51 protein-coding genes, 4 tRNA genes and 1 other RNA gene are annotated in these 56,180 nt (G+C 68.7%); 31 read left to right on the top strand and 25 right to left on the bottom strand.

From position 1 onward, the window contains the following. Window positions 1–279 precede the first annotated feature (279 nt). The 4 genes from G9U51_RS13510 to G9U51_RS13495 form a co-directional block, all read right to left on the bottom strand. Complete coding sequence (locus G9U51_RS13510) at window positions 280–1,335, bottom strand: aspartate-semialdehyde dehydrogenase (RefSeq protein WP_166197448.1); 1,056 nt, start codon at window positions 1,333–1,335, stop codon at window positions 280–282. After that, complete coding sequence (locus G9U51_RS13505; RefSeq protein ID WP_171715584.1) at window positions 1,335–2,384, bottom strand: aspartate-semialdehyde dehydrogenase; 1,050 nt, start codon at window positions 2,382–2,384, stop codon at window positions 1,335–1,337. Before G9U51_RS13505 ends, G9U51_RS13510 begins: the two co-directional genes overlap by 1 nt. Further along, on the bottom strand, window positions 2,381–3,652 hold the full coding sequence (locus tag G9U51_RS13500; RefSeq protein ID WP_166197447.1) for an aspartate kinase: 1,272 nt from the start codon (window positions 3,650–3,652) through the stop codon (window positions 2,381–2,383). The genes G9U51_RS13505 and G9U51_RS13500 overlap by 4 nt, the downstream gene beginning before the upstream one ends. Window positions 3,653–3,776: 124 nt before the next feature. Beyond that, on the bottom strand, window positions 3,777–4,379 hold the full coding sequence (locus G9U51_RS13495; RefSeq protein WP_166197446.1) for an NAD(P)-dependent oxidoreductase: 603 nt from the start codon (window positions 4,377–4,379) through the stop codon (window positions 3,777–3,779). Between the two features lie 87 nt (window positions 4,380–4,466). Here G9U51_RS13495 and G9U51_RS13490 point away from each other — a divergent pair, with 87 nt between their 5' ends. Next, window positions 4,467–4,829, top strand: a complete 363-nt coding sequence (locus G9U51_RS13490) for a winged helix-turn-helix transcriptional regulator (RefSeq protein WP_166197445.1) — start codon at window positions 4,467–4,469, stop codon at window positions 4,827–4,829. Between the two features lie 186 nt (window positions 4,830–5,015). Then, a complete protein-coding gene (locus G9U51_RS13485; RefSeq protein ID WP_166197444.1) occupies window positions 5,016–5,768 on the top strand; it encodes a phosphatase PAP2 family protein in 753 nt (250 codons plus the stop codon). On the opposite strand, the gene G9U51_RS13480 is transcribed toward G9U51_RS13485, so the two are convergent. Beyond that, window positions 5,750–7,171 (bottom strand): hypothetical protein, encoded by a 1,422-nt coding sequence (locus G9U51_RS13480; RefSeq protein ID WP_166197443.1) that lies wholly within the window; start codon window positions 7,169–7,171, stop codon window positions 5,750–5,752. The genes G9U51_RS13485 and G9U51_RS13480 overlap by 19 nt on opposite strands. A gap of 11 nt (window positions 7,172–7,182) precedes the next feature. On the opposite strand from G9U51_RS13480, the gene G9U51_RS13475 reads away from it, so the two are divergent. Continuing rightward, window positions 7,183–7,902, top strand: a complete 720-nt coding sequence (locus tag G9U51_RS13475) for a glycerophosphodiester phosphodiesterase (RefSeq protein WP_166197442.1) — start codon at window positions 7,183–7,185, stop codon at window positions 7,900–7,902. Here G9U51_RS13475 and G9U51_RS13470 read toward each other — a convergent pair. The 5 genes from G9U51_RS13470 to ffs all read right to left on the bottom strand — a co-directional run bounded on the left by G9U51_RS13470 (window position 7,836) and on the right by ffs (window position 12,462). Beyond that, the gene (locus G9U51_RS13470) at window positions 7,836–8,399 is read right to left on the bottom strand and encodes a DUF5063 domain-containing protein (protein WP_166197441.1); all 564 of its coding nucleotides are present in this window, start codon (window positions 8,397–8,399) and stop codon (window positions 7,836–7,838) included. The two genes, G9U51_RS13475 and G9U51_RS13470, sit on opposite strands and share 67 nt — an antisense overlap. Then, window positions 8,392–8,994: a recombination mediator RecR gene (recR, locus tag G9U51_RS13465; RefSeq protein WP_166197440.1), complete on the bottom strand. Its 603-nt coding sequence runs from the start codon at window positions 8,992–8,994 to the stop codon at window positions 8,392–8,394. Before recR ends, G9U51_RS13470 begins: the two co-directional genes overlap by 8 nt. Before the next feature lie 44 nt (window positions 8,995–9,038). Continuing rightward, on the bottom strand, window positions 9,039–9,704 hold the full coding sequence (locus tag G9U51_RS13460) for a lysophospholipid acyltransferase family protein (protein WP_407941442.1): 666 nt from the start codon (window positions 9,702–9,704) through the stop codon (window positions 9,039–9,041). Next, window positions 9,701–12,136, bottom strand: a complete 2,436-nt coding sequence (locus G9U51_RS13455) for a DNA polymerase III subunit gamma and tau (RefSeq protein ID WP_166197439.1) — start codon at window positions 12,134–12,136, stop codon at window positions 9,701–9,703. The genes G9U51_RS13460 and G9U51_RS13455 overlap by 4 nt, the downstream gene beginning before the upstream one ends. 229 nt (window positions 12,137–12,365) lie before the next feature. Further along, window positions 12,366–12,462, bottom strand: an RNA gene (gene ffs, locus G9U51_RS13450) — signal recognition particle sRNA small type. Between the two features lie 107 nt (window positions 12,463–12,569). Here ffs and G9U51_RS13445 point away from each other — a divergent pair. Further along, window positions 12,570–12,659 (top strand) — tRNA-Ser (locus G9U51_RS13445). A 197-nt stretch (window positions 12,660–12,856) separates the two neighbouring features. After that, window positions 12,857–13,660, top strand: a complete 804-nt coding sequence (locus G9U51_RS13440) for a LytR C-terminal domain-containing protein (RefSeq protein ID WP_166197438.1) — start codon at window positions 12,857–12,859, stop codon at window positions 13,658–13,660. A 64-nt stretch (window positions 13,661–13,724) separates the two neighbouring features. On the opposite strand, the gene G9U51_RS13435 is transcribed toward G9U51_RS13440, so the two are convergent. After that, on the bottom strand, window positions 13,725–15,281 hold the full coding sequence (locus tag G9U51_RS13435) for a helicase HerA-like domain-containing protein (RefSeq protein ID WP_166197437.1): 1,557 nt from the start codon (window positions 15,279–15,281) through the stop codon (window positions 13,725–13,727). Between the two features lie 63 nt (window positions 15,282–15,344). Between G9U51_RS13435 and G9U51_RS13430 the strand changes: the two genes are divergently transcribed. The 5 genes from G9U51_RS13430 (at window position 15,345) to G9U51_RS13410 (ending at window position 17,707) form a co-directional block, all read left to right on the top strand. Beyond that, window positions 15,345–15,638, top strand: a complete 294-nt coding sequence (locus G9U51_RS13430) for a type II toxin-antitoxin system VapB family antitoxin (RefSeq protein ID WP_166197436.1) — start codon at window positions 15,345–15,347, stop codon at window positions 15,636–15,638. Between the two features lie 6 nt (window positions 15,639–15,644). Continuing rightward, window positions 15,645–16,169: a LytR C-terminal domain-containing protein gene (locus tag G9U51_RS13425; protein WP_166197435.1), complete on the top strand. Its 525-nt coding sequence runs from the start codon at window positions 15,645–15,647 to the stop codon at window positions 16,167–16,169. Window positions 16,170–16,212: 43 nt separating this feature from the next. Further along, window positions 16,213–16,302, top strand: a tRNA-Ser gene (locus G9U51_RS13420). A 73-nt stretch (window positions 16,303–16,375) separates the two neighbouring features. Then, entirely contained in the window at window positions 16,376–17,176 is an 801-nt protein-coding gene (locus G9U51_RS13415; protein ID WP_328823474.1) for a LamB/YcsF family protein, read from the top strand. Window positions 17,177–17,227: 51 nt separating this feature from the next. Continuing rightward, window positions 17,228–17,707: a MarR family winged helix-turn-helix transcriptional regulator gene (locus G9U51_RS13410; protein ID WP_166197434.1), complete on the top strand. Its 480-nt coding sequence runs from the start codon at window positions 17,228–17,230 to the stop codon at window positions 17,705–17,707. 6 nt (window positions 17,708–17,713) lie between these two features. Here the strand turns inward: G9U51_RS13410 and tadA are convergent, their stop codons facing one another. Then, a complete protein-coding gene (tadA, locus tag G9U51_RS13405) occupies window positions 17,714–18,163 on the bottom strand; it encodes a tRNA adenosine(34) deaminase TadA (protein WP_166197527.1) in 450 nt (149 codons plus the stop codon). A gap of 49 nt (window positions 18,164–18,212) precedes the next feature. Here tadA and upp point away from each other — a divergent pair, with 49 nt between their 5' ends. Next, on the top strand, window positions 18,213–18,851 hold the full coding sequence (gene upp, locus G9U51_RS13400; protein ID WP_166197433.1) for a uracil phosphoribosyltransferase: 639 nt from the start codon (window positions 18,213–18,215) through the stop codon (window positions 18,849–18,851). Here upp and G9U51_RS13395 read toward each other — a convergent pair. Then, window positions 18,836–20,125: an MFS transporter gene (locus G9U51_RS13395; RefSeq protein ID WP_166197432.1), complete on the bottom strand. Its 1,290-nt coding sequence runs from the start codon at window positions 20,123–20,125 to the stop codon at window positions 18,836–18,838. The genes upp and G9U51_RS13395 overlap by 16 nt on opposite strands. Before the next feature lie 150 nt (window positions 20,126–20,275). Between G9U51_RS13395 and G9U51_RS13390 the strand changes: the two genes are divergently transcribed. The 4 genes from G9U51_RS13390 to G9U51_RS13375 are packed head-to-tail and all read left to right on the top strand — an operon-like array spanning window position 20,276 to window position 22,777. Next, complete coding sequence (locus G9U51_RS13390; protein WP_166197431.1) at window positions 20,276–20,449, top strand: hypothetical protein; 174 nt, start codon at window positions 20,276–20,278, stop codon at window positions 20,447–20,449. A gap of 3 nt (window positions 20,450–20,452) precedes the next feature. After that, window positions 20,453–21,292, top strand: a complete 840-nt coding sequence (locus tag G9U51_RS13385) for a PH domain-containing protein (protein ID WP_166197430.1) — start codon at window positions 20,453–20,455, stop codon at window positions 21,290–21,292. Between the two features lie 47 nt (window positions 21,293–21,339). Further along, window positions 21,340–21,918 carry a peptide deformylase gene (gene def / locus G9U51_RS13380; RefSeq protein WP_166197429.1) on the top strand — a complete coding sequence of 193 codons (579 nt, stop codon included), beginning with the start codon at window positions 21,340–21,342 and terminating at the stop codon, window positions 21,916–21,918. A 1-nt stretch (window position 21,919) separates the two neighbouring features. Then, the gene (locus G9U51_RS13375; RefSeq protein ID WP_166197428.1) at window positions 21,920–22,777 is read left to right on the top strand and encodes an SMP-30/gluconolactonase/LRE family protein; all 858 of its coding nucleotides are present in this window, start codon (window positions 21,920–21,922) and stop codon (window positions 22,775–22,777) included. Window positions 22,778–22,944: 167 nt separating this feature from the next. Here G9U51_RS13375 and xylB read toward each other — a convergent pair whose 3' ends face one another. Next, entirely contained in the window at window positions 22,945–24,363 is a 1,419-nt protein-coding gene (gene xylB, locus G9U51_RS13370; RefSeq protein ID WP_166197427.1) for a xylulokinase, read from the bottom strand. A gap of 22 nt (window positions 24,364–24,385) precedes the next feature. Beyond that, window positions 24,386–25,585, bottom strand: coding sequence for a xylose isomerase (gene xylA, locus G9U51_RS13365; protein WP_166197426.1), 1,200 nt, complete (start codon window positions 25,583–25,585; stop codon window positions 24,386–24,388). Between the two features lie 88 nt (window positions 25,586–25,673). Between xylA and G9U51_RS13360 the strand changes: the two genes are divergently transcribed. From G9U51_RS13360 to G9U51_RS13340, 5 genes are all read left to right on the top strand, one after another. Further along, window positions 25,674–26,930, top strand: coding sequence for an ROK family transcriptional regulator (locus G9U51_RS13360; RefSeq protein ID WP_166197425.1), 1,257 nt, complete (start codon window positions 25,674–25,676; stop codon window positions 26,928–26,930). Between the two features lie 141 nt (window positions 26,931–27,071). Beyond that, the gene (locus G9U51_RS13355; RefSeq protein WP_235946105.1) at window positions 27,072–28,217 is read left to right on the top strand and encodes a substrate-binding domain-containing protein; all 1,146 of its coding nucleotides are present in this window, start codon (window positions 27,072–27,074) and stop codon (window positions 28,215–28,217) included. A gap of 91 nt (window positions 28,218–28,308) precedes the next feature. Further along, entirely contained in the window at window positions 28,309–29,880 is a 1,572-nt protein-coding gene (mmsA, locus tag G9U51_RS13350) for a multiple monosaccharide ABC transporter ATP-binding protein (RefSeq protein WP_166197424.1), read from the top strand. Beyond that, window positions 29,877–31,124, top strand: coding sequence for a multiple monosaccharide ABC transporter permease (mmsB, locus tag G9U51_RS13345; protein WP_166197423.1), 1,248 nt, complete (start codon window positions 29,877–29,879; stop codon window positions 31,122–31,124). The genes mmsA and mmsB overlap by 4 nt, the downstream gene beginning before the upstream one ends. A 155-nt stretch (window positions 31,125–31,279) precedes the next feature. Beyond that, window positions 31,280–31,352: transfer RNA gene (locus G9U51_RS13340), tRNA-Arg, on the top strand. A 196-nt stretch (window positions 31,353–31,548) separates the two neighbouring features. Here the strand turns inward: G9U51_RS13340 and G9U51_RS13335 are convergent. Beyond that, window positions 31,549–32,481 (bottom strand): PfkB family carbohydrate kinase, encoded by a 933-nt coding sequence (locus tag G9U51_RS13335; RefSeq protein ID WP_166197422.1) that lies wholly within the window; start codon window positions 32,479–32,481, stop codon window positions 31,549–31,551. Beyond that, window positions 32,478–33,326, bottom strand: a complete 849-nt coding sequence (locus tag G9U51_RS17905) for a GNAT family N-acetyltransferase (RefSeq protein ID WP_166197421.1) — start codon at window positions 33,324–33,326, stop codon at window positions 32,478–32,480. Before G9U51_RS17905 ends, G9U51_RS13335 begins: the two co-directional genes overlap by 4 nt. A 66-nt stretch (window positions 33,327–33,392) precedes the next feature. Here G9U51_RS17905 and G9U51_RS13325 point away from each other — a divergent pair, with 66 nt between their 5' ends. From G9U51_RS13325 to G9U51_RS13315, 3 genes are all read left to right on the top strand, one after another. Further along, complete coding sequence (locus G9U51_RS13325; RefSeq protein ID WP_217361288.1) at window positions 33,393–34,619, top strand: acetyl-CoA C-acetyltransferase; 1,227 nt, start codon at window positions 33,393–33,395, stop codon at window positions 34,617–34,619. Between the two features lie 5 nt (window positions 34,620–34,624). After that, a complete protein-coding gene (gene corA / locus G9U51_RS13320; protein ID WP_166197420.1) occupies window positions 34,625–35,773 on the top strand; it encodes a magnesium/cobalt transporter CorA in 1,149 nt (382 codons plus the stop codon). A 263-nt stretch (window positions 35,774–36,036) separates the two neighbouring features. Beyond that, a complete protein-coding gene (locus tag G9U51_RS13315) occupies window positions 36,037–37,866 on the top strand; it encodes a phosphoenolpyruvate carboxykinase (GTP) (protein ID WP_166197419.1) in 1,830 nt (609 codons plus the stop codon). Window positions 37,867–37,915: 49 nt separating this feature from the next. Here G9U51_RS13315 and G9U51_RS13310 read toward each other — a convergent pair whose 3' ends face one another. After that, the gene (locus tag G9U51_RS13310) at window positions 37,916–39,256 is read right to left on the bottom strand and encodes an MFS transporter (RefSeq protein ID WP_166197418.1); all 1,341 of its coding nucleotides are present in this window, start codon (window positions 39,254–39,256) and stop codon (window positions 37,916–37,918) included. A gap of 114 nt (window positions 39,257–39,370) precedes the next feature. On the opposite strand from G9U51_RS13310, the gene G9U51_RS13305 reads away from it, so the two are divergent. Then, entirely contained in the window at window positions 39,371–39,910 is a 540-nt protein-coding gene (locus G9U51_RS13305; protein ID WP_166197417.1) for an RNA polymerase sigma factor, read from the top strand. After that, entirely contained in the window at window positions 39,907–40,608 is a 702-nt protein-coding gene (locus G9U51_RS13300; RefSeq protein ID WP_166197416.1) for a hypothetical protein, read from the top strand. Before G9U51_RS13305 ends, G9U51_RS13300 begins: the two co-directional genes overlap by 4 nt. 73 nt (window positions 40,609–40,681) lie before the next feature. On the opposite strand, the gene glpK is transcribed toward G9U51_RS13300, so the two are convergent. Together glpK and G9U51_RS13290 are read right to left on the bottom strand one after the other, a co-directional pair. Then, on the bottom strand, window positions 40,682–42,238 hold the full coding sequence (gene glpK / locus G9U51_RS13295) for a glycerol kinase GlpK (RefSeq protein ID WP_166197415.1): 1,557 nt from the start codon (window positions 42,236–42,238) through the stop codon (window positions 40,682–40,684). Window positions 42,239–42,320: 82 nt separating this feature from the next. Beyond that, the gene (locus G9U51_RS13290; protein ID WP_166197414.1) at window positions 42,321–43,061 is read right to left on the bottom strand and encodes an MIP/aquaporin family protein; all 741 of its coding nucleotides are present in this window, start codon (window positions 43,059–43,061) and stop codon (window positions 42,321–42,323) included. Between the two features lie 207 nt (window positions 43,062–43,268). On the opposite strand from G9U51_RS13290, the gene G9U51_RS13285 reads away from it, so the two are divergent. Next, window positions 43,269–44,996, top strand: coding sequence for a glycerol-3-phosphate dehydrogenase/oxidase (locus G9U51_RS13285; RefSeq protein ID WP_166197413.1), 1,728 nt, complete (start codon window positions 43,269–43,271; stop codon window positions 44,994–44,996). Here G9U51_RS13285 and G9U51_RS13280 read toward each other — a convergent pair whose 3' ends face one another. The 3 genes from G9U51_RS13280 to G9U51_RS17900 form a co-directional block, all read right to left on the bottom strand. After that, window positions 44,997–46,154 (bottom strand): iron-containing alcohol dehydrogenase, encoded by a 1,158-nt coding sequence (locus tag G9U51_RS13280; RefSeq protein WP_166197412.1) that lies wholly within the window; start codon window positions 46,152–46,154, stop codon window positions 44,997–44,999. Between the two features lie 24 nt (window positions 46,155–46,178). Next, on the bottom strand, window positions 46,179–47,615 hold the full coding sequence (locus G9U51_RS13275; RefSeq protein ID WP_166197411.1) for a sugar porter family MFS transporter: 1,437 nt from the start codon (window positions 47,613–47,615) through the stop codon (window positions 46,179–46,181). A 177-nt stretch (window positions 47,616–47,792) separates the two neighbouring features. Continuing rightward, entirely contained in the window at window positions 47,793–49,055 is a 1,263-nt protein-coding gene (locus G9U51_RS17900) for a DUF2786 domain-containing protein (protein WP_166197410.1), read from the bottom strand. Window positions 49,056–49,228: 173 nt separating this feature from the next. On the opposite strand from G9U51_RS17900, the gene G9U51_RS13265 reads away from it, so the two are divergent. From G9U51_RS13265 to G9U51_RS13255, 3 genes are read left to right on the top strand one after another with little or no spacing between them, the layout of a single operon-like run. Next, window positions 49,229–49,951 (top strand): response regulator transcription factor, encoded by a 723-nt coding sequence (locus G9U51_RS13265; protein ID WP_166197409.1) that lies wholly within the window; start codon window positions 49,229–49,231, stop codon window positions 49,949–49,951. Beyond that, entirely contained in the window at window positions 49,948–51,492 is a 1,545-nt protein-coding gene (locus G9U51_RS13260) for a sensor histidine kinase (RefSeq protein ID WP_328823472.1), read from the top strand. The genes G9U51_RS13265 and G9U51_RS13260 overlap by 4 nt, the downstream gene beginning before the upstream one ends. Continuing rightward, entirely contained in the window at window positions 51,489–51,923 is a 435-nt protein-coding gene (locus G9U51_RS13255) for a GtrA family protein (RefSeq protein ID WP_166197408.1), read from the top strand. The genes G9U51_RS13260 and G9U51_RS13255 overlap by 4 nt, the downstream gene beginning before the upstream one ends. A 44-nt stretch (window positions 51,924–51,967) precedes the next feature. Here the strand turns inward: G9U51_RS13255 and G9U51_RS13250 are convergent. Continuing rightward, window positions 51,968–52,061: transfer RNA gene (locus G9U51_RS13250), tRNA-Ser, on the bottom strand. A 207-nt stretch (window positions 52,062–52,268) separates the two neighbouring features. Between G9U51_RS13250 and G9U51_RS13245 the strand changes: the two genes are divergently transcribed. Continuing rightward, window positions 52,269–53,840: an LCP family protein gene (locus tag G9U51_RS13245; RefSeq protein ID WP_166197407.1), complete on the top strand. Its 1,572-nt coding sequence runs from the start codon at window positions 52,269–52,271 to the stop codon at window positions 53,838–53,840. Between the two features lie 39 nt (window positions 53,841–53,879). Further along, on the top strand, window positions 53,880–55,781 hold the full coding sequence (locus G9U51_RS13240; RefSeq protein WP_166197406.1) for a penicillin-binding transpeptidase domain-containing protein: 1,902 nt from the start codon (window positions 53,880–53,882) through the stop codon (window positions 55,779–55,781). Window positions 55,782–55,857: 76 nt separating this feature from the next. On the opposite strand, the gene G9U51_RS13235 is transcribed toward G9U51_RS13240, so the two are convergent. Further along, window positions 55,858–56,061, bottom strand: a complete 204-nt coding sequence (locus G9U51_RS13235) for a cold-shock protein (RefSeq protein WP_166197405.1) — start codon at window positions 56,059–56,061, stop codon at window positions 55,858–55,860. Between the last annotated feature and the right edge of the window lie 119 nt (window positions 56,062–56,180).

The raw sequence follows: 56,180 nt of genomic DNA, 5'->3' as shown, positions 1-56,180 counted from the left end.
ACCTCGTACGTACACCGCATCTTCAATCACGACAGCGGTCGCTCGACCCTTCGGGCCAAGCCCGCGCCAGCGGCACCCTCGCCGACCAAAAATCTCCATTGTGGCGACCTTTTCGGGCCAAGCCCGCGCCAGCGGCGCCCTCGCCGAGCAAAAGTCTCCATTGTGGCGACTTTCGGGGACTCGGCCGGAGTCCGATGCGCGGGCTACCCCGAAATCCGGCTCTTCACCGACTCAGCGGTACCCCGGGGCGGGGATCACGGAGGAGGACGAGCTCGTTCCCTAAGCCTGGGCTGCCAGCTCCGCGAGATGGAGCAGGGTGAGCGCCGAGCCGCGGCGCAGGTTGTCGCAGCACAGGAACAACTCGAGCGAGTGCGGGAAGTCGGCCGGCTGCCGCACCCGGCCGACGAAGACCGGATCGGCGCCGACGACATCGGCCGGCGTCGGCCACTCGTCGTGCAGCGGGTCATCGAGCAGCACCACCCCGTTGGACGCCTCGGTGAGCGCGCGCACCGCATCCTCGCGGTGAATGCGTCGCTCGAAGGTGAGGTGCATCGACACCGAATGCGTCGTCACGACCGGCACCTGCACGCAGGTTGTCGTCATCCGCAGTTCGGGCAGCTCGAGCAACGTGCGCACCTCGTCGCGCACCCGCAGTTCGCTGCCGGACCAGCGGCCGTCGCCCTCGTCACCGACCCACGGGATCACGTTGAACGCCACCGGCGCCGGGAACGGCGACTCACCTTCCAGGTCAGACAGATAGCGCCGCACGTCACCGGGCCGCTGACCGACCGCACGATTGCCGGCGAGCTGGGTGGCCTCGTCATACAGCCGGTGCACCCCGCCGACGCCTGCGTCCGAGACCGCCTGCAAGGTGGTGGCGATGACCTCGGTGAGCCGCCAGTTCTCGTGCAAGGTGCGCAGCGCGCCGACCATCATCAGGGTGCTCGCGCCGGCGCCCGCGACGATGGGGGCGCCGCTCAGCGCATCGGGGTTGATGTCGGGTGCCACCAACGGCACACCCGGCAGAGCCGAGGACGCGCCGGAGTTGTCGATCACCCGCGCCCCCGTCGTCGCGGCGAGCGGCACCCACTCGGCCGCGACCGGCGCCGGCACGGCGAAGACCGCCACGTCGACCCCGACGAAATTCTCCCGCGCGAGCGGCAGGATCACCCCGCCATCACCGAACAGATCGGCCGACTGACCAGCAGACCGGTCCGAGGCGATCAGCCGCACCTCCGACCACAGTGACGCCCGGGTCGGCAGCATCGACCGCAGCACCTGCCCGACGACGCCGGTGGCGCCGACGACGGCTAGGACCGGGCGCGATGAGGCCATCAGGCGCCTGTGGCCAGGACCTCGGCGATCTGCACCGTGTTGAGTGCCGCGCCCTTGCGCAGGTTGTCATTGGCGACGAACAGCACCAGCCCCTTGCCGTCCGACACCGACTGGTCCTGCCGGATCCGCCCGACGTATGACGGGTCCGCGCCCGCCGCTTCCAGCGGCGTGGGGACGTCGACCAGCTGCACGCCAGCGGCATCCGCCAGCAGGGCGCGCGCCTCATCCGGGGTGATCGCTTCGTCGAATTCGGCGTGGATGGCCAGCGAATGGCCGGTGAAGACCGGCACGCGCACGCAGGTGCCGGCTACGGCGAGATCGGGCAGGTCGAGGATCTTGCGCGACTCGTTGCGCAGCTTCTGCTCCTCGTCGGTCTCACCGGAGCCGTCGTCGGCCAGATTGCCCGCGAGGGCCACCACGTTGAACGCGATCGGCGCGACATACTTCTCCGGCGGCCCGAGCTTGACCGCCTGGCCGTCGTGCGCGAGGCGCTCCATGTCCTCGCCCGCACCCTGGCGGATCTGACCGGACAGCTCCGCCACGCCGGCCAGCCCCGAACCGGACACGGCCTGGTAGGTCGCGACCGTCATACGGCGCAGGCCCTTGGCGTCCGAGAGCGGCTTGAGCACCGGCATCGCGGCCATCGTCGTGCAGTTGGGGTTGGCGATGATCCCCTTCGGCGTCTGCCGAGCCCGCTGCGGGTTGACCTCGGTGACCACCAGCGGGACGTCGGGGTCCATCCGCCAGGCCGAGGAGTTGTCGATCACCGTGACGCCCGCCGCGGCGAACTTGGGCGCCAACGCCTTGGACGTGCTGCCGCCCGCGGAGAAGATCGCGATGTCCAGTCCGGTCGGGTCGGCGGTTTCGGCGTCCTCGACGGTGATCGTGCGGCCCTGCCATTCGATCGTGCGCCCGGCCGACCGGGCCGAGGCGAACAGTCGCAGCTCACCGACCGGGAAGTTGCGCTCGGCGAGCAGGCGCAGCACCACGCCGCCCACCTGCCCGGTCGCCCCGACCACACCGACGTTCATCGTCTTCTGGGCGCTCATCGACCTGAACCCCCGTACACGACCGCTTCACCCTCACTCGAATCCAGGCCGAACGCCGTGTGCACCGCGCGCACCGCGTCGTCCAGCTGGTCGTCGGCGGTCACCACCGACACCCGGATCTCGGAGGTCGAAATCATCTCGATGTTGATGCCCTGCTCGGCGAGCGCCCGGAACAGCGTCGCGCTCACCCCCGGGTGGCTGCGCATGCCGGACCCGATGAGCGACAGCTTGCCGACTTGGTCATCGAACTGCAGCTGGTCGAAGCCGATGCGCTCCTTGGCGGCCTGCAGCGTCTCGACGGCGCGCTGCGCATCCGCCTTGGGCAGCGTGAACGACACATCGGTCAAGCCGGTCTCCAGCGCCGAGACGTTCTGCACGATCATGTCGATATTGATCTGCGCCTGGGCGATCTCGGTGAAGATCTCCGCCGCGATGCCGGGCTTGTCCTTGACCCCGACGACGGTGATCTTGGCCTCGCTGCGGTCGTGTGCGACGCCGGCGATGATCGGGTCTTCCACGGCTTCTCCTTCGAGCTTCTTGTCGGTGACCCAGGTGCCCTCGTGGTGGCTGAACGAGGACCGCACGTGGATCGGCATGTCGAACCGGCGGGCGTATTCCACGCACCGCAGCATCAGGATTTTGGCGCCCGAGGCCGCCATCTCCTGCATCTCCTCGTTGCTGATGCGATTGATCTTGCGCGCGGTCGGCACGATCCGCGGGTCGGCGGTGAAGACGCCGTCCACGTCGGTGTAGATCTCGCACACGTCAGCCCCGAGAGCCGCGGCGAGCGCGACCGCCGTCGTATCGGAGGCACCGCGGCCGAGCGTGGTGATCTCCTTGGTCGACTGGCTGACGCCCTGGAAGCCGGCCACGATCACGATGTGCCCGGCGTCGAGCGCCTCGCGCACCCGGCCCGGCGTGATGTCGATGATCCGCGCCTTGCCGTGCACGTCGTCGGTGATTACACCGGCTTGCGAGCCGGTGTAGGAGCGGGCCGAGTGCCCGAGATTGGCGATCGCCATCGACACCAGCGCGGCGGAGATGCGCTCGCCCGCGGTGAGCAGCATGTCGAGCTCACGCTGGGGTGGCGCCGGGCTCACTGCGGCGGCCAGATCGTGCAGCTCGTCGGTGGTGTCACCCATCGCCGAGACAACGACGCACACCTGGTTGCCCGCCTTGCGGGTGTCGACGATGCGACGCGCGACCCGCTTGATGCTGTCGGCGTCGGCGACGGACGAACCGCCGTACTTCTGAACGACAAGACTCAACGTTCGATCTCCGGGAGATGCGGATGTATGGCGGACGCCCGGTCGGCGTCGCACCCGGCCGCATCATCGTAACGACGCCCACTTGCTGAGATGGCCGCCGACCGGCATACGGACCGGGGTGTGGTCAGTTGGCAACCGTGAAGCGCGCCTGGCGGTGAGCCGGCCGCTCCACCTCGTCCACGAGCGCCACAGCGAAGTCCTCCGCACTGATCCGCTCGCCGGCCGGGACATCCAGCTCGGTCGCGTAGCTCCCGGTGCGAGTGCCGGGAGCGATCTCCGGCGCCGGGCAGAGCAGCGTCCAGTCGAGTCCCGACGAATTCCGGTAGAGGTCTAGCACGGCGGCGAAGGTGTCGGCCTCCGGCTTGTACTCCAGTGGGAAGCCTTCGGTCTGACGCAGTTCACGATCCCCCGCCCGCAGGGAGCCGGCGCCCCCGACGACGAGGAGGCGACCCGCGGGTTGCGCCTCGATGAGCGCGCGGTGCGACGCGATCGTGGGCTCGTGGCTGCTGCCGTCACGCGGTGGCGAGACCGACACGACAGTGGCGTCGGACGCGGCCATCTGCTCGGCCACGGCCCGGGTGTCCTGTAGGTCGATCGCGAGACCTTGCGCCCCGCCGACACTCGCGCCACTGCGCGATCCGGCCACGACCTGATGTCCGCGCGAGACGGCCTCGGCCACGACACGCTGACCGATCATTCCCGTAGCGCCGATCACGGTGATTTTCATTGGGAGCCTCCTGAAGGCAGTCGGTGTCTGAGGCCGCGATAGTATTCAGCAGAAACCAAGTACCTCAACGTAACTAAGGAGTTCGGCGTGCCGTCCTTTGATGTCCTCCAGGCGGCGTGCCCGTCGCGCAGCGTGCTGCGCCACCTGACCGACCGATGGACGCCGATGGTCGTTGCCGTGCTGTCCGATGGGCCGGCCCGGTTCGGGCAGATCCGCGGCCGCGTCGAAGGGGTCACCGCGAAGGTTCTCACCGAGACCTTGCGCTCGATGGAACGCGACGGCCTGGTGACCCGCACCGCGCAAGCGACCATGCCACCGCGAGTGGATTACGAGCTCACGCCGCTCGGTCGCACGCTGGTGACGCCGCTCGCCGCCGTGCGTAGCTGGGCCGAGCAACACGCCGAACAGGTGCTCGAGGCTCGCGCCAGGTATGACGACACCGTGGACTGAACACACCGTGACGGTTGGGTAAGTTCGGCGTGAAGATGCGATGATCGGTGGAGTATGTCGAGTAACGCCGAGACTGTCGGGGGCGCAGCAGGGCTCGTCACTGACCGCCAGAAGCCTGGGCGGGCGGTGCTTCCGCTGCGAATCCGCGCCTATCGAGTACCTCGTTGGTGGCACGAGGTACTCATCTTGCTGTTCCTCGACATCTGCTACGAGAAGCTGCGCAATCTCGTGCCCGCTCAAAAGCAGGTCGCCATCAACCGTGGCGAGAAGGTCCTGGAAGTCACCCAACACATGGGCTTGTCCTTCGAGCCGGTGATGAACCACTGGGTCGCGAGCAACCCGGTGATCGCCCATCTGGCGAACTATTACTACACGGTCTTCCATCTGCCGATGACGGCCGGGGTGCTCATCTGGATTTTCTGGAAGCACCCGCGCCTTTATCGCTCGATCCGTTCGGCGCTGGTCATCACCACCGCGATCGCGCTGGTGAGCTTCTATGTGTTGCCGATGGCGCCGCCGCGGCTGCTGCCGTCGGGGCAGTTCGTCGACGTCAGCCACCTCTACCCGACGTGGGGTTCGTGGAGTTCGCCGACGGTGGCCGAACACTCCAACCAGTACGCCGCCATGCCCAGCCTGCATGTGGCCTGGGCACTGTGGTGCGGCCTGGTGGTCTTCAATGTCGCCAAGACCAAATGGGTGCGCATCGCCGGTCTGATCTACCCGCTGCTGACCTTCCTGGTCGTGGTCGGCACCGCCAACCACTTCGCGATCGACGCGGTCGCCGGCGGCCTGGTGATCACCATTTCCTTCGGCGTGGTCTGGGCGCTCTACGGCCACTCCGCCTTCCAGTCCGCGCTCACCCGCGAAGAGCTCACGCTGACCTCCACCCCGCCTCGAGTGGGTGTGCGCACGGCGGCGTCTCAGTTCGTCCGTCGGTAGATCGTCATCCCGTCGATCCGGGCAATCGGCGTGTAATCGCGGGCGACCAGCCGCGCCAGCTCCGGCATCGAACTCATCGGATAGCTGTCGTATTGCCGCAGCCGTGCGGTCGAGGTGTCGACGATCACGGCCGGCGGGTGCGCTCGCAGTGCCGCCAGAAAGTGCTCGCGGGCCCGCGACGGCACCCCGGCATACGTGGTCGGTCCGGGTGCGCGATTGCCCGACCGCCCGGTGACCAGGTCCGCGGTGACGAACCCGCCGGCGGGCATCCGGTTGGCTTGCCAGAAGAGTTCGGGCAGATTGCCCCACACCAGCACCCGGTCCTGCGGCTCGGTCTGCGCGGCGACGAAAGCCGCGACCCGGCTCGCGTCCGGATAGTCGCGCACCAGGCCGGGCGCGAACGCCACCCCCACCGCCACCAGCGCAGGTATGCCGACCGCGGCCGCCGTGAGTGCCCGCGCGCGGCTGACCAGGCGGGCGCCGACCGGGGCAGCGATGACCGCGAGCGGTGGAATCGCCTGCAGGAAGTAATGACCGTAGAAGCGCCAGCCGGCGACGAAGGCAACCAGCGCGGTCAGCGTCCACACCCACAGGTCGCGCACCTCCCGGTCGCGCCAGCGTCGCGCCGCCAGCACCAACAAGGCCCCGTGCGCAACCAGCACCTGCAGGCCGAGATTGCCGGCCAGACCTTTGGCGAGCTCGGCCGCATCGGGAGCGGAGGACACGAAGCCCCCGTTGCCGGCGAAGACCCAATAGAGCATCGCGGCGGGGTCGCCGCTCAGCGCCAGCACCGCGCACGCCCCGGCCGCCGCACCGAGCAGGTATGCCGCCAGGTCTCGCGGGCGGCGCGCCGTCGACCAGAGCGCGGCCAGACCGCCGAGGATCCAGGTCTGCCGGCAGCCGACTGCGAGCGCGAGCAGGACGCCACCGAGCAGCGCCGGCCGGACTCCCGGGCGACGGGCGAGCACCATCGCGGCCGCGCCGAAGGGCAACGCGAAGTGGGCGAAATTCGCCGCCTGGCCGTTGGTCGGGGTGAAGGCCACCGATCCGGCGAGCACCAGCCCGGCCGCCCACACCCGCGCGGCCCGCGTCCTGAGGCTGACGTCCGAGGCGACCACGAGCGCGGCCAGGCCCACCGCCAGGGCCGCGAGCAGATGCACCCAGCGCAGGTCGGTGCCGCCGGTGAGGTCGAAGACCCCGCGATAGATCCACGGCGGCACCGGCGGCTTGCGGTCGATGGCATCGGTGTAGAGCGTGCCGCCGTGCTGCAGCGTGATCGCCTGCTCGGCCAGCACCGCCTCGTCAGGGTCGAACAGCTCGTAGACCAGCCCCGGCAGATGGGTCAGCACGACCACGGCGAGGACGCTCCCCACGAAGAGCCGGCCGAACGGCCGCCCCGTCATACGGTGTCTCCGTGATCGTTTATGCCCACCGTGGCGCGCACGGCCCAGGCCGCCCGGAGAACTCCGCGGCCGCGTTGGCGGCCGCCGCCGACGAGGGGTGGGGCGTCGAATCCGACATCCGCCGCAGCCGCGACGGCGTGCCGGTGCTGATGCACGATCCGCTGATGTGGCGCCGCGGGCCGGTGTGGCCACGGGTGATGTCGGCCCGGCAGCTGGCTCGACACGAGGTGCCCACGCTGGCGAGCGTGCTCGAGCGGCCGGGCGTGCCGCTGTGCCTGGACCTGAAGGTGGTCGGGGTCTTCGACGCCGTGGTCGCGCTGGTGCGCGAGCTCAGTGCCACCGACCGGGTGCGGCTGGTGCATGACGACCTGGACGTGCTGGCGCAGCTGCACCAGCGCGCGCCCGACCTCCGGCTCATCCACGAGGCGCCGGTGTCGAGCATCGGCGAGCACCCGGCATACCTGCACAATCTCGCGCGGATCGGCGTGACCGGGCAGAACACCGGCGCGGACTGGTGGACGCGCGACGCGGTGCGCGCCGCCCACGACCTCGGCATCGAGGCGCACGGTTCGCTGGTGAACGACGCGCAGCGGCTGGCGCACGGACGGGCGGTCGGCCTGGACGGGCTGTGCACCGACCGGCTCGACCTGGCCGCCGAGCATGCTCAGGGGTGCAGCGCGTCGAACTCCGCCTCGGCGGCGGCGTCGTCGTCGACGTCCAGGCGCAGGTGACCCAGGATCGTCTGCACCACCCGCAGCACGGCGGAGGCCCGCACGCCCCATTCGGACAGATAGCTGAACTGCCACCACCACAGCGCCTCGACCTGACGGCCGGCGTCGAAATGAGCCAGGCCGTGCTCGAGCGCGGCGACGATGCCGGTGAGATCGTCCGACAGCGACCCGCGAGCCAGCTCGACCGAGGTGACCGGGTCGACGAGGTCGGTGTAGTCGTCGAGGCCCTCCAGCACATTGGCGAGCGCCTGGCGCAAGGGGTCCTGGTCGGCCTCGGGGCCGGGGTCGGGCTCGAACCGCTCGGCCGGCACGATGTCCTGCACCGCGCCGAGCCGGGCGCCGGTGGACTGCAGCTGCGCGGTGATGAGCAGCAGCAAGGGCAGGGCGGTCTCCGGCTCGCTGCCAGCGGCAATCTCGCGGACCGCGGTGACGAAAGCCTTTGAGCCCTGGGCGGTTTCGACGGCAAGGCCGCCCCAGTCGTTGATCACCTCAGACATGCTGCAGCACCTTCCGTCCCTCGATCGCACGCCCGAGGGTGACCTCGTCGGCATACTCCAGATCGCCCCCGACGGGCAGCCCGGACGCGAGCCGGCTGACCGTCACGCCCACGTCGCGCAGTTGGCGGATGAGGTATGCCGCGGTCGCCTCGCCCCGGATATTCGGATTGGTGGCGATGAGCACCTCGTCGATGTTCTCGTCGGTGAGCCGGCGCAGGAGCTCCATGACGTGCAGGTCGTTCGGGCCGATGCCCTCCATCGGGTCGATGGCGCCGCCGAGCACGTGGTAGCGGCCCTTGAACTCGCGCGCCTTCTCCATCGCCATGACGTCCTTGGGCTCCTCGACGACGCACAGCAGCCGGGCGTCGCGGCGCGGGTCGGCGCAGATGCGGCATTCGGGACCTTCGGCGACATTGAAGCAGCGCTCGCAGAAGCGCACCTTGGCCTTGACGACCTTGAGCACTTCGGCCAGCCGCTCGACATCGGCCGGGTCGGCGGCCAACAGGTGGAAGGCGATCCGCTGCGCCGATTTCGGGCCGATGCCGGGCAGCCTGCCGAGCTCGTCGATCAGGTCCTGGACCACGCCTTCATACACGCGCTCCAGGCTACGGCCTCGCGGTGACGGCGTGGGTCAGGGCGTCAGTGGGCGCGTTCGTTGTACCCGTCGGCGCGCTCCTGGCCAGACAGCGCCGCGATCGCGTCCATCACCTCGTCGGTGAGTTCGCGGCGGGCGCGGCCGGTCGGCATACCGTCGAAGCGGCCTTCGACCTGGATGGGGGCACCGAAGCTGACCGTGAACGGTGCGCGAGTCAGGCGGTTGGTGCCGACCGGCTGGACGTTCTGGGTGCCGATCAACCCGACCGGCACGATCGGGACGCCCGCGGTGAGTGCGAGGTGGGCGACGCCGGTGCGGCCGCGGTAGAGGCGGCCGTCACGCGACCGGGTGCCCTCGGGGTAAATGCCGAACGCTCGTCCTTCGCGCAGCACCTGCAGGGCGATCTCCAGCGAGTGCTGCGCGGCCTTGGAGTCGTCCCGGTCGACCGGCACCATGCCCATCGAGGTGAACCACGCGCGGGTCGCCGTGCCCTTGATGCCGGTGCCGGTGAAGTAGTCGGATTTGGCCAGGAAGACGACCTGCCGCGGAGCGACCATCGGGATCACCAGACTGTCCACGAAGGACAGGTGGTTGGCGGCGAGCAGCACTCCCCCGGTCGCGGGGATGTTGTCGACCCCGTGCACGGTGGCGCGCAGATAGGTCCGCGCGAGGGGACCGACCACCATCCGGGTCGTGAGGTAGAGCATCATTCGCGCCGATCGTCGATCACCTGGGCGCCGAGCACCTCGGACAGCACGGGCAGGCCGACCGCGCCGAGGTCGTCGACGGTTTCGTCGTCGAGCGAACCCTCTTCGTCTGGGCCTTCGCCGTATGCCGAGTGCTCCGGTGCCGCGGCAGGGGGCGTCTGTCGGTCACTGCGGGCGGGTGGCGTTTCGCGAGGATCTGGTGACGTTTCGCGAGGATTTGGTGACGCTTCGCGGGGATTTAGTGACGTTTCGCGAGGATTTGGTGACGTTTCGCGGGGATTTAGTGACGCTTCGCGCGGATCTGGTGACGTTTCGCGGGCCCAGGCGGGGGCGTCGGTGGCCGGGGCTTCGGTCCAGGCTGGGGCGACGTCCGCACCGCGACCTACTTCGTTCGAGCCGCGACCTGCTGCGTCCGCGCCGCGACCTGCCTGATCCGAGCCGCCGCCCTGCTCGGCGCGCGCCGGCACAGGATCACCGTCGGTGTCGTCGGGCGCCGACGGACCCGAGCGAGCGGCCGGTGAGTCAGCGCTGGAGCGCACGCCGTTCGGCATACCGACGCGGTCGCGCCAGCCACCCTGCCTGGGCGTGGCTTCGGCCGAACGTTCCTGCGGCGCGGCTTGGGCGCGCGAGCTCTCGCCCCACCCGCTGGAGGATTGCTCGGGCTGCTGCGCCGGCGCCGGGCCGTCACCGCTGCGGGCGGCCACCCGCACGTCGAGGCCGAGCGCCTCGTTGACCGCCTGCCGGATCACTTCGGGGTTGGGGTCGGTCGAGATGCGTTCGGCCAGGCCCGCGCTGCTCGCGCCGAGCGTCAGCACCTGGCCGTCGAAGGCCACGACATGCGCGTGCTGGCTGAGCAGGCTCCAGGTCACCTTGCGGATGCGGCCGATCCGCTCGAGGATCTGCGGCCACTCCCGGCGCAGCTCATCGACCCCAAGACCACCGCGCGTCGGAACCGGTGCGACCGGCTCGTCGGTCACCGGCTCGGGACCGGGCATATCCCGCGGGCCACCGGACGGGGCGACCGCGGTGTCGGGCGACGGCTCGGGCCGATCGGGTGCGCTCGGGCGTTGCTCCTGCGAGGCGGCCGGCTCGGTGCCGGTGGGCTCCTGCGCCGCCGGTGGCCGTGACTCGCGCTGCGGCGATGGCGGCTGCGCGGGCTGCGAGTGGTCGGGCTGCGGCTGCTGCGGTTGGCGGGCCGGGTCGGGCTGAGTGCGAGCCGGCGCCGATGTCGATTGGCTGCGGTCGGAGATGTCGAGACGTCGCTCGACGCGGTCGAGGCGAGCGGCATACCCGTGCTCACCGGAGGCAGCCGGCAGCAGGATCCGCGCGCAGATGAGTTCGAGTTGCAGACGCGGGCTGGTCGCGCCGGTCATCTCGGTGAGACCGGTGTTGGCGATATCCGCCGCACGGGACAGCTCGCCGGGACCGAAGGCACCCGCCTGGGTGCGCATGCGGTCGAGCTGGTCCTCGGGCACGCCGCGCAACACCGCGGCCGCACCGTCGCGCACCGCGGCTACGACGATCAGATCACGCAGTCGCTCCAGCAAGTCTTCGACGAAGCGGCGCGGGTCGTGCCCGGACTCGACGACCTTGTCGATCTGCTGGAAGACACTGGCGCCGTCGCCCGCGGCGAGGGCGTCCACCGTGGCGTCCAGGAGCGCACCGTCGGTGAACCCGAGCAGGGCCGCGGCTCCGGCATACGTCACTCCGTCCTCACCGGACCCGGCGATCAGCTGGTCGAGCACGGACAGCGAGTCACGCACCGACCCGCCACCCGCGCGGGTGACGAAGGACAGCACGCCCGGCTCGACCGCGACGCCCTCGCTCGCGCACAGCTGCTCCATGTAGTCCGCGAGGCGCTGCGGAGGCACCAGCCGGAAGGGGTAGTGGTGGGTGCGCGAGCGGATCGTGCCGATGACCTTCTCCGGCTCGGTGGTCGCGAAGATGAACTTCACGTGCTCCGGGGGCTCTTCGACGATCTTGAGCAGGGCGTTGAAGCCCTGGCTGGTGACCATGTGGGCTTCGTCGATGATGTAGATCTTGTAGCGGCTCTGAGCCGGTCCGTATGACGCCCGCTCGCGCAGGTCGCGCGCGTCGTCGACACCGCCGTGGCTGGCCGCGTCGATCTCGATCACGTCGACGGTGCCAGAACCGTTGCGGGACAACGCGATACACGACTCGCAGGTGCCGCACGGGGTGGGCGTGGGGCCCTGCTCGCAGTTGAGGCAGCGGGCGAGGATGCGGGCGCTGGTGGTTTTGCCGCAGCCGCGCGGACCGCTGAAGAGATAGGCGTGGTTGACCCGGCCGGTGCGCAGCGCCTGCATCAGGGGTTCGGTGACATGCTCCTGCCCGATGACGTCGGCAAAGGTCTCCGGCCGGTAGCGGCGGTACAGGGCGGTGCTCACCCCCAGAACTCTAGGCGGGTGGCCCGACATCCGGCAGGGGCACCTGTTGACGGCGCACTTCGTGGGCGCACTGAGAGACGGGGTCCCCGCGAAGTATTCGGAGGAGCGCAGCGGGGGAGAAACTTCGTGGGCGCGCTGAGAGACCGAGGTCCCCGCGAAGTATCGGAGCGACGAAGGAGCGGAGAACTTCGTGGGCGCACTGAGAGACGGGGTCCCCGCGAAGTATCGGAGCGACGAAGGAGCGGAGAACTTCGTGGGGTGTAAGGACCCCTCGCGCACCTGGAAGAGCTCACCTGCCCTTGCTGCATTCCTGCCCTGGGGGAGTTCAGTGAGGTACCACCGCACGAGGGGTCTGCACCCAGGATAGATCACCGCGCGCCGCGACTCGAACCGGAGCCGGCGTCGGCCATCGACCTCATTTTGGGCGGCCGCGCCGCGTCGGGGTACGATCTCGGGCGCGCCAGGAGGATTCGCATAGTGGCCTAGTGCGCACGATTGGAAATCGTGTTGGGGATGAAACCCCTCGCGGGTTCAAATCCCGCATCCTCCGCCAGCCAAGAACCGACCCGAGCAGGTATGCCGGGTCGGCTCTTGCCTTGTGCGCGCACGTCGCCTTGGGTGGGCACCGGACGGCGCCCGCGTCGGCATACGCCATAACGATCTGGACCGACTGGTGGGTGATATTCGGTTCGCCCGCGCGCGCGAGGTAACGTCACGGTGACCCGCCCGCCTCACGACCTTCCCAGGCCTATGACGTCGAGTTCCCTTCGCACCGCCGCGGCTGCCTGCGCCGTGGCGATTGTGCTGCCCGCGCTGGCGGCCTGCGGCGGCGACGCCAAGCCCACGAAGACCTCCAGCCAGGTCTGCCCCACCAGCCTGCCGAAGCCGTCGATGAAGATCCCGCTGTCGTTGGTCTACCTCAACGTCTACAACGCGAGCAGCACCGCGGGCCTGGCGTCCAGCGCGTCCGCCGAGCTGAGCTGGCGCGGGGCGCACGTGCTGAAAACCGGCAACGACCCCAACCCGGACGAGCGCCCGACGCCGCGCGCGGCCGAGATCCGCTACGGCAAGGGTGGCCGGCAGATCGCGCTGACCCTCGCCGGCCAGGTGCAGAACGCCGTGCTCTACGACGACGGCCGCACCAACCCGACCGTCGACCTCGTGCTCGGCGACTCCTTCAAACTCGTGCCTCTGCCCCCACCACCGCCGGCGCAGGTGAAGGTGAACGTCTACAACACGACCTACCGCGCGGGGCTGTCCGGCCAGGTCGCCGGGCTGCTCAAGAGCCGCGGGTTCACCATCGGTCGCAACGGCAACGATCCGCTCGCCACCTTCCTGCCCGACGACGTCGCGATCATCCGGTATGGCGAGCACGGCGAGCCTGCCGCTCGACGAGTTGGGTTGCAGCTCAAGGGAGCTCGCCTGGTGAAAGACGGCCGCAAGGACACCTCGGTGGACCTGGTGCTCGGCAACAAATATGCCGACCTCGTCCCCACCGCGCAGGCCACGCCGACCCCGGTGCCGTCACCGACCAAGCCGGCCGGCTGCAAGTAGTCCGCCCAGCACGAGCCGGGCCGGGGCGCGCGAGGCGACCCGGCTGCGGCATACGGCAGGAAAGTCAGCGGCGGCGGCGGGCGGTCCCGAAGATGCTGCGGGTGATCTCGCGGCCGAGGGCGGTGCCGGCCGAGCGCATCATCGATTTGAACGCGGTGGACTGCACGACCTGCTGCACCATCCCCGGCTCGGGCTTGGCGGCCTGGGCCGGCGGCTGGGCGGGAGCGGGCGCCGCTGGGTCACCCGGGGCCGGCGCGGGTGCCCCCTGCAGCTTGGCGTTGAGCATCTCGTATGCCGATTCGCGGTCGACGGCCTGACCGTATTTGCCCTGCAGCGAGGACGCCGAGACGATCTGGTCCACCGTCGCCTCCGGTGAAGGCGCCATCAGCGAGCGCGGCGCGATCATCCGGGTCCACGCGACCGGGGTCGGCGCACCCGACTCGGACAGCACGGTGACGACGGCCTCGCCGATGCCGAGCTGGGTGAGCAACTGGGTGAGGTCGTAGTCGCTCTTGGGGAAGGTCGACACCGTCGCCTTGAGCGCCTTGGCGTCGTCCGGGGTGAAGGCGCGCAGCGCGTGCTGCACCCGGTTGCCGAGCTGAGCCAGGATGTCGTTCGGGACGTCCTTGGGGGTCTGGGTGACGAAGAAGATGCCGACGCCCTTGGAGCGGATCAGCCGCACGGTCTGCTCGATCGACTGCAGGAACGCCGTCGACGCGTCGTTGAAGAGCAGGTGCGCCTCGTCGAAGAAGAAGACCAGCTTGGGCTTGTCGACGTCACCGACCTCGGGCAGGTCGTGGAAGAGGTCGGCCAGCAGCCACATCAGGAAGGTCGAGAAGAGCGCCGGCTTGTCCTGCACTCCCGGCAACTCCAGGCAGGTGATGACGCCCTTGCCGTCCGGGGTCGTGCGCAGCAGGTCGGCGGTGTCGAACTCGGGCTCGCCGATGAACACATCCGCACCCTGGTCGCTGAAGGCGATGAGCTGACGCAGGATGACGCCCGCGGTGGCCGAGGACAGCCCACCGAGGCCCTTGAGGTCGGCCTTGCCCTCGTCCGAGGTCAGGTAACCGATGACCGCCTGCAGGTCCTTGAGGTCGAGCAGCGTGAGCCCGCGGCTGTCGGCATAGTGGAAGATCAGCCCGAGGCTGGACTCTTGAGTTTCGTTGAGCCCCAACACTTTTGACAGCAAGGTCGGGCCGAAGGACGTGATCGTCGCCCGCACCGGCACACCCTTGCCCTGGCCGCCGAGGGACAGGAACTCGGTGCTGAAGGCTTGCGGCTGCCAGTCCTCACCGATGTCCTTGGCGCGCGCGGTGATCTTGTCGTTCGGCTCACCGGCGGTGGCGATGCCGGACAAGTCACCCTTGATGTCGGCGAGGAAGACCGGCACGCCATTGCTCGCCAGTTGCTCGGCCATCAGCTGCAGGGTCTTGGTCTTGCCGGTGCCGGTCGCGCCGGCGACCAGGCCGTGCCGGTTCATCATCGACAGCGGCAGACGCACCTTCGCGTCGGGATAGGCCGTCCCGTCGGCCACGGCGGCGCCGAGGTCGAGGGCTGCACCGTTGAATCCGTAACCGCTCTTGATCGTCTCGATCTGGCTGGGGGCTGTGGAATCACTCACGGTCGGGAGAATAGACCGCTGCGCCTGCCGGACGCATCGGCTCGCGCAGGTAGCATGCCTCGCGTGATCTTCAAGGCCGTCGGCGAGTCGCGCCCCTACCCGGACCACGGGTTGGAGAGCAACGAGCAGTGGAAGTCGATCACGCCGCGTCAGGTCCGGCTCGACGAGCTCACCACCACGCGCCGGACCCTCGACCTGGCCTCTTTGCTGTCGGAGGACTCCACCTATTACGGCGACATCTTCGCTCACGTGGTGTCCTGGCACGGCGAGCTCTACCTCGAGGACGGTCTGCACCGGGCGGTGCGAGCAGCGCTCCAGCAACGGTCGACGATGCACGCTCGCGTGCTCACCCTCTAGGCCGTCATGAAGTACGCGCAGGAGACCGGCCTCAGCCACGCGCGCAAACGTCGCCAGCGCCGGTCGATCACCATCTTGATCATCGTCGCCGTGCTTGTCGGCGGTGGATTCGGGTATGCCGTGGCCTACACGGCCGGTCTCGTTCCCGGGAGCGCCCTGCCGACCGTGCCGGCCAGCTGCAAGGTGACCCCGACGAAGTCGCCGCAGGCGGCCGCGGTGCTCAATGTCTACAACGCGGCCAAGGCGCAGGGCCGGGCCGGTGAGACCGGTCGCGCGCTGTCCTCGCGCGGCTTCCAGGTCGGGGTGGTGAGCAACGACCCCTACAAGATGAAGCTCACCGGCTTCGGTCAGATCCGCTTCGGTCCGAAGGGCGCGGCCTTCGCCAAGCAATACGTCCAGCCGCTCGCGTCGCAGGCGACGCTGATGCAGGACGGCCGCGACGACACCTCGGTCGACCTCGTCCTCGGCGACCAGTTCGCGCCGATCCCGTCCATGTCCCCGACGCCGTCGCCCACCATCCCCGGCTGCTGACTCGTTTTGGCGGCGCCAATCCCCGTCAGGTATGGTCTCCGGCGGTGGCGTGTCCGAGCGGCCTAAGGAGAACGCCTCGAAAGCGTTTGTGGGTTAACCCCCACCGAGGGTTCAAATCCCTCCGCCACCGCCACGCGAAATCCGCGTGAGAACCCGCTGTTCGCACCCATTGCGAAGCGCGGGATCTCACGCGGATTTCTCTGTCGGTGGCGACCCCGGCGCGTCGCACCGGCATACCTGGCAGGCTGCTCGCCGTGGACCTCAACGCCGACGTCGGCGAGTCCTTCGGACCGTGGGCCCTCGGGGACGACCAGGCCCTGATGCCGCTCATCACCTCCGCCAATGTCGCCTGCGGATTCCACGCGGGCGACCCGGCCACGCTCGTGCGCACCTGCCGCGCGGCCGTCGAGCACGGCGTCATCATCGGTGCGGCCGTCGGCTACCGCGACCTGGCCGGCTTCGGCCGACGCTTCCTCGACGTCTCCCCTGAAGACCTGTATGCCGATGTGCTCTACCAACTCGGCGCGCTCGCCGGGCTCGCCCGCGTCGCCGGGTCGGTGCTGCGCTATGTCAAACCGCACGGAGCCCTCGCCAGCGCCGTCGTCGACCACGAGGTGCAGGCGTCCGCCATCGTGACCGCGATCCGCGACTTCGACCGGGAGCTTGCGGTCCTCGGCCAGGGTGGCTCGATGCTGCACGAACTTGCCGAGGAAGCCGGATTGCGCACAGTGCGAGAGGGTTTCGCCGACCGCGGCTACCTGCCGAGCGGGAGGCTGGTGCCGCGCGGCGACGCCGGATCGGTGCTGCAGGACCCCGACCAGATCGCCGCTCGCGCCGTCCGCCTGGCGACCGAAGGCACCATCGTCGCGGTCACCGGCGACTTGGTCGACCTCACCATCGACTCGATCTGCCTGCACAGCGATTCGCCGAGTGTCGTCGCGGTCGCGCGGCAGGTGCGCACCCTGCTCGACGCCGAAGGAGTCCCCGTCGCGCCCTTCGCCAGCTGAGACCGCCCGCAGCGACGCGGGGGTGACAGCACGGCGCCATACACTGCGCTGGTGTCCGAGCAAGAAGTGCATCACCGCAGCGAGGCCGACGAACTCGTCACCGCGCTCCTCACCGCATCACGGGTGCTGGTCGGGGTGTCGGCACGGTCGCTCGCCGGCGTCGCCGACACACTCACCGTCACCCAGTTCCGCTGCCTGGTCGTGCTGTCCAACACCGGCACGGTCCGCCTCAACCAGTTGGCCGACGCCCTCGGCGTCAACGCGTCCACGGCCCTGCGCACCGTCGACCGGCTGATCGCCCAGGATCTGGTGGACCGCAAGGAGAATCCCGCCAACCGGCGCGAGGTGCTGATCACCCTCACCCCGACCGGCGCGGCCGTCGTGCACGATGTCACCGAGCGCCGCCGAGCCGACATCGGCGGCATCGTGCGACGTATGCCGGTCACCCGGCGCCGCGAACTCATCCGCGCCTTGCGCACGTTCAGCGATGCGGCGGGTGAGCCGGAGGCCGCGCCGAGCACGCCCTGGTGAACGCCTTCAATCCTCGGCGCGTGACCGCCGGCGGGCCCGGAAGAACTCAGTGAGCAGCTGAGCACATTCGGCGTTGCGCACTCCACCCTCGACCACCAGTTTGTGCGGGCTGCGGTTGGTCGCCACGACATCCCACGCGCTGCCGCACGCGCCCGCCTTGGCGTCCCACGCACCGAAGACCACCCGCCCGATCCGCGCCTGCATCACCGCTCCGGTGCACATCAGGCACGGCTCCAAGGTGACCACCAGCGTGCACCCGTCCAACCGGTAGTTGCCGTGCGTGGCCGCGGCGTCCCGGATCGCGACGATCTCGGCGTGCGCCAGCGGGTCCGCACCCTCGACCCGGCGGTTGCGACCGCGGCCGATCACCACGCCCTCGGCATCCAACACCACCGCTCCGACCGGCACGTCATCGTGCGCGAGCGCGGCCCGGGCCTCTTCGAGCGCGAGGCCCATCCATTCGGCATACAAGGGGGTCGCGGCAGGCACCCGTAGAGTGTCCGCCATGCGCGTCGAGGTCGCCAATCATCCGCTGATCGCCCACAAGCTCACCTACCTGCGGGACAAGCGGACCGACAGCCCCACCTTCCGGCGGTTGACCGAGGAGCTGGTGACCCTGCTGGCCTACGAGGCGACCCGCGATGTGCGCGTCGAACCGTTCGCCATCGAGACGCCGGTGGCGGCGACGCAGGGCATCAAACTCAGCTCGCCCAAGCCGCTCATCGTGCCGATCCTGCGCGCCGGTCTGGGCATGCTCGAGGGCATGGTGCGGCTGCTGCCGAGCGCGGAGGTCGGTTTCCTCGGCATGCAGCGCAACGAGGAGACGCTCGAAGCGATCACCTACGCCAACCGGCTGCCGGACGATCTGTCCGGTCGCCAGTGCTATGTCATCGACCCGATGCTCGCCACCGGCGGCACCCTGGCGATGGCGATCCGCTACCTGGTCGAGCGGGGCGCCGATGACATCACCGCCGTCACCCTGCTCGCCGCGCCTGAAGGCATCGAGGCGGTCGACCGGGCCCTGTCCGATCTGTCCGTGCCGATCACCCTGGTCACCGGCGCGATCGACGAACATCTCAACGAGCAGGGCTATATCGTGCCGGGGCTCGGCGACGCGGGCGATCGCCTCTACGGCGTCGTCTGAGGTATGCCGTCCGCGGCTGCGGGTGCGGTCATCCGGCCCATCGAGCGAACGTCCCGCGCGAGCAGCGTCGCCAGGCAGACCACGCCGAACATCGGGCCGGCGATCTGCAGGACTTGCTGCGGCGAGTACACGGCGGCGAGCCAGCCGAAGATCAAGGTGCCGGCCGGCAGGGCCATATAGGACCCGAGCATGTCGTAGCTCGTCACCCGGGAGAAGACCTTGGGTGGGATGCGCTCCATCATCGCGAGCATCCACCCGGCGTTGAACAGTTCCATGCCGGCACCGGAGATCACGAAGAGCGGGACCAGCAACTGCGGCCGGGGGTCAGCGCCCAAGAAGTACAGGGGGACCGCGACGGTCGAGATGCCGAGGACGCCGAAGCGCAGGGGCCGGGTGATCCGCACTCGCAGCAGCGCCAGGCCCATGAGCAGCATGCCGGCCGACTCCGCGGCCAGGGCCCAGCCCCAGCCGGGGATGCCCAGGCGCGGGTCGTTCTTGGCGATCGTTGGGCCGAGCACCGCCATCGCACCGACCTGGATCGCATTGGCCAGGCTGGCCGCCGCGACGACGACCCACAACCAGGTGCGCGAGCTGAACTCCGACCAGCCGGCGCGCAGGTCGCGCAGCATCGACTCACCGCTGGCTTCGGCGGGTGGCAGCCGCACACCGAGCAGCAACAGCACTGACACCACGGTCAGGCCGGCGTCGAAGACGAACGACCACGCCGGTCCACCCGCAGCGACGAGCAGCGCGCCGAGCACGGGGCCGATGAGCTGAGTTCCGTTGCGGGTCAACGACATCAGCGCGTTGGCCTGCTGCAGGAGTGAGGTGGGGACGATCTGCTGGACGATGCCCATGGATGCCGGCATCGCGAAGGCCGAGGCGGCGCCGGTGGCCGCGCCGAGCAGAGCGAGCAGGGGCACGGTGGCGGTGTCGGTGAACAGCGTCAGCGCGAAGATGCTGAGCACCACCACGTTGACCACGCGGGTGCCCTGCAGCAGCACCCGGCGGTTCATCCGGTCCGCGACGACGCCGCCGAGCATCACGCACAGCACGTTGGCACCCATCTCGGCGGCCATCACCAGGCCCAGTGACGAGGCGCGATTGCTCACATGCAGCACCGCGAAGGCCAACGCCACCGGCGTCATCATGCTGCCGACGACATTGGTGAGCGTTGCTAAGTAGTAGCGGCGGAAGTTGGTGTGCCGCAATGCGTCCAGCGCGCGCGGAGCGGCCCCTGGCTGCTCCGTCTCCTTTGCTTCCGCCGCTGACACAGGCCAAGCAAACCCACGGCGGGGGTCGGGGTCAAGGAGTTTGCGACACACCCAGACGAGAACTTTACCTAGTCACATCAGTCACTCCTGGCACAATGAGCAGCAGCATCGTGCCCGCATGTCATCCAGCCTCGTCGGAGGAAGTCCCCCATGGCCACCGAGAAGATCAAGAAGATCGTCATCTGGGTGGCGTTCGCGTTCCTCCTCTACGCGATCTTCACCAACCCGGAAAAGTCCGCCGGCGTCGTGCACTCCATTTGGGAGCTGCTGGCGAGCGGTGTGTCGAATATGGGCCGCTTCTTCAGGTCCATCGTCAACGGGTAGTCAGTGACCGACCTGATCGACCGGCACGGTGCCGAAGCGTTCGCGCCGATCCTGGTCGACGACGAGCGGCTCGTGCTCGTCCTGCGCCAGCACTGGATGCGGTTGCTCGGCACCGGATTCGCGTGGTTCGTCGCGCTCGTGCTCACCATCTGGATCGGCGTCGTCACTCCGGAGTCCCTTGGTTTCTGGTCCGATCTGGCCTGGTGGGTGCTGTTCGCGATGGCGCTGTATGCCGTGGTCGTCGTCCTCAACTGGCGCCACGACTGGTTCGTCGCGACCGACAAACGACTGATGCTGCGCTACGGCCTGGTTTTCCGGCGCACCGCGATGATGCCGCTCGGCAAGGTCACCGACATGTCCTTCGACAAGCCGCCGGTCGGGCGTGCCTTCGGTTTCGGCTCTTTCGTGCTGGAGAGCGCCGGCCAGGATCAGGCATTGCGCGAGATCACCTACATCCCGCACGCGGACGCGGCATACCGCCGGATCTGCGAGGAACTCTTCGGCTCGCCCGACCCGCGCCCGCATCCGGTGCAGATGGAGGCGGTCGGCCGAGCGAAGGGGCGCCGGTTCACCCCCGAGGGGGCGACCGCGCCGAGCGATGGTCGGGACGACACCGACGTGCCGCTGATGACCCTCGGCAGCTACCTCGACAGGGCGCTGCCGAACTCCGGCGGGCGGATGCGCCGGCGGGTACTGCGCGGACCGGCACCGGCCGACCCGCCGCCAGCTGCGGACGATGCCGACAAAGAGCCGGAGGACGGGCCCTTCGACAGCCCCTGGATCGTCAGCCACGAGGACAGCTCCCCACCACAACAGGTGCGGCGGGAGCGCGAGGAGGACTGACCGTCATACTTGCTCGTGATCCACGACAGACAGCAGGAGAGCGAGCTATGACCGTCCGGCCCATCACGATCATCGGGCACAAGGCGCTGCACCAGCCGACCAAGCGGGTCAAGGAGATCACCGACGACATCCGCACGCTGGTGGCCGACATGTTCGAGACGATGGAGGCCGCGAAGGGCGTCGGCCTGGCAGCCAATCAGGTGGGTGTGCGGCACCGGCTGTTCGTGATGGATTGTCCGACCGAGGACGACGGCGACGACAACGTGCGTGCGGCGATCATCAACCCCGTGCTCGAGCGTGGGCCGGTGCCGGTGGGCGAGCCGCCGGAGGAGGACGGTGCCGAGGGCTGCCTGTCGGTGCCTGGCGAACACTTCCCGACCGCGCGCGCTCACTGGGCGCGGGTGACCGGCCTCGACCTGGACGGCAACCCGATCGTCGTCGAGGGCACCGGCCTCATCGCCCGCTGCCTGCAGCATGAGACCGACCACCTCGACGGCAAGCTCTATCTCGACCGGCTCACCCCGACCCAGCGCACGATCTCGCGCCAGGCGGTCAAGGAGCGCGGCTGGGAGGCCGCCCACATCACCAAATGGGATCCCGCGACCCAGACTGCGGACAAGGTCTGACATGCGCGCCGAGCCGATCGCCGCACCGCACGCCTTCCATGCCGAGGGGCCGGTCTGGTTCACCGAATGGGGCGGGCTGAAGTATGTCGACCTGCTCGCCGGTGACGTCTTGACCGTGCGAGACGACGGTGGCGTCGATCGGGTGCATGTCGGCACGATCGCCGCCGCGATCCGGCCGCGTGGTGGGGGCGGGGCCATCGTCGCGCTCGAGCGTGGGATCGCCCTGTCGGACGACTACTCGCTGCGCGAACTGCGCACTCTGCCGCCGCTGTGGGACGACACATCGGTGCGGTTCAACGACGGCGGCTGTGACCCGGCCGGCAACTTCTGGGTCGGTTCGATGGCCTACGACCAGCGCACCGGCGGCGGCACCCTGTGGCAGGTCACGCCCGACGCGACGTCGACGCCGCGGGTCACCGATGTGACGATCTCCAATGGCATCGGCTGGTCGCCGGACGGGCGCACCGCGTTCTACATCGACACTCCGACGCGCACCATCTGGGCCTTCGACTGGTCGCCGGAGACCGGTCTCACCGGGCGGCGCCCCTGGGTGCGGCTGGACGACTCGGTCAAGGGATCGCCCGACGGTTTGTGGGTCGATGCCGAAGGCGGCGTGTGGGTCGCGCTCTACGGCGGCTCGGCCGTGCACCGCTACGACTCCGGTGGCGTGCTGAGCGAGGTGGTCGACTTACCGTGCACCAATGTCACCGCCTGCACCTTCGGCGACCGGGATAACCAGACCCTCTTCATCACCACCTCACGCGAGGGCCTGGCGCCCTATGACCAGCCGCTCGCGGGCGCCGTATTCTCTTGTCGCCCAGGCGTTTACGGTATGCCGACCCTTCCGTTCGCGGGCTAACCCACCCCACCCCCGACCCGGTGGTTGAGTAAGGCGCGAGCTTGCGAGCGCCGCATCGAAACCGGTTGAGCGCCGCCCTGAGCGAGCGATGGCCTGAGCGAGCGCAGCGAGTCGAAGGGTAAGGCGCGAGCTTGCGAGCGCCGCATCGAAACCAAGACGCCCTGCGCTCAGCGGTCGAGCGTCAACTCCTTGGCCCGGGCGTACTGCGTGCGCAGCCGCTCTACCACGGATCGCGCATCCACTGGGGCGGCATACTCCTGCGCTCCGTCGACGGCCCACGTCGGCGGCTCCGGCTGGCCCGACAGCACCCAGGCGGCCTGACGCGCCATACCGAGAGCGACATACTCGGCTTCGGCCGGGACGGTCACGGTGCTGCCGAACACCGAGGGGGCGACCTGCCGGACAGCCGCCGACCGCGCGCCCCCACCGATCAGCGACACGCGGTCGACGATCGTGCCCTGAGCGACCATCGCGTCCAGGCCATCGGCCAGCGCGAGCAGCATCCCCTCGACCGCGGCCCGGGCCAGGTGCTGCGGCGTCGAGGTCGCCAGGGTCAGGCCGTGGACTGCTCCGGTCGCGTGCGGTTTGTTCGGCGTGCGCTCGCCCTCCAGATAGGGCACCAACACCAACCCGTCCGCCCCGGACGGAGCGGCCAGCGCGAGTGCCGACAGCCGGTCGTGGTCGACGCCGAGGAGCGCTCCGGCGGCGTCGAGCACCCGCGCCGCGTTGAGCGTGACCGCGAGAGGGAGGAACTGCCCGGTGGCGTCGGCGAATCCGGCCACCGAGCCGGAGGGATCAGCGGCCGGCCTGCGGCTGATGGCTGAGACCACACCGGAGGTGCCGATGGAAATGGCGACATCACCGGCCGTCATCCCCAGACCAAGGGCGGCCGCCGCGTTGTCACCGCCACCCGGGCCGACCAGCGCGCTCGAATTCCCTTGGTAGGCAAGGGTTCCGCCGGCTTCTGCGAGTCCGAGGACGGTCGGCACTGCCACCTGGCGGCCGAGCGCGCGCTCGAGGAGATCCACGCGGTACTCCCCCGACACCGGTGACCAATAGCCGGTGCCGGAGGCGTCCGATCGGTCGGTGAACAGGCTGTCCAGCGACGCCGCGCCGGTGAGCTTCCAGCTCAGCCAGTCGTGCGGCAGCGCGACCGCCGCGACCTTGGCGGCGTTGTCCGGCTCGTGCTCGGCCAACCAGCGCAGTTTGGTGACCGTCAGCGACGCCGGGGGCACCGTCCCGATCACCTCGGCCCAGAACTGCGCTCCCAACTCGTCGACGAGATCGGCGGCGGCGCCGGCGGAGCTGGTGTCATTCCACAGCATCGCCGGGCGCACCACCTGCCCGCGCTCGTCGAGCGCGACCATCCCGTGCTGCTGCCCACCGACACTGATCGCCTCGACGTCATCAAGTCCGCCGGCAGCAGCGATCGCCTCCTGCAGGGCCGACCACCACGCCGATGGATCCACCTGGGTGCCATCGGGATGCCCGGCCCGTCCCTCGCGGACGATCCGCCCGGTCTCGGCGTCACAGATGACCACCTTGCAGGACTGGGTGGACGAATCCACACCGGCGACCAGCGGCATACCCGACTCCCTTCCGCCTGCCTCAGCGAGCGCCGAGCGCGTGCTCGACCGCGAGCTGGTTGAGCTTGACGAAGGCGTAGTGCCGCTCGCCCAGCGCGTCGGCGTCCACCTGCTCGAAGGCCGACTCGTCGGCCAGCAGGTCCGCGAGGGTCTCCCCTTCCCCGAGGGTCGGCTGAGCCAGGTCGAGTATGCCGCTCGCCTCCCAGGCGGCCGTGACCTCCGGGTCAGCGCGGTATGCCGCCGCCCGCTCCTTGAGCAGCAGGTAGGTGGACATATTCGCCGCGGCGGATTCCCACACACCGTCGATCCCTTCGGTGCGTGACGGCTTGTAGTCGAAATGCCGGGGGCCGTCATACCGCGGGCCACCGTTGGGGAAACCGTTCTCGATCAGGTCGACGGTGAAGAACGCCGACAGCAGGTCGCCGTGACCGAAGACCAGGTCCTGGTCGTACTTGATCGAGCGCTGCCCATTGAGGTCGATGTGGAACAGCTTGCCTTGCCACAACGCCTGCGCGATCCCGGTCGTGTAGTTCAGGCCGGCCATCTGCTCGTGCCCGGTCTCGGGGTTGACGCCGACGATGTCGCCGTGGTCGAGCCGGGCGATGAAGGCGAGAGCGTGACCGACCGTGGGCAAGAAGATGTCGCCGCGCGGTTCGTTGGGCTTGGGCTCGATCGCGATCCGCAGCCCGTAGCCCTTCTCCTTGATGTATGCCGCCACCGTGTCCACGCCTTCGGCGTAGCGGTCGAGTGCGGCGTTGACGTCCTTGGCGCCGTCATACTCCGCCCCTTCGCGGCCACCCCACATGACGAAGGTCTGAGCGCCGAGTTCGGCGGCCAGGTCGACATTGCGCAGCACCTTGCGCAAGCCGTAGCGCCGCACCTGGCGGTCATTGCTGGTGAACGCGCCGTCCTTGAAGATCGGGTGGCTGAAGGTGTTGGTGGTGATCATCGGGACGACGAGCCCGGTCTCCTTGAGCATCGCGGTGAAGTCCGCAACGATCCGGTCGCGCTCAGCGGCCGAAGCGCCGAAGGGCACCAGGTCGTCGTCGTGGAAGGTCACGCCATACGCCCCGAGCTCGGCGAGGGTGCGAGCCGACTCGATCGGGTCCAGGTGCGGACGGGTGGCGTCGCCGAATTGGTCACGAGCCTCCCAGCCGACGGTCCACAGGCCGAAGGAGAATTTGTCGTCCGCAGTAGGCTTCTTCGCCGGATTGGTGGTCATTCGGGCTCCATCTCGTGGTCGCGCCAATGTGTTGCGCCGGATTTGTTCGTCCGATAAACATATGGTGACGCCGACGAGAGGGTCAAGAGTGCCGAACCGCGTGGACCGGGCCGCCGGACCAGCTCGCCCCACCACCGCGCGCACCGCCGTGCGCCAGGCGTCGCTGCGCGAACACAACCTGTCCCTTGTGCTGCGCGCGGTGCTGGAATCGCCGCAACCGCCCACCCGCGCCCGCATCTCCGCCGACCTCGGACTGACCCGGGCCACGGTCTCCGGCCTGGTCGATCTGCTGATCGAGGCGCAACTCATCGAAGAGCTCGCGCCCGTCGTGGTCAGGGGTGCCGGCCGGCCCGGCGTTCCGCTGACCGCCACGACCGCCCGAGCCGTCGCCATCGGCGTCGAGGTGCAGGTCGACCAGATCACCGTCGGCATCACCGACATCGGCGGCCGGAGCATCGTCGATCAGACGGTGGCCGGCAACTTCCGGCACAGCGATCCCGCGGCCGTGGTCGAGGTCGTGCACAACCTGGCCACACCACTGCTCGACAACGTCCGCCATAAGGGCGCTCGACTGCTGGGCGCGGGCTTCTCGGTCCCCGGCCTCATCCGGCGCGGCAGCGGCGAGGTGCGCTTCGCGCCCAACCTGCACTGGGATTCGGTCGACCTGATCCGGATGATCGCCGACCGCCCGCAGTGGAACGACCTGCACTACTGCCTGGGCAATGACGCCGACGTCAGCGCCGTTGCCGAGTCGTGGGCCAGGGCCACGGCGCGCGGGCGCCCGACCACGAGCGAGAGCTTCATCTATCTGTCCGGTGGTGTCGGCATCGGCGGGTCGATGATCATTCAGGGCCAACTCTTGGAGGGCCAGCACGGCTGGAGCGGCGAGATCGGGCACATGTGCGTCGATCCCGCGGGGCCGCCCTGCACCTGTGGCGCGCGCGGCTGTCTGGAGCAGTTCGCGGGCCGCGACGCGATCTTCCGGGCCGCCGGCCTCGACCTGACCGACGAGCTGCCGGCCCTGATCGCCGCCCTCGAGGCCGGCGATCCGGCCGCGCGCACCGCCATCGACAACGCGGCGAGCACGCTGGGCATCGCGCTGGCCAATGCCATCAACCTGCTGGACGTCGATCGCGTCGTGATCGGTGGATTCCTCGAGGTGCTGCACCCTTACCTGCGTCGTGGGATCGAGCGCGAGCTGTTCACCCGGGTCGTCGCCTCCCGGTGGAGCCCGTTGCTCGTCGAAGCCGGTCAGCTCGGCGGCCGCGCCTCGGTGACCGGCGCTGCCCGCCTCGTCATCGACCAGGTGATCGCCGACCCGACGGGCTGGCTGTCGGCGTCCTGACCCGAGCCACGCTTGGGCGCCAGAACATTCTGCGCTCGCCCTCTTGCCTGTGACTGTGCTCACATAATATGTTCACTGGCACAACAAATAGGCCCGACGGCCTGTGGCGCTGCTCCGACGCAGCCGGAGAAAGGGACCCGCATGACCCGGAAGTTGACCTCGCTGATCGCCGCAGGAGGCGCCGCCGCCCTGATGTTCACCACGGCGGCGTGCAGCAGCAGCCGCGACGGCGGTGGCAGTGGCGCCGGCACCAACGCGAGCGGCGGGAGTGGCGGCGCGACGATCAGCAAGAGCTCCCTCATCGGCATCTCGATGCCGACCAAGAGCCTCGAGCGGTGGAACCGAGACGGTGCCAACCTGGTCCAGAAGCTGAAGTCGATGGGCTACACCAAGACGAGCCTGCAGTATGCCGACAACAAGACCGAGCAGCAGAGCAGCCAGATCCAGAACATGATCAACCAGGGCGCCAAGATCCTGGTCATCGCCGCGGTCGACGGCACCGCGCTCACTCCGGTGCTGCAGACGGCGGCCAACAAGGGCGTGAAGGTCATCGCCTACGACCGGCTGATCAACGGCAGCAAGAATGTCGACTACTACGCGACCTTCGACAACTACAAGGTCGGCCAGCTGCAGGGCAACTTCATCAAGAGCAAGATCGGCAGCACGAAGGTCAACCTGGAGGCCTTCGCCGGATCGCCCGACGACAACAACGCCAAGTTCTTCTTCTCCGGCGCCTGGGATGTGCTCAACCCGCTGATCAAGTCCGGCCAGATCACCGTGCCGTCCAAGAAGGCCCCGGCGACCAACGACGGCTGGAAGTCCATCGGCATCCAGGGTTGGACCTCGGACGCGGCGCAGAGCGAGATGCAAAACCGTCTCAACTCGTTCTACGGCGGCGGCAAGAAGGTGAATGTCGTTCTCTCCCCGAACGATTCGCTGGCCCTGGGTATCGCGCAGGCCCTCGCGGCGGCGGGCTACAAGCCCGGCGCGTCATACCCCGTGCTGACCGGGCAGGACGCCGACTTGGCGAACGTCAAGAACATCATCGCGGGCAAGCAGTCGATGACCGTCTGGAAGGACACCCGCGCTCTCGGCAACGAGGTCGCCAAGATGGTCGACCAGATCGCCACCGGCGCGAAGGTGGACGTCAACGACGAGAAGACCTACAACAACGGCATCAAGGTGGTTCCGACCTATCTGTTGGCGCCGGTCGTCGTCACCAAGGACGACATCAAGGCCAAGCTCGTCGACTCCGGCTTCTACCAGGCCTCCGAGCTGGGTCTGTGAGCACGGCGATCGCGTGGAGCCCTGCGGCGCCGCGGCCCGGTCGGCCTCCACGCGATCGTCCGGCTCGATGGATGGAAGGAATGTCCGCCAGATGAAGGACACGAGCGCGCCGACCGGGGACACGATCCTGGAGATGCTCAACATCACCAAGACCTTTCCCGGAGTGAAGGCGCTGAGCGATGTCACCTTCCGGGTGCGTCGCGGCGAGGTGCACGCGATCTGCGGGGAGAACGGTGCCGGCAAGTCGACCTTGATGAAGGTGCTGTCCGGCGTCTACCCGCATGGGTCGTATGACGGGGACATCCGCTTCGACGGACGCCCGGCGCACTTCAAGGGCATTCGCGACAGCGAGGCCGAAGGCATTGTCATCATCCACCAGGAGCTGGCGTTGTCCCCGCATCTGTCGATCGCGGAGAACATCTTCCTCGGCAACGAGCGGGCCACGCGGGGCGTCATCAACTGGCACCGCACCAACAGCGAGGCCACCAAGCTGCTGCGCCGCGTGGGGCTGAAGGACGGCCCGGACACCAAGATCAACGACATCGGCGTCGGCAAGCAGCAGCTGGTCGAGATCGCCAAGGCGCTGTCCAAGGACGTCAAGCTGCTCATCCTCGACGAGCCGACCGCGGCCCTCAACGATGACGACAGCGCACACCTGCTCGGCCTCATCCGCAATCTGCGCGACGAGGGCATCACCTGCATCATCATCAGCCACAAGCTCAACGAGATCGCGGCGATCGCCGACTCGACGACTGTGATCCGTGATGGGTTGACGATCGAGACCCTGGACATGCACCGCAACCCGCCGGTGACCGAGGACGAGATCATCCGGCTGATGGTGGGTCGCAGCCTCGACCACCGCTATCCCGACCACCAGCCCAACACCGGCGGTGCCGAGGTGCTGCGCCTGCAGGACTGGACCGTGCACTCGCCGCTGGACCCGGGCCGCACGGTCGTCGACCGAGCGAATATCACCGTGCACGCCGGTGAGATCGTCGGCATCGCCGGCCTCATGGGTGCCGGACGCACCGAACTGGCGATGAGTGTCTTCGGCAAGACCTATGGGTCCCGAATCTCCGGGCAGGTCTATATCGAGGGCAAACCGGTGCGCATCAACAACGTCACGGATGCGATCAAGGCGGGCCTGGCCTACGCCTCGGAGGACCGAAAACGCTACGGGCTCAACCTGATCGACGACATCAAGCACAACACCACGGCCGCGGCGTTACGCAAGATCAGCCGCAGCGTCGGGGTCGTCAACCAGGCGGGCGAATACCAGATCGCCGAGGACTACCGGCGCAAGCTGAACACCAAGACGCCCACCGTCGACGTCGGCGTCGGCAAGCTGTCCGGCGGCAACCAGCAGAAGGTCGTCCTCGCCCGGTGGATGTTCACCGATCCGAAGGTGCTGATCCTGGACGAGCCCACGCGCGGCATCGACGTCGGCGCGAAGTACGAGATCTACACCCACATCAATGCCCTGGCCGATGCCGGCAAGGGCGTGCTGGTCATCTCCTCCGAGCTGCCCGAACTGCTCGGAATCTGCGACCGCATCTATGCCCTGTCCCAGGGCCGCATCACCGGTGAGGTGTCGCGGGCCGACGCTACCCAGGAACGACTCATGCACTACATGACCATGGAGAAGGAGACGGCGGCCCGATGAGCGAGACTCCCGTCCCGGCCGGCGCGACCGGCGTAGGCCTCACCAAGCTCACCCCGGGCGCCGATCCGGGTGACCGCGGTGACACCGACCGGATCAAGAAGGGCAACCTTCGCGAGTACGGCATCATCGGCGCGCTGATCGCGATCATCCTGCTGTTCGAGGTGTTGACCGGCGGCAAGCTGCTGCAACCGGACAATGTCTCCAGCCTGATCCAGCAGAACGCCTACGTGATGATCCTGGCGATCGGCATGGTGATGGTGATCGTCGCGGGCCATATCGACCTGTCGGTCGGCTCGGTCGTCGCGTTCATCGGCGGCGTCCTCGCCATCGCGATGATGGACTGGAAGTTGCCCTGGCTACTCGCGGTGCTCATCGGCATCGCGCTGGGCGCCGTCATCGGAGCGTGGCAGGGCTTCTGGGTCGCGTATGTCGGGGTGCCCGCCTTCATCGTCACCCTCGCCGGAATGCTGATCTTCCGTGGTCTGACGATCGTGATCATCGGCGAGACCATCGGTGGACTGCCGGACGGCTTCCAGCAGATCTCCAATGGCGGCATCCTCGGCTGGCTGGGCTACCTCGGCCAGATCGACGTGTTCACCTTGCTGCTCGGCGTGGTGGCCGCGATCGGTTATGTGCTCAGTCAGTTCCGCACGCGTGCCACGCTGCGCAAGCACGACCTGATGCTCGAACCCGCTGGCGCCTTCTACGGCAAGCTGGTCGTGGTGACGGCCCTGGTGCTGTTCTTCTCCTGGGTGCTGTCCCGCTCGGCCATCGGCACGCCATACGTCTTGATCATCGTCGGCATCCTGATCGCGGCCTACACCTTCCTCATGGGCCGCACGATCTTCGGTCGCCATATCTATGCGATCGGCGGCAATGTGCACGCGGCTGTGCTCTCCGGCGTCAACGTCAAGAAGGTCAACTTCTGGATCTTCGTGAACATGGGAGTGCTCGCCGCGATCGCGGCCGCGGTGACCACCTCGCGCGCCGGTGCCGGCGTCGCGGCAGCCGGCACCAACTACGAGTTGGACGCGATCGCCGCCTGCTTCATCGGTGGCACCGCGGTCACCGGCGGCGTCGGCAAGGTCTCGGGCGCAATCATCGGTGCGCTGATCATGGGCGTGCTGAACATGGGCCTGTCGATCATGGCGGTCGACCCGGCCTGGCAGCAGGCGATCAAGGGTCTGGTGCTGCTCGCCGCCGTCGCGTTCGACCTGATCAACAAGCGACGCGTGACCAGCTGACCCTCGGCGGTGCTGGTCAGCAATTCCGCACCAGCGAGCTGCCACGGCCGCGATCGTATGCCGCCTCCTCCGCTCGCCAACCAGCGTCGGTCGGCGATTTCGTCTGGATCGGGTGACCGGGTAGACTCCTCAGTCGTTGCCCACGCGGGCAGCAAGCACCCGTAGCTCAACGGATAGAGCATCTGACTACGGATCAGAAGGTTTGGGGTTCGAATCCCTACGGGTGCGCGTACTGAGTTGAGACAGTGCACGAAAGGCTCCGACCGATGGGTCGGGGCCTTTCGCATATGCTCGGCATCGACCCACACCAGCGTCCGCATCCGCGCACCACCGCTCGTGCGCACCTGCGGACACACCGCGCCCAGCGCACACCAGCGTCCGCACCCGCGCAGCAGCGCTCGTGCGCATCTGCGGACACGCGCAGCTAGCCGGCGTCCGCCGCGGCAAGGAAGGCGTCGATCTCCGCGCTCGTCGGCGCCGTCGTCGGACCCTTGCGGGTCACCTTGATCGCGCCACCCGCATTAGCCCGGCGGCAGGCCGCCACCCACTCCACGCCGCGCGCCCGCGACGCGAGCAACACCCCGGTGTGGGTGTCGCCGGCACCGTTGGTGTCGACCGCGCGCTGCGGGAAGCCCGCCACCTCGGTCAGCTCACCGGCCACCAACACGACGCAGCCGCGCTCGCCATCGCGCACCACGACCACCGCATCGGCAGGCAGGCGAGACGCCACCGCTCGCGCCGAGGCCGCCCAGTCGGTCTCACCCGTCAGCGCCGTTGCCTCGTCGGTGTTGGAGGTCCACACCGTTGTCCGAGCGAGAATGGCCTCAACCACCTCGGCCGGCAGACTCGCGAAAACATCCCCCGGGTCCAGCACCACCTCGACACCGCGCGGCAACCCAATCAGCCACTCCTGCAACGGTTTTCGCGTCGGATCCAACAACGTGTAACCGCTCACGCAGACCAGGTCACCCGCGACCGGAGCCGACGTCCCCAGCGATGCCGGAGTGATCTGCCGCTCGGCGCCACGCGTCGTCACGAAGGTCCGCTCCGCGCTCGGCTCGACCATGACGACACAGATCCCCGTGTCGACATCGGGCACCGCAGGGCTGGACAACGCGATGCGTTCGGCGGCCAGCACCGATCGGATCAGGTCCCCGTTCGCTCCCGTGCCGACCGACCCGGCGTGCACCGCGGCGGCACCGTTGCGTGCCGCGGCCAGCAGGATGGTCACCGCTCCCCCGGCATACCGGTGATAGGACGACGCCATCGCGTTCCCGCCCCGCTCCGGCAGCGCCGCGATCTCGACGACCTCGTCGACTAAGGCCTGCGCGGTGTGGATCACCCGTGGCTGGCTCATGCGCGAAAGAACTCCTGTATGACGGCGTAGCCCTCACGCTCATACAGCGCTCGCGCTCGCGGATTGGTGCCAAACACGTTGAGCGACAACAGATTCACGCCACGAGCAGCCATCTCCGCCGCACCGAGGCGCAGCATCTGGGTGCCATAACCGCCGCCCCGCAGGGACGCGTTCACCTCGATGTCATAGATGAAGCCGCGCGCCGGGCGCTGCTGGATCCACAGCACGCCGACCTCCTGCTCCCCCTCGTGCGCGGTCCACAACAGCATCCCCTCGGTCGCGACACCATCGGGCAGCAAGTCGGCGGTCTGTCGCTGCGCATCCGCTTGTGCCGCAGCGCGATTCGGGTAGCGCCCGGTGCCGAAGATCGAGCCCGCATAGTGCTCGATCATCCCAGCCGACCACTCGGCATACCGCTCGGCAGTCATCGGCCGCAGCGCGACGCCACCCGATGAGGCAGCAGACGATGACACCTCAAGCGTCATGTTCGTCGAGACGAGTTCGCCACACAGCGCGTCGTGCACCCACGAGGTCAGCGCATCCCCCCGCAATCGCCGATAGCTCAACGGCCGCGGCAACGCAGCGACCGCCGACTCGACCGCCTCCGGTGGCATGTCGAGCGCACCGAGCACCGCACCATGCGGGCGGGCACCCCACCAGACCCACCCGCCCGAGCCGGGCACCCGGCATACCTGCGAGTCGGCGGGCAGCGGGTCCGGCACCTCCGCCGACACCATCTGCTCGATCTCCGCAGGGAGGTAGTCCCCCGTCGCCGCGAGACCGGAGCGCAGGCAGGCGACGACCTTCGGGCGCCAGGCAGCCGGATCGGTCACCGGTTCGAGCACAGCCCACTCTCCTTCGCTTCCACTGACCGGCATTCTGCTGCAGACCAGCGACGTCCGCACGGCACAATGAAGCCCGTGAATCTGCGCGAAGCCGTGATCTGCGAACCCGTCCGCACCCCGATCGGCCGGTATGGCGGTGTCCTCAAGGAGGTCTCCGCTGCCGAGCTCGGCGCCACCGTCGTGCGCGGCATCCTCGATCGCACCGGCCTCGACCCGATGCTCATCGAGGACATCGTGGTCGGCCACGGCAATGGCACCGCGGATGCTCCCGCGCTCGGCCGGGTCATCGGCCTCGATGCGGGGCTGCCGATCGAGGTGCCCGGCTACCACCTCGACCGCCGCTGTGGCTCCGGGCTGCAGGCGGTCATCAACGCGGCGATGGCGGTGCAGACCGGCGCGCAAGACCTCGTCCTCGCCGGTGGCGTGGAGTCGATGAGCAATGCAGTCTTCTATTCCGGCGATATGCGTTGGGGCGCAAGCAGATCCGGCGTCACCATGCACGACCAGCTCGCTCGCGGACGGGTCACCGCGGGCGGCAAGAACTACCCCGTGCCCGGCGGCATGATCGAGACGGCCGAGAACCTGCGCCGCGAGCACAGCATCAGCCGCGAGGACCAGGACGCACTCGCCGTCGAGTCGCACCGCCGCGCCGTCGAGGCCCAACGCTCGGGTGCCTTCGCGCAGGAGATCGTCCCGGTGACGATCAACACCCGCAAGGGCGAGGTCGTCGTCGACACCGACGAGCACCCGCGCGCGGACACCACGCTCGAGTCGCTCGCCGCGCTCAAGCCGATCATGGCCAAGCAAGACCCCGAAGCAACCGTCACCGCCGGCAACGCCAGCGGTCAAAACGACGCCGCCGCTCTCGCAATCGTCACCACTCCCGAGGTCGCCGAGCGCGAAGGCCTCACTCCTCTCGTGCGGCTCGCCGGCTGGGCCGTTGCCGGGGTCGCGCCCGCGACCATGGGCATCGGTCCGGTGCCGGCCACCGCCAAGGTGCTTGAGAGCCTCGGACTCACCCTCGCCGACATGGACCTGATCGAGCTCAACGAGGCCTTCGCAGCCCAGGCCCTGTCGGTGATGAAGGTCTGGGGGTTCACCGACGCGGACCGCGAGCGCACCAATGTGCTCGGCTCCGGCATCTCCCTCGGACACCCGATCGGCGCGACCGGCGGCCGGATGCTCGCCACCCTTGCGCGCCAGTTGCACGCCCGCGGCGGACGTTTCGGCCTCGAAACGATGTGTATCGGCGGCGGGCAAGGTCTGGCGGCGGTGTTCGAGCGTTTAGGTTGAGTCCTATGCCGAGCTGGAGAGGTCGAGGAATCAACCCCACGTGGGTGCTGTCACCGCGCGCACCCTCGGCACCCGAGCACGCCCTGCAACCCTCGCGCGAGGAGCCCGAACGTCCTGCCGAGGCCACCGTCGTCGAGCGCGCGATCTATCGCGACGGCCGCAAGCTGGAGAACCCGCACACCATCCGCGAGGCGATCCGCCGGCTCACCGACGAGAAGGTCCACGACACCCGCACGATGGCCTGGATCGGGATGGCGCATCCCAACGCCCGGCAGATCCAGGAGATGGCGCACACCTTCGACCTGCACCCGCTGGCGGTCGAGGACGCGATCGTCGCCCACCAGCGACCCAAGATCGAGCGCTATGGCAACACCCTGTTCGTCGTGCTGCGCGCCGCGGCCTACGACGATGCGACCGAGACGGTCAACTTCGGCGAGATCCACCTGTTCGTCGGCCCCGACTTCGTGGTCACCGTGCGGCACAGCGACCAGCCCGAGCTGCGCCCCGTGCGCCAGCGGCTGGAGGCCGACCCCGATCTGCTCGCCCTCGGGCCGGAGGCCGTCCTGTATGGCGTGCTCGACCACATCGTCGATGGTTACGCGCCGGTGGTCGCTGGTCTGGAGAACGACATCGACGAGATCGAGACCCAGGTCTTCGAGTCCGACCCGCAGGTGTCCCGGCGCATCTACGAGCTGTCGCGCGAGGTGATGGAGCTGCAGCGCGCCACCCGTCCGGTGAAGGTCATCATCGACTCGCTCACCCACGGCTTCGAGAAATACGGCACGGCCGAGGAGTTGCAGAACAACCTGCGCGATGTGGCCGACCACGCTGAGAGCGTCGTCGAGCGCGTGGACGGCTTCCGGCAGGCGCTGACCGACATACTCACCCTCAACGCGACCTTGGTCGCGCAGACCCAGAACGAGGAGATGAAGCGGATGGCCGAGCTCGCCCACGTGCAGGGCGAGCAGGTCAAGAAGGCGTCCTCCTGGGCGGCCATCTTGTTCACCCCGACCGTCATCGCCGGCATCTACGGCATGAACTTCGAGCGTATGCCGGAGCTCGCCTGGCGCTACGGCTATGGGTTCGCGCTGCTGCTGATGTTCACCGTCTCGACCACGATGTACATCGTCTTCCGCCGCAAGAACTGGCTCTAAATCCCACGACATCCAGCGCGCGCGAATGTTCGCTAATGTGCGATTCGCGTGGTCCACGTTGTCTTGACGTCAAACGATCTGCCAACCCGACAACCCCTCGCCATGGATGTGATCCAGGTCACAATCCGCTCCCGCCGCTCGGTTCGTAGCCTGCCGACACCCCGGCGTACGTTCGATGGGTCGCCCGTCGCCCGGGCGGGACCACCGGCCGAGCGCGAGCCGCCCCGGTGGGACACGAGCCATCTGCAGCGAGGTCCGCATCCATGACCACTGACACCACTGTTGCCCCGGCCGAGGCCGGCACCACCCACGAGGGACTGGCCGCCTGGGTCGCCGAGGTCGCGGCGATGACGACGCCGGACCGGATCCACTGGGTGACGGGGTCGGACGAGGAATGGAAGGAACTCACCGACAAGCTCGTCGAGGCGGGCACCTTCACCCGGTTGGACGAGGCCAAGAAGCCCAACAGCTTCTATGCCGCCTCCTCCCCGCAGGATGTCGCGCGGGTCGAGGACCGCACCTTCATCTGCAGCCGCGAGGAGAAGGACTCCGGCCCCACCAACAACTGGATGGACCCGGAGAAGATGAAGGACCTCATGCGCGGGCTGTATGCCGGCTGCATGAAGGGCCGCACGATGTACGTCATCCCGTTCGTGATGGGACACCTCGAGGCCGAGAAGCCGATGTTCGGCGTCGAGATCACCGACAGCGAGTATGTCGTGGTCTCGATGCGGGTCATGGCGCGCACCGGCCGCAAGGTGCTCGACCGGATCGAGGAACTCGGCGACGCCGCCAACTACGTGCCCGCCCTGCACTCGCTCGGCGCCCCGCTGGGCGACGGCGAGCAGGATGTCGCCTGGCCGTGCAATGAGGAGAAGTACATCGTGCAGTTCCCCGAGGAGCGCACGATCTGGAGCTACGGCTCCGGCTACGGCGGCAACGCGCTGCTCGGCAAGAAGTGCTACAGCCTGCGGATCGCCTCGGTGATGGCCCGCGACGAGGGCTGGCTGGCCGAGCACATGCTGATCCTCAAGCTCATCTCGCCCGAGCAGCAGGTCTACTACGTCGCCGCTGCCTTCCCCAGCGCCTGCGGCAAGACCAACCTGGCGATGCTCGAGCCGACCATCCCCGGCTGGAAGGTCGAGACGCTCGGCGACGACATCGCCTGGATGCGCTTCGGCAAGGACGGCCGGCTGTATGCCGTCAACCCCGAGTTCGGCTTCTTCGGGGTGGCCCCGGGCACCAACGAGCACACCAACCCCAACGCGATGAAGACCATCAACAAGGGCAACTCGGTCTTCACCAATGTGGCGCTCACCGACGACGGCGACGTGTGGTGGGAGGGCCTGGAGAACCCGCCGGCGCACGCCACCTCGTGGAAGGGCGAGGACTGGACGCCGGACTCCGAGGAGCTCTCGTCGCACCCGAACAGCCGCTACTGCACCCCGATCGAGCAGTGCGACATCCTCGCCGAGGAGTATGCCGACCCGGCGGGCGTGCCGATCTCGGCGATCCTGTTCGGTGGCCGCCGCAAGACGACGGTGCCGCTGGTGACCGAATCGCGCGACTGGACCCATGGCACCTTCATGGGCGCGACGCTCTCCTCCGAGACGACCGCAGCCGCGACCGGTCAGGTCGGCGTGGTGCGCCGCGACCCGATGGCGATGCTGCCGTTCATCGGTTACAACGCCGGTGACTACTTCCAGCACTGGATCAACATCGGCAAGGACGCCGACGCGACCAAGCTGCCGCGCATCTTCTATGTCAACTGGTTCCGCCGGGACGACGAGGGTGACTTCCTGTGGCCGGGCTTCGGCGAGAACAGCCGGGTGCTCAAGTGGGTCATCGAGCGCCTCGAGGGCAAGGCCGCCGCGGTCGAGACCCCGATCGGCCACGTGCCGACCCCGGAGTCGCTCGACATCGAGGGGCTGGACATGACGCCCGAGCAGGTCCAGGCCGCGCTCAAGGTCGACCCCGAGGAGTGGAAGGCCGAGATCCCGCAGATCGAGGAGTGGTTCGCCAAATTCGGCGACCAGCTGCCGACCCAGCTGCAGATCGAACTCGACACCCTCAAGTCGCGCCTCGGTCTCTGACCCCACCGAAGCGGCGCCCCGGGACCAACACGGACCCGGGGCGCCGCTGTCAGCCGGCCGAGGTGGCGTAGGCGCGCCCCTGCTCGCGGTCCAGGATCGTCTCGCGTTTGTTCTTCAGCACGAAGATGTAGACCAGCAGCGACGCCGCGACACAGGCCGTGACATAGCCGATGAAACCCGTGACATGACCGCCCTTCTTGGCCGCCTCGTAGATCACCGGTGCGGTGCCGCCGAAGGCCGAGTTGGCGAGCGCGTAGCCGACGCCGACACCGAGCGCGCGCACCCGCGCAGGGAACAGCTCGGCCTTCACGATCGCGTTGATCGAGGTGTAGCCGGTGAGGATCACGTAGCTGATCGCGAGCATCCCGAAGGACGCCATCGGCGTGTGGATCTTCGGCAGATAGGTCACCACGACGTAGGTCCAGACCAGAGCGCAGACACCGAAGTAGATCAACAGCGGCTTGCGGCCGATCTTGTCGCTGATCAGCCCGCCGATCGGTTGCAGCGCCATCAGCAGGATGAGCGCCGACAGGTTGACCCAACTGGAGGTGAGGCCTTGCCCCTTGTAGGCCGCCTTGACCGTCGCCGGGCCGTTCACGCTGTAGACGTAGAACGCGATCGTGCCACCCATGGTGACCAGGAAGCAGATGAGCAGCGCCTTGGGATAGGTGGTGAGCAACGTCCGCAGCGAACCCGATTGACGGTCGACGCTCTCCAGCGCTTCCTTCGACAGTGACTCATCCATCGTCGAGCGCAACCAGAACACCGTCACCGCCGCGAGGCCGCCGAGGGCGAACGCGATCCGCCAGCCGAAGGAGCTCATCTGCTGGTCGTCGAGGAACACCTGCAGGATCAGCAGGGTCAGCTGGGCGAGCGCGTGGCCGCCGACCAGCGTGACGTATTGGAAGGAGGAGAAGAAGCCGCGCCGCTCTCGGGTGGCGGCCTCGGACATGTAGGTCGCCGATGTGCCGTATTCACCGCCGGTGGCGAAGCCCTGCACCAATCGGCACAACACCAGCAGCACGATGGCGAGGCCGCCGATGGCGTCGTGCGTCGGGGTCAGCGCGATGACCGTGGACGCGAGCGCCATCAGCGACACACTGAACACGAGGGCGGGGCGGCGGCCGCGGCGGTCGGCATACCGCCCGAAGAACCACGAACCCACCGGCCGCATCACGAAGGTGACCGCGAAGATCGCCATCGTGTAGACGGTCGCGTTGGGTTCGTCGCCACCGAAGAAGGTCGGTTCGAAGTAGGTGGCGAACACCGTGTAGACGTAAACGTCGTACCACTCGACCAGGTTGCCGGACGAGCCCTTCAAGGTGTTGAGGACAGCCCGGCGGGTGGAGGTCGCGGACAGCTCCGGTCGGTCGTAGGTGACGGCACTCATAGCTGGTCAATCTAGGACCCGGCCGCCGGTCGGGGCGAGGCCTCGCCGACCGAGGGCGCGAAAAACTCCTGCCTCGGTCGGGCAACCTTTCGGGCCGGCATACGTCCTGACAGCATGAGCACGCACACCCTGCGGCACGGAAGGAGGGCGGACACCACCGTGTCGTCCCAGGTTGATCTGGCCGAGCTCTACCGCGAGCACCAGCTGCCGATGGTCCGGCTGGCGCGGTTGCTCGTCGACGACCTGGCAAGCGCCGAGGATGTGGTGCAGGACGCCTTCCTCGGTCTGCACCGCAATGCCGGGGGTCTGCGTGACCCGCAGGCGGCCCTGGGTTATCTGCGCCGGTCGGTCATTAACAACGCCCGCTCCGCGCTGCGCCATCGCCGCACGGTCCGAGCCCACCTCAAGGTCGCCGAGCCCGACCTCGGTCCGCCTGCGGACGCGCCCGTGCTGCTCGCCGAGGAGCACAGCCAGGTGCTGCAGGCGGTCCGCGCGCTGCCGCCACGGCAGCGCGAGGTGCTGGTCCTGCGCTATTGGTCCGAGCTCACCGAGGCGCAGATCGCCGATGCGCTCGGCATCCGCCCCGGCACCGTGAAATCTCAAGCGAGCCGCGCTCTCGACGCGCTCGCCCGTGTCCTGGAGGAGCAGGTATGACGCACGAAGACCTCGAGCAGCGGTTGCGGTCGGCGTTCGCCGCCCAGGCCGATGAGGTGACCCCGAACTCCCTCGATCAGCGCAAGCAGCGTGACACCCTTTTCGCGCTGCAGCGGCGCCCGCAGTCCGGCCGGCGCCGCGCGCTCGCCGCCGGCGTGGCCGCGGTCGCCGCCGCGGGCATCGCCGGCACCGCGGTGGCCCTGAGCGGCGGTGGACCGGTCGGCAATGCCGCACTCGGCTCGCCGAGCTCCACGGCCGGCGGCGGCAACACCCCGGACTGGGCCTCGATGAAGGTGCAGCCCTCCAGCCCCTCGCCCACCACCGTCGGCAAGTTGTCGGTCACCGGGCCGGAGTCGGCGACCGGCAAGGGCCCGCTCGCCAAGGCGACGATGACCCCGCAGTTCGCGATGACCGGCAAACAGCTCACGGTCACCGTGACGCTCGATGACCCACAGGGACAGAAGGTGCAGTTCGTGCAGGTCATGGTCGACCCGGACACGAGCGGGATGATGACGCCGAACAACATCCAGCGGTGCATGACTCAGTCCACCAAGCAGGGCCTCAAGGTCACGCTGAAGCAGCCCCCGGTGACCATCGAGGACCCCGGCACGCACGTGCTGCGCATCGTCGCCCGCGTCTGCGGCAGCGAACCCACGCCCTATGAGGTGGTCTGGAATGGCACGGTCAACGCGCGCTGACCGCCTCGACGGCGGCGCCCCGGCAGCCGCAGCTGCCGGGGCGCCGGTCGCTATCAGCCGGGTGTAGCAGGTCCTACTGCTTGGCGTCCGCCTCGGACACCGCGTCCTCGGGCGACTCGTCCTCCTTGGCCCAGTCGAGCGTGCGCTGGACGGCCTTGTTCCACTTGCCGTAGAGCCGCTTGCGCTCGGCCTCGTCCATCTGCGGCTCCCACCGCTTGTCCTCGGCCCACTGCTTGCGCAGCTCGTCCTCGTCCTTCCAGAAGCCGACCGCGAGGCCCGCGGCATACGCCGCACCGAGAGCGGTCGTCTCGTTGATGACCGGGCGGATCACCGGCACGCCGAGGATGTCGGCCTGGAACTGCATCAGCGTGTCGTTGACGACCATGCCGCCGTCGACCTTCAGCTCGGTGAGGTCGACCCCGGAGTCGGCGTTCATCGCGTCCATCACCTCGCGGCTCTGGAATGCGGTCGCCTCCAGCGCCGCGCGAGCGATGTGACCCTTGTTGGCGAACCGGGTCAGACCGACGATCGCGCCGCGGGCGTCCGAGCGCCAGTGCGGAGCGAACAGACCCGAGAACGCCGGGACGATGTAGACATCGCCGTTGTCCTCGACGCCCTTGGCGAGGTCCTCGACCTCCGGCGCGGCCTTGATCAGGTTGAGGTTGTCCCGCAGCCACTGCACCAGCGAGCCGGTGACCGCGATCGACCCCTCGAGCGCATAGATCGGCTTGTTGTCACCGATCTTGTAACAGACGGTGGTGAGCAGGCCGTTCTTGCTCATCACCTTCTCCTCGCCGGTGTTGAGCAGCATGAAGTTGCCGGTGCCATAGGTGTTCTTGGCGGTGCCCGGCTCGAAGCACACCTGGCCGAAGGTGGCCGCCTGCTGGTCACCGAGGATGCCGGCGACCGGCACACCGGCCAGCACGCCGCGCTCGCGGACCTTGCCGTAGACCTCGGAGGAGGACTTGATCTCCGGGAGCATCGACATCGGGATGCCCATGTCCTTGGCGATCGACTCGTCCCACTGCAACGAGTCCAGGTCCATCAGCATGGTGCGCGAGGCGTTGGTGACATCGGTGACGTGCACGCCCCCGTCCTTGCCACCGGTCATATTCCACAGCACCCAGGTGTCCATATTGCCGAAGAGCAGGTCGCCCTTCTCGGCCTTCTCCTTGGCGCCGTCGACATTCTCAAGGATCCACTTGACCTTGGGGCCGGAGAAATAGGTGGCGAGCGGCAGGCCGACCTTGTCCTTGTACTTCTCCGCGCCGTCCTTGCCCCCCAGCTCGTCGACGATCTTGTCGGTGCGGGTGTCCTGCCAGACAATCGCGTTGTAGACCGCCTCCCCGGTGGTCTTGTCCCACACCACCGCGGTCTCGCGCTGGTTGGTGATGCCGACGGCGGCGATATCGGAGGCGGACAGGTCGGCCTTGGCCAGCGCCTCGGCGCAGACCTTGCGAGTGTTCTCCCAGACCTCGGCGGGGTTGTGCTCGACCCAGCCCGCCTTGGGGAAGATCTGCTCGTGCTCCATCTGGGCGACGGCCTTCACCTTGCCGTCGTGGTCGAAAATCATGCACCGCGTGCTCGTGGTGCCCTGGTCGATCGCTGCGATGTACTGCTGGCTGCTCATTGCCTTCTCATCTCGTATGGCGGGTGGTGGGCTGGTCGGGAACGGAACCGGCCCGCCTCAGGCGAGGCGGGCCGGCATACGGTCAACTGATGTACAGGTTCGCGACGACCGCGGCGATGACGCCGCCGACGAGCGGGCCGACAACCGGCACCCAGGCGTACCCCCAGTTGCTGTCGTCCTTGTGCGGGATCGGCAGGACGGCGTGCGCGATGCGTGGACCGAGGTCGCGGGCCGGGTTGATGGCATATCCGGTCGGGCCACCGAGGCTCGCGCCGATGCCGACGACCAGCAGGGCGACGGCCAACGGGCCGAGCCCGGACGGGGTCTTGGCAAAGGCCAGGATGACGAAGACCAGCACGAAGGTGCCGATGATCTCGGTGACGAGGTTCCACGCCGTCGACTTGATCTGCGGGCCGGTCGAGAAGACGCCGAGCGAGCCGGCCTCGCCGCGCTCGTCGAACTGCTTCTTGTAGGCGGCCCAGCACAGCACGGCACCGAGGAAGGCGCCGACCATCTCCGCGGCGAGGTAGACGAGCGTCGAGGTGACGGTGACATCGACGCCCTTGGCGTAAGTCACGCTGCCGTCCATCAGGTTCGAGGTCAGCAGGCCGATGGTCACTGCCGGGTTGAGGTGCGCGCCCGACTTGTAGGCCGCGAACACGCCGGCGAAGACCGCGATCCCCCAGCCGAAGTTCACCAGCAGGAACCCACCATCGGTGCCGTTGTTGCGCGGCAGCGCCACATTGGCCACCACGCCGCAACCGAGGAGCAGCAGGAGCATCGTCCCGAGCACCTCGCTCACAAATACTGATCCGAGACTCATCGAGGGTTCCCTCCCAGGAGCGATGCGAGGTGCCGATCACCCCGTCGTGACATGCGCATGTTCTATCAAAGTCCGCATTGCCGCCAACACCGCTACTCGAAGGTAACTTCAACGCGGGGTAAAATTTCTACAAATGTAGTAGATGGAGACCTGGGGGATGCGCCAACTAGGCTGGCCAAGGAACCCCGCCGGAAAGGACTGCCCGCCATGGTGATGCAACCGTTCAGTTCCACGCTCGGCCCGAAAGAGCACGCGCAGGCGTGGACGGAGCTCGGCGAGCGCGAGTTCGACGTGCTCGTGATCGGCGGCGGCGTCACCGGAGCGGGCGCCGCGCTGGACGCCGCGACCCGCGGGCTGCGCACCGGCCTGGTCGAGGCGCGCGACTTCGCCAGCGGCACCTCCTCGCGCAGCAGCAAACTCTTCCACGGCGGGCTGCGCTATCTGGAACAGATGAACTTCAGCCTGGTCGCCGAGGCGCTGCACGAGCGCGAACTTATGCTGACGACCATCGCCCCGCACCTGGTGCACCCGGTCGCCTTCCTCTATCCCCTCTCGCACCGCGGTTGGGAGCGGCCGTATGTCGCCACCGGGCTGTCGATGTACGACCAGATGGGCGGCGCCCGGTCGGTGCCGCGGCAAAAGCACCTCACCCGTGGCGGTGCGCTGAAGATGTTCCCCGGCCTCAAGGCCGACGCCCTGGTCGGCGCCGTGCGCTATTACGACGCGCAGGCCGACGACGCCCGCCATACGATGACGGTCGCGCGGACCGCCGCCCACTACGGCGCGGTCGTGCGCAGTTCGACCGAGGTCGTCGAGATGATCACCGAGGCCGACCGGGTGGTCGGCGTCGTCGTGCGCGATGTCGAGACCGGCGAGCGCCAGAAGGTCCGCGCCCGCGTCGTGATCAACGCGACGGGCGTGTGGACCGACGACCTGCAGCGGATGACCGGCGGCCGCGGCCGCTTCCGGGTGCGCGCGTCCAAGGGCGTGCACATCCTGGTGCCCCGCGACCGGATCGCCGGTGAGGTCGGGCTGATCCTGCGCACCGAGAAGTCCGTCCTCTTCGTCATCCCGTGGGGCCAGCAGTGGCTGATCGGCACGACCGACACCGACTGGAATCTCGACCTGGCCCACCCGTCGGCCACCGCGAGCGACATCCAGTACATCCTCGATCACGTCAACACCGTGCTCGCCAGCCCGATCACCAAGGACGACATCCTCGGGGTGTATGCCGGGCTGCGCCCGCTGCTCGCCGGGGAGTCCGAGCAAACCTCCCAGCTGTCGCGCGAGCACGCCGTGGCGCGCCCGCAACCGGGGCTGGTGTCGATCGCCGGCGGGAAGTACACGACCTACCGAGTGATGGCGCAGGACGCGGTCAACGCCGCGGCCAAGGACCTCGGCGACATCCGCGAGTCGGTCACCGACCGCACGCCGCTGATCGGCGCCGACGGTTATCAGGCCATGCTCAACCTCAAGCACGAGCTCGCCGCCGAGAGCGGGCTGCCGGAGTGGCGGATCGAGCACCTGCTCGGCCGCTATGGCTCCAAGCTGCACGAGGTGCTGGCGCTGGCGAGCGAGGACCCGAGCCTGCTCGAGCCGGTGAAATCGGCCGAGAAGTATCTGCGGGCCGAGCTGAAGTATGCCGTCACCCACGAGGGCGCCCTGCACATCGCCGACGTGCTCACCCGACGCACCCGCATGTCGATCGAGACCAAGCACCGTGGGGTCGACGCCGTGCAGGAAACCGCCGACATCATGGCTGCCGTGCTCGGCTGGGATGAGGCGACCAAGCAGCGCGAGATCGATGCCTATGTCGAGCGCGTGCGCGCCGAGCGCGCGTCGCAGGAGTTGGAGACCGACGAAGAGAGTGACGCCGCCCGGCGGAAGGCACCGGAGACCCGGCCGGGTCTGCGGCAGGTGGTCGCCACCCGCTGATCAGCGGGCGTAGATCTCGGCGTAGATCTGCTCGATATCCGCCGCGGACGGCACGACCGGGTTGTTGTCCGGCGACCCGGACGCGAGCGCCTGCTGTGCCATCAGTGGCACGAGCTCGTCCCACCGCGCTCGGTCGATGCCGTAGGTCTGCGGCGTGGGCACGTCGAGCTCCTCGCGCAGCGCGCGCAGATAGTCCACCAGGCCCTGGGCCTGGGCGGTGGTCGTGTCCGCGCTGACGCCGAGCGCGGCGGCAGCCGCGGCATACCGCTCAGGGGCGCCGTCGATGCTGTAGGCGGTGACCGCCGGGAAGAGCATCGCATTGGACAGGCCGTGGGCGACGTGGAAGTGCGCGCCGATCGGGCGGCTCATGCCGTGGACGAGGGCAACGCTGGAGTTGGAGAAGGCCATGCCGGCCTGGGTGGCCGCCACCATCATGGTTTCCCGCGCGGCCCGGTCGGCGCCGTCGTGATAGGCGGTGCGCAGGCTGCGTCCGATCGCGGTGATCGCGGCGAGCGCCAGCCCGTCGGAGAAGGCGTTGGCCTTGCGGCTCACGTAGGCCTCGATGGCATGGGTGAGGGCGTCGATGCCGGTGTCGGCGGTCAGCCGGGGCGGCATCGACAAGGTCAGCTCGACGTCGATGATCGACGCGATCGGCAAGAACGACAGGCCCGGACACAGCATCTTCTCGTCGTTGTCACTGTCGCTGATGACGGTGAACTGGGTGACCTCCGACCCGCTGCCCGCGGTGGTCGGTATGGCGATGATCGGCAGCGCCGGCCCCGAATAGGTCTGCGGCGCCTTGTAATCGCGCATCTGCCCGCCCTGGGTGCCGAGCACCGCGAGGGCCTTGGCGGTGTCCATCGGGCTGCCCCCACCGAAGCCGATCACCGCATCGGCCCGGTGCGCCTGCACCGCCTCGACGCCAGCCTTCAGCGAGTCGGTGGTGGGATCGGGCACCGTCCCGTCGAACAAGCTCGGCTCGACGCCGGCGTCGCGCAGCACCTGCAGGATGCGCTCGGCGGCGCCGGTCGAGACCAGATAGGCGTCAGTCACCAGCAGGGGCCGCCGCACGCCCAGCTGTGCGACGACCTCCCCGATGTCGTTGACGGCGCCGGCGCCGATCCGGGCGAAGCGGGGCAGAGCGATCTGTGCGGTCATGCGGTACCTCCTGCGGCGGAGCGGTCAGTCGACGGTGTGGTGCATGTCCTCGAGCTCGACACCGTTGGTCTCGCGAACCCAGCGCTTCACGAAAACGAACGAGAGGAGCGCGAACCCGGCATACAGCCCGTAGGCGAGACCGAGCGACAGGTCGCGCAGGCTCGGGAAGGTCTCGGTGATGATCCAGTTGGCGACCCACTGGGCGGCCGCGGCCACCGACAGGGCGGAGGCGCGGATGCGGTTGGGGAAGGTCTCGCCGAGCAGCACCCACACGACCGGGCCCCACGACATACCGAAGGCGATGACGAAGAGGTTCGCGGCGATGAGGGCGACCGGGCCCTGCCAGCTGTTGAGGTGCGGGGTGCCGTTCACGACCGGGGCGGTGGCGAAGACGAAGGCCATCACCGCGAGCGAAATGGTCATGCCCGCGGATCCGACCAGCAGCAGCGGCTTGCGGCCGAATTTGTCGATGGTCGCGATCGCGATGAGCGTGGTGAGCACGTTGATGATCGAGCTGATCAGCGAGATCAAGAAGGCCTGCGACTGGTCGAAGCCGACCGCCTGCCACAGGATGTTGGAGTAGTAGAAGATCACGTTGATGCCGACGAACTGCTGGAACACCGACAGCAGGATGCCGACCCAGACGATCGGGGCGAGGCCGAAGGCCGGACCCTTGAGGTCGCGGATCGAGGGCTTGCGCTCCGACTTGAGGGTCTGCCGGATCTGCACGATCTTGACGTCCAGGCCGCGGGTGCCGAGCAGACCGCCGAGCACCCGGCGGGCCTGGTCGATGCGGCCCTGGCTGATCAGGAAGCGCGGCGACTCGGGGATCGTGAAGGCGAGCACGCCGTAGACCACGGCCGGGATCGCCATCATCAAGAACATCCACCGCCAGGCCGGCTGCCCCAGCCACAACACCGCGTCGGCCGAGCCGGCGATCTTCTGCAGGGTGTAGTTGACCAAGAAGGCCAGGAAGATGCCGGTCACGATCGCGAGCTGCTGCAGCGAGCCGAGCCGGCCGCGCACGTGCGCCGGTGAGATCTCGGCGATATAGGCCGGGGCGATCACCGAGGCGAGGCCCACCCCGAGTCCGCCGAGGATGCGGCCGAGCACGACCACCCACAACGCCGGGGCGAAGCCGGTGACGATCGCGCTGATCAGGAAGAGCACCGCCGCGACCTTCATCGTCGTCAGGCGGCCGAACCGGTCGGCGATGCGGCCGGCCAGCATCGCACCCACCGCAGCGCCGAGCAGGGCGGAGGCCACCGCGAACCCCAGGCTGACTGAGTCGACGTGGAACCGCTTGGCGATCGAGTCGTTCGCGCCGTTGATGACCGAGGAGTCGTAGCCGAACAACAGTCCGCCGAGGGCGGCGACCGCCGCGATGCGCAGCGGGACATGTGCCGTGCTGCCCTCGTCGTAGATGGACGGTTCGTCGGCGACCGCGCCATGCTCGCTCATCATCACTCCCTCACCAGCCGAAATTCGTTGCCAGGGCGGGCTCACGCACCTCGTGGTCGACGCGGCGCCCGGGCCTGGGTCCTGCACAGTGCATCCGACCGTAGACCTGTCAGCTGGACGCGGCGCGCATTGCTCCCTCTCGTTTTGCGAGATGTGCCCGTATGCCGGGTCGGGGAGTCACTCGCCGCCCTCGATGGCGTCACCGCCCAGCCGGGCCCGGTCGGCTGCCCGGTGCCCAGATGCCCACCCTTCGGCGTCGTAGCTGGTGCGCAGCCGCTGCGACACGGTCTGGGGGAAGAGCTCCTCGAGCCGCTCGTCCACGGCTGCCGATCGCGCATCCAGGACCCGCACCAGCTCGCGTCGTCCAGCCGAGTCTCGTTGCCCCGCAATGGTTTCGGCCTCGGCCTCAGCCGCTTCGGTAAGCCGCTCACCGATGCGGGCGGCATACGCCTGCAGGAAGGACCGGCGGAAGGTGCGCGTGCGCGAGCGACCCACCCGGTCGGTGCGGCTGCCCTCTCGCGTCATCGCCTGGGTGGCCTGCACGAGCAGCGAGGTGAACAGCGTCTCGGTCGCGCCGACGTCTCCGGCGTGCCCGACCACCGTGCTGAACCCGAGGGCCTTGGCCCAGACGGTGCGGCATCGGTTCGCGTCAGCGACCGCACCGAGCAGCATGACCTTCTCGGTCTCGTAGGGGTTGTCGATGCCGATGCGGCGGGCGATCGGTGCGTCGGCCCGCTCCGGGTGCGTCGCCGCGAGCAGCGCCGCGTCGATGCTGTGCCGGGCCATCAGCGACTGCGCGCCGGCGGTGAAGGTCTCCGCCTCGGCCGGATAGGTGGTGGACTCGGCCTTGGCGAGCAGCGCCCGCACCCGCGCCAGGATGCGCTGGTCGACCTCGACGGCGGCCTGGGCTCGCGGGCGCGCCGTGCCCGGGAGCGGGCCGATCGCTTCGAGGGCGGGCAGCCGGGAGAGCAGGTGCACCACCTGCATCGCCGCGGTGGTGAGCTCCCACGCCGTCACCCGCGCGGCTCGAGCGTCGAGGAAAGTCTGGTCCGGTGACCACCAGACTGTCGCCCCGATCTCGTCGAGCTGGCCGGCCCAGGTGGGGTCGACGGTGACCGGTGCGTAGGCCCGCAGTTCGTCGGCGATCGCATCGGCCACCAGCGACTGCTCGAGCGTGCCGAGCGTGCGCCGCGCATAACGGTGCAGATCTGCGGGCTGCCAGCCGGAGGTCCACGCCTGGGTGACCCGCTCGCGGATCGTCCCGCGGATGGTGGCGTGCACGATCCGCCGGGCGCCCGCGTCGTCGCCGAGCGAGACGATCAGGGCGACCGCGTCATCGCAGGCGTCGCTGCGGGCGGCGGCCAACGCCTGCACGGCGCCCCACACGGCGGTGCTGGTCAGGTCCTGCAGCCGGTGGCGACTGTGACGATTGCTGCTCACGGGGGACCTCTCGGGCGTGGACGGGATGACCCGACCAGCGTGCGGCATCACCCCGCGATGGCGCTGGGCGCCCTGTGGACAACGTCCGCGGCGGCACACGCTCCGGCATACTCCACAGGATCTCCACAGAAACGGCCTAGCTTTGGCCCAACTGTGCCAACCAGACTGGGGGCATGACCGCCACGCCTGCCCTCACCCGTGTCGACGGCTCGCCCGTCCGTGTCCTCGTCGTCGACGACGAGGCCAACCTCACCGAGTTGTTGAGTATGGCGCTGCGCTACGAGGGCTGGGACATCCAGACGGCCGCGTCGGGGCACGCTGCGGTGCGGGCCGCCAAGGAGTTCAAGCCCGACGCGGTGGTGCTGGACATGATGCTGCCGGACTTCGACGGCATGGAGGTGCTGCGCCGCATCCGCAGCGGCGACCCGAGCCTGCCGGTGCTCTTCCTGACCGCCCGCGATGCCGTCGAGGACCGCGTGGCGGGGCTGACCGCCGGTGGCGACGATTATGTGACCAAGCCGTTCAGTCTCGAGGAGGTCGTGGCCCGGGTGCGGGCATTGCTGCGGCGGTCGGTGCAGTTGGTGGAGGAGTCTTCCTCGGTGCTCGTCGTCGGCGACCTGACCCTCGACGAGGACAGCCACGAGGTCACCCGCGGTGGTGTCGAAATCTCCCTGACCGCAACGGAATTCGAGCTGCTGCGCTATCTCATGCGCAACCCGCGCCGGGTGCTGTCCAAGGCGCAGATCCTCGACCGGGTGTGGAACTACGACTTCGGCGGACAGGCCAATGTGGTCGAGCTCTACATCTCCTATCTGCGCAAGAAGATCGACGCCGGCCGTGAGCCGATGATCCACACCATGCGGGGCGCCGGATACGTCCTCAAGCCCGCGACGTGAGCCCACCCGCCACCGGCCAGGGCCGCGGTGGCGTCGGCCGGCTGGCGGCGCTGCATCCCCGGCACTGGACCCTCCAGGCCCGGCTGGTCACCTCGATCCTGCTGCTGTTCACCCTCGTCACCGCGGCCATCGGCGGGCTGACGCTCTACCGCGTTTACATCACCCAGATGAGCCAGATCAACGCCCAACTCGGCGCGGCGACCGCCGCGGCCCGATCCGGCGCGCCGGGCCCCCAGGACCGCACCATCGGCGGTGGCGGCGACTCGCTGCATCTGGACATCAACGCTGCGAGCGGCAAGCCGGTCGTCCTGGTGTTCCAGGACGGCTCGCGCCAGACCCAGGCGATGATCACCAAGCTGGGCAAGACCTACACGATGTCCAATTCGACCGTCGCCACCCTGCAGGAGGCCGACCTCGGCGACTCTCCACGCACCGTCGACCTCGGCGCGGACGGCACCTTCCGGGTGGTGGTCTTCCAGCAGACCGAGCATTTCAACAACGGCGATGTGCGGGTCATCTCCTATTACGGGCTGCCGCTCGCGCCGGTCACCAAGACCGTCGCGGACACCGCGCTGGCGATCCTGCTGCTCAGCATCGGCGGCATCATCCTCGCCGGCCTGGCCACCGGCGCCCTGGTCGGCAGCGCGACCAGCCCGCTGCGCCGGGTCGCCGCGACCGCGACGCGGGTCTCCCAGCTGCCGCTGTCCAGCGGTGAAGTCCGCATGCACGAGCGGGTGCCCGCCGAGGACACCGACCGGCATACCGAAGTAGGGCAGGTGGGTGCCGCGCTCAACGACCTGCTCGACCACATCGACAGCGCCCTGCGCGCTCGCCAGGCGAGCGAGACCCAGGTGCGGCAGTTCGTCGCGGACGCCTCGCACGAGTTGCGCACTCCGCTCGCCTCGATTCGCGGGTATGCCGAGTTGTCTCGCCGCGAGCGCGAACCGGTGCCGACCGGGGTGTCCCATGCGCTGGGGAGGATCGAGTCGGAGGCCGAGCGGATGACCGCACTGGTGGAGGATCTGCTGCTGCTCGCCCGGCTCGACTCCGGCCGCCCGCTGGATGCTCGCCCGGTCGACGTCACCCGGGTGCTGGTCGAGACGCTGAGCGATGCCCAGGCCGCCGGCCCGGATCACCAGTGGAAGCTCGACCTGCCCGACGAAGCCGTCGAGATCATCGGTGACGAGGCGCGACTGCGGCAGGTGACGATCAACCTGCTGGCCAACGCGCGCCGGCATACCCCTGCCGGCACCACGATCACTGCGGGCGTGCGCACCGAGGGTGACCGGGCCCGGATCACGGTGTCCGACAACGGTCCTGGCATCCAGCCGGACCTGCTGCCGCGCATCTTCGAGCGGTTCACCCGCGGCGACTCGGCCCGCACCCGCACCGAGGGCTCGACCGGCCTCGGGCTGTCCATCGTGCAGGCGGTGACGAGCGCCCACCACGGGACGGTCGAGGTGGAGTCCCGACCGGGTCTGACCAGGTTCACCATCACCCTGCCGGTGCGTCCACCAGCACCTGAGACGATGACCGGGTGACCGCCACCTCGGGACGACGACATCTTGGTCGTCAACTGTTCAGGTTCGCCGTCATCGGCGTCGGCAGCACCGTCTTCAGCCTGGTGCTCTTCGCGGTGCTGAAGACCTGGTTGTCCAACCAGCCGGCCAATGCCCTCGCGCTCATCATCTCGACGGTGCTCAACACCGCCGCCAACCGGCATTTCACCTTCGACGCCGGTGGCCAGGAGGGGCACTTCGGGGTGCAGGTGCGCAGCCTGGTGTTGCTCGGAATCACTTGGGCCGCAACGGCTTTGGGGCTCGCGGTGCTCGACCACTACCACCCGAGCGCGGGCACCGGCGCCGCGACGCTGACCATGGCGGTCGGCAGCGCGATCGCCACCGCGATCCGCTTCGTGCTGCTGCGCAAGTGGTTCGCCCCGACCCCTGAGCTCACCGCCGAGCTCGAGTGAACGACGAAGGGCCGGCTCGCACGACGAGCCAGCCCTTCGACAGATGGCGGAGGCGGCGGGATTTGAACCCGCGATGGGGTTTTAGCCCCAAACCCGCTTAGCAGGCGGGCGCCATAGACCGGACTAGGCGACGCCTCCATCGATCGCACACACCGATGCAGCTTTCGGTTTGGTAACCGGGGTGCGGTGTTGCACCATGTGGTGATCGATCAGGAAGGCTACCCGTTGATCGGAGACCTTCCCAAACCGGGGCTCCGGCAACGGCGCCGTGGACCTCGGACCACCCCTGGGGGGAAGTGGTCCACTGAGAAGCACCGGACCGGGTCCGGTGGAAGAGGCTGGCAGATGACCGAGGACGACCGGGTCGCGCACCCGGACGGGACGAGCGCGCCCGAAGCACGGCCCGGTCATACCCGGTTGGAGCTGCGCTCGCTGCGCACCGATCAGCTGCGGCGCGCCCTGCTGCTCACCGGTCTCAGCACGATCTGGCCGGGGCTCGGCCTCAGCCTCACCCGCCGGCGGCGCACGCTCGGCCTGGTGATCGTCACCCTCGCCGTGCTCGGCGTCATCCTGCTCGGCATCGTGCTGATGAGCGGCGGCGTCATCGAAGGCGCCGCCCAGCTCGCCACCCGCCGCGGTCTCACGCTGCTGCTGATCGGCTTGATCGTCGGCGCGATCATGTGGATCGGCGGCATCCTGCTGACCGCCCGGGAGACCAGCGGCCGCCGCTGGAGCGACCGGATGCGCTGGGGGCACCGTGCCTTCACCGCCCTCATGGTGGTGCTGGTCGCGATTCCGTCGGTGCAGGCGATCCGTTATGTGCTGATCACCCAGTCGACCTACGACAAGATCTACGAACCGCGGTATGGCGGCCGCGGCGGCCCACCGAGCGGGCCCGGCAATGGCGCGGACCCCTGGGCCGCCATACCCCGGGTGAACGTCCTGCTCATCGGCTCCGATGCCGGACCCGACCGCACCGGCGTGCGCACCGACTCGGTGATGGTCGTCAGCGTCGACACCCGCACCGGTGACAGCACCCTGGTGTCGATCCCCCGCAACCTGCAGAACGTGCCGTTCCCCAAGACCAACCCGCTGAACAAGATCTACCCCAAGGGTTACGACTGTGGCACCGAATGCCTGATGGACGCGGTGTGGGAGGAAGCGGCGCGCACCCGCAAGAATCTCTTCCCCGCGGACGAGGCCTATCCCGGATGGGACACCACCCGCGAGGTCGTCAGCGAGATCACCGGGCTGAAGATCGACTACTCGCTCGTGGTCAACCTGCAGGGTTTCCGCAGCCTGGTCGACGCGATGGGCGGAGTCTGGATCAACGTCCAGCCGGACCCGGGCTCGCCCTACGACGGCATACCGATCGGCGGTGAGATCCGCAATGGTTACGTGCGGCCCGGCTCGGTGACCGGCATCATCAAGCCCGGTTACCAGAAGCTCAACGGTGAGAAGGCCTTGTGGTACTCACGCAGCCGCGTCGGCGCCGCCGACGGCGACGTGAGCCGGATGCGGCGGCAGCGGTGCATGGTCAACGCGCTGATCTCGCAGGCCAATCCCTTCACGATGGTCACCAAGTTCACCGACATCATGGCCGTCGCCTCCGACAACGTGCTGATGGACATCCCGCAAGACGACCTGCCAGCCTTCGCCACTCTGGTCAACACGATGAAGAAGGGCAACGTCCGCAGCGTCAATATCAACTCGATCACCAATGTCGGCCGGCCCAATTTCCCCAAGATCCAGGCCGTGGTGAAGCAGGCGCTCGCCACTCCGCACGACGACAAGGCGCCCACCCCCAGCAAGACCGGTTCGCCGACGTCGAGCCCGACCTCCAGCCCCACCTCGTCGCCGACGAGCAGCACCACGACCACGCTCGAGCCGATCACCAACACCGCCGAAAGCTGCTGACCCACACCGCACGACCGCACCACTTGGGAGACCTCCACCATGAGCGCACGTGCCGTTCTCAGCACCACCGCCGCCGGATTGCTGGTGGCAGCCGGCGTCGGTGGATACATGCTGTGGGACCAGCGCGCGCAGACGACCCAGCAGGACGACGCCGCTCGCGCCGCGGCCACCGCGTTCGCGCGGGCCTGGTCGGCCCGCACTCTCGATCAGGCGCCGTATGTCGGCACCTCGCCGCAGGCGGCCGCCAGCAACTTCGCGACCGCCACCCGGGCGCTCGGCAGCGGTCGCATCCAGACCGCGGTCGGCGAGGTGAAGCGCTCGGGCACCAACGCGACCGCGCAGATCTCGGTGCGCTGGACGCTGCCCGGTGGTGCCGTCTTCTCCTGGACCGATCCGGTCGCGCTCACCACCAGCAGCACCGGCAGCTGGGGTGTGCAGGTGCAGCAACGCTCCCTGTGGCATCCCAAGCTGCAGGCCAATGACGCCTTCACCCTCTCCACCCAAGCCGGCAAGCGCGGCGAGATCCGGGGCAAGGGCGGCGCCGGGCTGATGACCAACCAAACCGTGCACGACGTGCAGCTCGACCTCGGCACCGCGACCATCGCCTCGGCGCGCGCGGTCGAGAGCATCACCGGGGTAAGCGGCCTGGTCGCCAAGAAACAAGCCGGCGGCAAGGGCGTCGTGCCCGTGGTCACCTACCGCGATGACGACTACCAGGAGCGCAAACGGACGCTGACCTCGCTGCCGGGGGTCGTCGTCGCCGACCGCCAGCAACCGCTCGCGCCCACCCGCACCTTCGGTCAGCCCTTCCTCGGCCAGGTCGGCGCGGTGACCGCCGAACAACTGAAGAAGGACCCGAAACTCACCGCCGGGGTGTATGTCGGCCAGGGCGGCCTGCAGGGGCAGTATGACGCGCTCATGCGGCCCACGGCCGGGGTCGTGGTCAGCACCCGAGCCCAGCCCAGCCTGACCCTGTTCAACTCCGGCGCGAAGGACGGCAGCAACCTCGCCACGACCCTCGATCCGGCGGTGCAGGCCGCCGCCGAGGCCGCCCTCACCAAGCTCGGCACCGACAAGGTCGCCGCGATCGTCGCCATCGACGTCCCGACCGGCAACGTGCTCGCGGTGGCGAACGGACCGGCATACGGCATCGAACGCGCGGTGACCGGGCACTACGCCCCGGGCTCGACGCTCAAGGTGGTCACCGCCTACGAACTGATGAAGAAGGGCCTGTCCCCCTCCGCCAAGGTCGCCTGCCCGCAGGAGGTGACCGTCGACGGGCTGAAGATCCGCAACTTCGAGGGCGAGACCCTCGGTGACCCGACCTTCGCCGAGGACTTCGCCCACTCGTGCAATACGGCCTTCGTCGGCGCCGGCAAGAATCTCGGCAACGGCGATCTGCGCGACGCCGCCCTCGCGTTCGGCATCGGCGGCGACTGGGCCAAACAGACCGGCGTCAACGGGGCGTATGCCGGGAGCGTCCCCGTCGCGACCTCGCTGACCGACAAGGCGGCCAGCTTGTTCGGCCAGGCGCGCACTCAGACCTCCCCGCTGGCGCTGGCGGCGATGGCCGGCACGGTGGCGCGCGGTTCGTTCGTGCCGCCGGCGATCGTGACCAACCCGGCTCCGGGCGGTGCCCGCACGCCCAAGGCGCTCGACCCCGCGGTCACCGCCAACCTCAAGTCGATGATGCGGCTCACCGTGACCGATGGCACCGCCACGCTGCTCGGTGACACCTCCGGCGGCGATGTCTATGCCAAGACCGGCACCGCCGAGTTCAACGAGGGCGGCAAGGCGGGCGCGAATGCCTGGCTGGCCGGCTGGCAGGGCACTATCGCCTTCGCGGTGCTGGTGGCAGACGTGCCGGCCGGCCAGGGTGGTGGCACGGTCGCGGCGCCGGTGGCCCGCGACTTTCTCAACGACCTCGCCAACAACCCCTGAGCACAAAACACCCCCGACCTGACGGCCGGGGGTGTCTCGCTGGTGAAAGTCTTAGGCGTTCACCATCTCCAGTGGGTCAGACCGGGACGACGTTGGTCGCCTGCGGACCCTTGTCACCCTGGGTGATCTCGAACTCGACGCGCTGCGCCTCCTCCAAGGACCGGTAGCCCTGGGACTGGATGGCCGAGTAGTGAACGAAGACGTCCGGGCCACCGCCGTCCTGGGCGATGAAGCCGAAGCCCTTTTCAGCGTTGAACCACTTGACGGTTCCCTGTGCCATGGGATGTAACTCTCAATCTGTGAAGCGGCTTCGGACGCCGCCGGTGTGCGACGCCCGATCGTTGCAACGAGTCGCTCCCTTGAGACGCGAAGAGGCCCGCCTGCGCGGGCCTCAACGTA

The sequence above is a fragment of the Metallococcus carri genome, from assembly GCF_011440275.1.
Taxonomy (GTDB): domain Bacteria; phylum Actinomycetota; class Actinomycetes; order Actinomycetales; family Dermatophilaceae; genus Metallococcus; species Metallococcus carri.
This window is presented reverse-complemented; position numbering and strand designations above follow the sequence as displayed.

Excerpts from the sequence above, each read along its gene's own strand:
- G9U51_RS13510 (WP_166197448.1), bottom strand. The coding sequence starts at position 1,335 with ATGGCCTCATCGCGCCCGGTCCTAGCCGTCGTCGGCGCCACCGGCGTC.
- G9U51_RS13505 (WP_171715584.1), bottom strand. The coding sequence starts at position 2,384 with ATGAGCGCCCAGAAGACGATGAACGTCGGTGTGGTCGGGGCGACCGGG.
- G9U51_RS13495 (WP_166197446.1), bottom strand. The coding sequence starts at position 4,379 with ATGAAAATCACCGTGATCGGCGCTACGGGAATGATCGGTCAGCGTGTC.
- G9U51_RS13480 (WP_166197443.1), bottom strand. The coding sequence starts at position 7,171 with ATGACGGGGCGGCCGTTCGGCCGGCTCTTCGTGGGGAGCGTCCTCGCC.
- G9U51_RS13470 (WP_166197441.1), bottom strand. The coding sequence starts at position 8,399 with ATGTCTGAGGTGATCAACGACTGGGGCGGCCTTGCCGTCGAAACCGCC.
- G9U51_RS13460 (WP_407941442.1), bottom strand. The coding sequence starts at position 9,704 with ATGATGCTCTACCTCACGACCCGGATGGTGGTCGGTCCCCTCGCGCGG.
- G9U51_RS13455 (WP_166197439.1), bottom strand. The coding sequence starts at position 12,136 with ATGTCGGGCCACCCGCCTAGAGTTCTGGGGGTGAGCACCGCCCTGTAC.
- G9U51_RS13440 (WP_166197438.1), top strand. The coding sequence starts at position 12,857 with ATGACGTCGAGTTCCCTTCGCACCGCCGCGGCTGCCTGCGCCGTGGCG.
- G9U51_RS13425 (WP_166197435.1), top strand. The coding sequence starts at position 15,645 with ATGAAGTACGCGCAGGAGACCGGCCTCAGCCACGCGCGCAAACGTCGC.
- tadA (WP_166197527.1), bottom strand. The coding sequence starts at position 18,163 with ATGGGCCTCGCGCTCGAAGAGGCCCGGGCCGCGCTCGCGCACGATGAC.
- upp (WP_166197433.1), top strand. The coding sequence starts at position 18,213 with ATGCGCGTCGAGGTCGCCAATCATCCGCTGATCGCCCACAAGCTCACC.
- G9U51_RS13390 (WP_166197431.1), top strand. The coding sequence starts at position 20,276 with ATGGCCACCGAGAAGATCAAGAAGATCGTCATCTGGGTGGCGTTCGCG.
- def (WP_166197429.1), top strand. The coding sequence starts at position 21,340 with ATGACCGTCCGGCCCATCACGATCATCGGGCACAAGGCGCTGCACCAG.
- G9U51_RS13375 (WP_166197428.1), top strand. The coding sequence starts at position 21,920 with ATGCGCGCCGAGCCGATCGCCGCACCGCACGCCTTCCATGCCGAGGGG.
- xylB (WP_166197427.1), bottom strand. The coding sequence starts at position 24,363 with ATGCCGCTGGTCGCCGGTGTGGATTCGTCCACCCAGTCCTGCAAGGTG.
- xylA (WP_166197426.1), bottom strand. The coding sequence starts at position 25,585 with ATGACCACCAATCCGGCGAAGAAGCCTACTGCGGACGACAAATTCTCC.
- G9U51_RS13355 (WP_235946105.1), top strand. The coding sequence starts at position 27,072 with ATGACCCGGAAGTTGACCTCGCTGATCGCCGCAGGAGGCGCCGCCGCC.
- mmsA (WP_166197424.1), top strand. The coding sequence starts at position 28,309 with ATGAAGGACACGAGCGCGCCGACCGGGGACACGATCCTGGAGATGCTC.
- mmsB (WP_166197423.1), top strand. The coding sequence starts at position 29,877 with ATGAGCGAGACTCCCGTCCCGGCCGGCGCGACCGGCGTAGGCCTCACC.
- G9U51_RS13335 (WP_166197422.1), bottom strand. The coding sequence starts at position 32,481 with ATGAGCCAGCCACGGGTGATCCACACCGCGCAGGCCTTAGTCGACGAG.
- G9U51_RS13325 (WP_217361288.1), top strand. The coding sequence starts at position 33,393 with ATGAAGCCCGTGAATCTGCGCGAAGCCGTGATCTGCGAACCCGTCCGC.
- corA (WP_166197420.1), top strand. The coding sequence starts at position 34,625 with ATGCCGAGCTGGAGAGGTCGAGGAATCAACCCCACGTGGGTGCTGTCA.
- G9U51_RS13315 (WP_166197419.1), top strand. The coding sequence starts at position 36,037 with ATGACCACTGACACCACTGTTGCCCCGGCCGAGGCCGGCACCACCCAC.
- G9U51_RS13310 (WP_166197418.1), bottom strand. The coding sequence starts at position 39,256 with ATGAGTGCCGTCACCTACGACCGACCGGAGCTGTCCGCGACCTCCACC.
- G9U51_RS13305 (WP_166197417.1), top strand. The coding sequence starts at position 39,371 with ATGAGCACGCACACCCTGCGGCACGGAAGGAGGGCGGACACCACCGTG.
- G9U51_RS13300 (WP_166197416.1), top strand. The coding sequence starts at position 39,907 with ATGACGCACGAAGACCTCGAGCAGCGGTTGCGGTCGGCGTTCGCCGCC.
- glpK (WP_166197415.1), bottom strand. The coding sequence starts at position 42,238 with ATGAGCAGCCAGCAGTACATCGCAGCGATCGACCAGGGCACCACGAGC.
- G9U51_RS13290 (WP_166197414.1), bottom strand. The coding sequence starts at position 43,061 with ATGAGTCTCGGATCAGTATTTGTGAGCGAGGTGCTCGGGACGATGCTC.
- G9U51_RS13285 (WP_166197413.1), top strand. The coding sequence starts at position 43,269 with ATGGTGATGCAACCGTTCAGTTCCACGCTCGGCCCGAAAGAGCACGCG.
- G9U51_RS13280 (WP_166197412.1), bottom strand. The coding sequence starts at position 46,154 with ATGACCGCACAGATCGCTCTGCCCCGCTTCGCCCGGATCGGCGCCGGC.
- G9U51_RS13275 (WP_166197411.1), bottom strand. The coding sequence starts at position 47,615 with ATGAGCGAGCATGGCGCGGTCGCCGACGAACCGTCCATCTACGACGAG.
- G9U51_RS13265 (WP_166197409.1), top strand. The coding sequence starts at position 49,229 with ATGACCGCCACGCCTGCCCTCACCCGTGTCGACGGCTCGCCCGTCCGT.
- G9U51_RS13245 (WP_166197407.1), top strand. The coding sequence starts at position 52,269 with ATGACCGAGGACGACCGGGTCGCGCACCCGGACGGGACGAGCGCGCCC.
- G9U51_RS13240 (WP_166197406.1), top strand. The coding sequence starts at position 53,880 with ATGAGCGCACGTGCCGTTCTCAGCACCACCGCCGCCGGATTGCTGGTG.
- G9U51_RS13235 (WP_166197405.1), bottom strand. The coding sequence starts at position 56,061 with ATGGCACAGGGAACCGTCAAGTGGTTCAACGCTGAAAAGGGCTTCGGC.